We start from the raw sequence: 57,671 nt of genomic DNA on the forward strand, positions 1-57,671 counted from the left end.
TGGAAGCATGGTGACATGTGGAGCTGACGAATACTAATAGATCGAGGACTTAACCATATAATATGAAGCAATGTTATCTAGTTTTGAAAGAATATAAAAAACTTGTTGACTTTCAAAAGTAAATGAGTTACAATAATTCTTGTCTTAAATGAATACAGTCTGGTAATGATGGCAGAGAGGTCACACCCGTTCCCATACCGAACACGGAAGTTAAGCTCTCTAGCGCCGATGGTAGTTGGGACCTTGTCCCTGTGAGAGTAGGACGTTGCCAGGCAAATGGAGGATTAGCTCAGCTGGGAGAGCACCTGCCTTACAAGCAGGGGGTCGGCGGTTCGATCCCGTCATCCTCCACCATTTAGCCGACTTAGCTCAATTGGTAGAGCAACTGACTTGTAATCAGTAGGTTGGGGGTTCAAGTCCTCTAGTCGGCACCAGAAATCATGGCGGTTGTGGCGAAGTGGTTAACGCACCGGATTGTGGCTCCGGCATTCGTGGGTTCGATTCCCATCAGTCGCCCCATTTTTCTTAAATAAATTAATATGCGGGTGTGGCGGAATTGGCAGACGCACCAGACTTAGGATCTGGCGCCTTTGGCGTGGGGGTTCGACTCCCTTCACCCGCACTTTTAATTAAATAACTCATACATGTCTTGCGGAAGTAGTTCAGTGGTAGAATACAACCTTGCCAAGGTTGGGGTCGCGGGTTCGAATCCCGTCTTCCGCTCCAATTTTCAATATGACATGCCGGGGTGGCGGAACAGGCAGACGCACAGGACTTAAAATCCTGCGGTGGGTGACCACCGTGCGGGTTCGACCCCCGCCCTCGGCACCATATGCGCCCGTAGCTCAATTGGATAGAGCGTTTGACTACGGATCAAGAGGTTAGGGGTTCGACTCCTCTCGGGCGCGCTTTTATTAACGGGAAGTGGCTCAGCTTGGTAGAGCACCTGGTTTGGGACCAGGGGGTCGCAGGTTCAAATCCTGTCTTCCCGATATTCCTAAAAAACATGGGGCCTTAGCTCAGCTGGGAGAGCGCCTGCCTTGCACGCAGGAGGTCAGCGGTTCGATCCCGCTAGGCTCCACTTATATTAATATCATTTATGGCGGTGTAGCTCAGCTGGCTAGAGCGTACGGTTCATACCCGTGAGGTCGGGGGTTCGATCCCCTCCGCCGCTACCATAAAGGACCTTTAGCTCAGCTGGTTAGAGCAGACGGCTCATAACCGTCCGGTCGTAGGTTCGAGTCCTACAAGGTCCACCATTAGACGTATATATCTCGGAGGTATACCCAAGTTCGGCTGAAGGGATCGGTCTTGAAAACCGACAGGCGGCGAGAGTCGCGCGGGGGTTCGAATCCCTCTACCTCCTCCATTTTTTCTAAAGTAAATATTTTATCATCGCGGGGTGGAGCAGCACGGTAGCTCGTCGGGCTCATAACCCGAAGGTCGCAGGTTCAAATCCTGTCCCCGCAACCAAATGGTCCCGTGGTGTAGTGGTTAACATGCCTGCCTGTCACGCAGGAGATCGCCGGTTCGACCCCGGTCGGGACCGCCATTTTTACATAAAGGCTCGGTAGCTCAGTCGGTAGAGCAGAGGACTGAAAATCCTCGTGTCGGCGGTTCGATTCCGTCCCGAGCCACCATTTTGAAGTCGCAAGCCGACTTAGCTCAATTGGTAGAGCAACTGACTTGTAATCAGTAGGTTGGGGGTTCAAGTCCTCTAGTCGGCACCACTTTCAAAATGAGCCATTAGCTCAGTTGGTAGAGCATCTGACTTTTAATCAGAGGGTCGAAGGTTCGAGTCCTTCATGGCTCACCATTTACAATTTAATGCGGGTGTAGTTTAGTGGTAAAACAAGAGCCTTCCAAGCTCTGGTCGAGAGTTCGATTCTCTTCACCCGCTTTTCAATTATGGGCCTATAGCTCAGCTGGTTAGAGCGCACGCCTGATAAGCGTGAGGTCGATGGTTCGAGTCCATTTAGGCCCACCATAATTGTTCCGCAGTAGCTCAGTGGTAGAGCTATCGGCTGTTAACCGATCGGTCGTAGGTTCGAGTCCTACCTGCGGAGCCATATTTATAGAGAAGTACCCAAGTGGCTCAAGGGGCTCCCCTGCTAAGGGAGTAGATCGCGAACGCGGTGCGAGGGTTCGAATCCCTTCTTCTCTGCCAGAACTGGCCCGTTGGTCAAGTGGTTAAGACACCGCCCTTTCACGGCGGTAACACGGGTTCGAATCCCGTACGGGTCATACTAAAAGAGATAGCATAATCTGCTATCTCTTTTTTGTTGTGTAAAAGTGGACTTTGAATAGTCTGCTTTTTTATGCAATAGAAGAAATATGAAGTATTCGCTGTTGCAACTTCAACTTGAACTTTTACCCCAGCTGTATGGCTGTAGCCTCCTACACTTGGAGAAAACGATGAAAATACATCCGGGAGCTACTGTGGAAAATAAATAATATATAGAAGAAGCTGCCTCTCAATAGGGTGACCTACTGGAGACAGCTTTTTTATGTTGTCATTATTGTCGAGTTTTGTCGGTAAGTCGATATATTGCAAAAATCGCTGATATAATTTGAGTTACGATCGATAAATTTTAATAATCGCTGATATATTTGGAGTTACGGTCGATATATTCTAAAAATCGCCGATATAATTTCACTTACCGATGAAAACCACAAGAAAAACCCTTTCACAATCTAAAGAAAACGCCTCCATTGAAATGGATTCCACACCTATTCCAATAACTTTACACTCTATGTGAAAAAGTTCACAAATAGGTCATAATTTGTGAAGTAATTCACAATAATACGTGCTACAATATGAATGTAAAGAAGTTAAACAACATTAAATTAGTATTTTAATTAATTACTTAAACAATCATAAAAAAATATATGTGAACAATAGAGAGGGGAAATTACCATGAAAAAAGGTATCAATCGTGTAGTATTAGTAGGAACAGGAGCTGTAGGTTGTAGTTACGCTTACTCAATGATCAACCAAGGTGTAGCTGAAGAATTCGTATTAGTAGATGTTAATGAAGCAAAAGCAGAAGGGGAAGCAATGGACTTAAGCCATGCGGTACCATTCTCTCCATCACCAACAAAAGTTTGGAGCGGTAGCTATGCAGATTGTAAAGATGCAGATTTAGTTGTTATCACTGCTGGGTTACCACAAAAGCCAGGTGAAACTCGTTTAGACTTAGTTGAGAAAAATACAAAGATCTTTAAACAAATCGTTCGCGGCATTATGGATAGTGGATTCGATGGAATCTTCTTAATCGCAACTAACCCAGTTGATATTTTAACTTACGTAACTTGGAAAGAATCTGGTTTACCGAAAGAGCGCGTAATCGGTTCTGGTACTACTTTAGACTCTGCTCGTTTCCGTTACATGTTAGGTGACTACTTAGATGTAGATCCACGTAACGTTCATGCTTACATCGTTGGTGAACACGGTGACACTGAACTTCCAGTATGGAGCCACGCTACTATCGGTGTACAAAAACTAGAAACAATCTTAGCTAACAACGAACAGTACAAACAAGAAGACTTAGATAAAATCTTCGAAAATGTACGTGATGCAGCTTACCATATCATCGAGCGTAAAGGTGCAACTTACTACGGAATCGGTATGTCACTACTTCGTGTAACTAAAGCAATCTTAAACAACGAGAACAGCGTATTAACTGTATCTGCATACCTTGAAGGCCAATACGGTGAGAAAGATGCTTACGTAGGTGTTCCAGCTGTAATTAACCGCGAAGGTGTACGTGAAATCGTAGAGCTTGAGTTAAATGAAGAAGAAAAAGCGAAGTTCGCTCATTCTGTAAAAGTATTAAAAGAAACAATGGCACCAGTACTATAATAATTGCTAAATCATTCAGGGGCGGGACACTGCTTCCTACCTCTGAATTCATATAATTTAATATAAATTCCTTTTCCGGTTTCCCTTGTATATCCCCAATATACCCCTTTTGCTGGATAAGGGTCGTTTATAGAAAAAGAGCACTCTATTTTACGTAGAGTGCTCTTTATTATTCCGCTATTTGCCGGGCAGTAAAACCTCAATTGATTAAAGTTTCACTTTATTATTTTTTAGGCGTTAATCCTAATTTCTTTAAAATATCTGCCAGTGTACCGCTTTTGGATTTTTCTACAGGTGTTTGTGATTTAGATGCATCTGGACCTTTTTTCAAGAAGTTCTTTTCGACGAAGCGAATATCTTTTTCATCGACAATCCCATCTTTATTAAGGTCTCCGTCTTTTACAGTTAGTCCTTTTTTGCCATAGTTGCTAGCGATAATTTCAGCATCTCTAATATCGATTACTTTATCAGCATTTACATCGCCGGCAAGGTTTTCGTCAGGTCTTGCATAATAATATTGGCCAAGCAGCTTACCGTCTTTTTCAGTACCAAGTTTCGTTGTTAGGCGGCTTGTTAAATGTCCTGGCACCTCTACATATAAGTTATAGTCGCGTTTATTAACTGGAAGTCCATTTAGTTTGAAGTATCCGTATTTATCTAGTGAGCCTTCAAACTTATGACGATAAGAATCAGTCGCATATACTTTTACGCCAAGCTTTGTATAATCGAACTTTTCATCTAAATATCCACGTTCATTTAAGAATGCACCAGGCTTAATATTTCCTTCTACTAATGAGTTTAAGGACATTACTGAGAATGATTGATCTTGAAGGACACGAATTCTATTTGGCTCTGTTTCTCCTGGTTTCCAGTATACAAACACTGGTAACTCTAATTGAGCATTTGCTTCATAAAACTCATCGTTTTCTACTTTGAACGTTACATCAATGAACGGGAAATCACCATCTAATCCAGCGAAGTTTTTGTCATCGATAGCACCGCCAACTGTAACAGAGCCTGCTTCTAGCTTCGGTTCATTTACTTTTGCTGTTACCCCTTTTTCAGAAAGGAGTTTTTCAAAAGCAGGATTCAATTTCGCATTTGCAAATTTGAAGTTCTTTTCTAGGAATTTTACGTTAAATTCCCCAGCAACAAACTGTTTCACATGTTTGGCGTTTAGCGTTACAGTGAATTCATCACCTTTATATACTTCTTTTTTATTATAGCTAGCTTTCGCATATTGAGCTCCTTGCGGGATAAACCAATAGTTATTTACACCGCTTGGATAGTCAGCTCCTGCAGTTGCATAATCGAAAATATATACCCCTGTGTTCATTGGACCTTCCACTTTAAAGGATTCAGGAGTAATGCCAACTTTAAAGTCACCGTTTGTATTAATAGGTAAAAACTTATGCAAGTATGGAGAATAGTCATAATACATCACTCCGTTTGCTTCTTGCGTAATGTTTAATCCTTTTCCTTTTAAGTAGTCAACATTCGAATCATACACATTTCCTTTAATCCATAATGCCTTTTTACCGTCTTCTACTGTATAGTTTTCTTCATTTAATTCATAAATACCAGGTTTTAATCCAGTTAATTTTACTTCTGGCGGTGTATTATCAATTACGACATAATCACCTTTCACACGTGCTTTCCCAGCCTTATCATAACCAACAAATTCAATTGTGTAATCGCCTTCTGGTAAGTCGATTTTCTCATCACCAATTGGTTTTGCAGGATCATTTGTGAAAGGATATACTCTGCCGTTAAAGAATGAATCTAAGTAGTAATACACATCCGTTTTTAGTCCGCTTGTGTTTAATGTTCCAATGAAGCCAAGCGCTTTATTTGTTTTTGAATCCTTCACGATAAGGTCTAACGTCTCAAGGTCGCTATTTAATTGGAATGCTCCGTGTAAATACGATTCACGATATGGATTGAATTTAGATGTATCAGTTGAAATGGCTTTTCTTGATAAAAAAGCATTTTCAATACCAGGCTCTGATACACGAATAGAGAATGGTATTTGATACGTTTCTTCTTTATTTTTCGTATTTGTAATATGAATATATCCTTCATATCGGCCTTGCTTCACGCCAGCTGGAATATTAATTTTTGCTTCAACCTCATCTGATTTTCCAGCATCAACAGTAATTGTTTCTCGGGTAGAAACTTTTACACCATTTGCGGTAGCGTCGTTAATAGAAGGAGAAGCTGGTGTATAAGAAATTTCTGTTTTAAATTCTTTTTTTTCTTGTTTATTATGGTTTTCCACTTTTATATTTCGTTTTTGTTCAAGAGCTTCACCGTCTTTTTGATAGAACTTCCCGAATGCAATGGATCCGGTTTCTTCTGGTACTTCAATTACTTCATCATTTACAACTGTTTTTGTTGTATCTAGCACTTTAAAACTTGTTTCCGTATGAACGGAGTTGTATGCATCTACTCGTCCAGCTCCAACTTCATATACGGAATACTTTTCTTTTAAATCATCAGCTGTGTTCATAAGAGACGCCTTTACATCGAATGGAGAGTATTCTGGGTGTTCTTGTAAAATAAGAGCAGCAACGCCCGCGATATGAGGAGAAGCCATAGATGTTCCTTGCATACGCTCATAGGAAACGTCATAGTTTTCGCCCTCTTGTGGGTCATTAATATATTCAGGTACTGTTGAAAGTACAGCAACACCAGGCGCTGTAATATCTGGTTTAATATCATCATTTGATGTAACAGGACCGCGTGAGCTAAAGTCTGCAAGATGATCGCCTTCTGTTTGAATATAACTAAGTTCGTCAAAAGTAAAGGATGTATTACCTTGTTCGATTTGAGCTTTTAGTTTTTCACCGTCTTCTTTCGTTAGGCGGAATGCTGGAATGTATTTTGTGCTTTCGCCAACGTAGAAAGGAATTTCTCCGTCCACATTGTTATAAATAATAACGGCCTTTGCGCCAGCTTGTTTTGCGTTAGCAATTTTTTCATCAAATGACAGTGTACCACGTGCAACGAGAGCGATTTTTCCTTTTACATCTTTTTTACTAAACTCGTCAGACGTACCAATTCCTACAGATTCAATAGATAGAGATTGTCCTTTGAAATCCTCTATTTTATCAGTGAAATTTTTGCCGAATAAAATTAAGTTAGGAAATTGTAATTGTCCAGCATGGCCTGATAGTTTCGGTAAGGAAATAGAGCTATCACTTGCTCCAACCGTAATTGCAAATGGAGAAGCACCTGGTGATCCGAGTGTGGATGGATTCGGTCCAGAGTTACCAGCAGCAACGACTGTAACAACACCGGAAAGCATCGCGTTATTGACAGCGATAGATGTTGGATCGAGTGGATTGTTGCTATCGTCACCTAATGATAAGTTAATAACATTCATACCGTCAGAAATAGATTTATCGATTGCAGCAATAATACCAGAACTATCTCCGCTTCCGTATGGACCGAGTACACGATAGTTATACAGTTCAATGCCAGGTGCAACGCCTTTTACTGCGGAATCTGATGTATTTTTCTTTTGAGCAGAAACGATACCTGCTACGTGAGTACCGTGGGCGGTGTAGAAGGAAGAACCACGGCTATCAAATTCAGGAGCACCAGATTGTTGCCATTCTGAATAAGTAGTTTCCATTGGATCTGCATCGTTATTAATAAAGTCCCAACCCTTTACTGAGTTTGGGTCTACTTTGCTAGAGTCCTCACCAGGTTTTGCGCGATAGCCTTTATATACGTCTTTTAAGTCAGGGTGATTGTAATCAATACCCGTATCTAATACACCAACTTTAATTCCTTTTCCGGTAATGCCTTCACTATGTAACTTATCGACCCCAATTTGTGGAATACTATCGGTTAGTTTTTGAGGTGCTTTTTGCTCTGCTTGTTTTGGTAAATTTAATTTCACTTCGTAATCTTTCCAAATGCGTTTTACAACGCCAATTCGTAACAATTCTTCCACTGTATTTGCCGGTAACGTCAGCGCAACACCATTTATCGCATGCTTATAAGAACGTTTAATTTGTACAGACTGGAAGTTTCCAGATTTTACTGATGGGCTGAATTGATAAAGACGTTTTAGTCCTTTTTCGAATTCTTCATGTTCTTGATCAATACGTGCTTTTATATTTTCAGGAGCAGACTGTAATCCTTTTTCTTTTTGTTTTAATTCATTAATTTTTACTGGCGCAGTTTGAAATTCTACAATGATATTTACTGGTTCAGAACTACTTGTATTAATATCTGGCGAAATCGTAAAGCCAGGATTGGCATCTAACGTTTGTAATGCCTGACGCTGTTCTTTAGAAAGTTTTGATAGTAAAGACTGGGCGTTTGAAGAGTCAATTTGGTTAATAGGATTTTCAGCAAGTACATTGAACGGAAGGGCAGTTGAAAACAGAAAGCCAGCCGTTACAATTCCGGTAACAAAATGATTTTTCTTTTTCATGTATAAGCCTCCGATAATTTATATTTTAAAAATTATTTCTCCACGCCTGGTGTTTGCTCAGCATGGAATGTCCAGTTTAGCTGCAGGGAATCACCTTGAAATTTATTTTGATCTTGGTTGTTATCTTCAAATGAGAAGAGGACGTGTAAGTAATCTGTTTCACCAGATTTAATACCATCTATTAAGTTATGACGTTCTAGAGACGTAGCGACATCTTCAGGTTTCATAGTTTTTAATTGTGATAGTTTTGTTTCCCACAAAATCTCATGATCATCGTTTGGATTAGATGGCTGTCCATCATTTACTAGAAACTTGACGATAATGTGATCACCTAAATCTTCACCGTCATTATTTTGCTTTGCATCTGTAACTTCATATGATGTTTCAAGTGCTACTTTTGCGATATCCAATGTACCTTTATTTTCAAGCTTGAAGTTCCTTTCAATAAAATCACCTGGTTTTAAATCTTTCACATTAACGATTACACTTGGATTAATAGAAAGATCTAGTGTTCCAGCTTGAAATGAGTTACTTGATGTTTCTGAATCACTGAAATAGGCGAATACACCGCCGAATGTAAGGGATAAGCCAAGTGAAGCGGTGATAACTCCCATTCCTACTTTTTGTTTTAATGACATAAGAAAGCCTCCTAGTTAAATTTGTATAGCAACCGTTCGCAACAAGGATAAATGAGTAAACATAGTAGTCCGCTATGAATTGTGGTTACGAAAGATCGACGTTCTTTATTGAGAACAAGTATATGCTTATAAATTTCGCATTTCAATAAAATTGTGACAAAAAATATTGAGAAACATTTTTTTATGACAGATTATTTTGTTTTGATTTTAAGTGAAAAATAGCATGAAAAATAGGATAAACATAATAAAATAAAGGTTGAGAAAAAATAATTGGTAAAAATATAGAAGAATAATAAAGCGTTTTCAATGAATATTCGTCAAAATTCGATATTTTACACGGAAATGTGAAGGAAAACTAACATTTTTAAGAAAAAAACGAATGTTTTTTATAAATTAACAAGGATATTGCAGTTTTTCGCAGAAATAGTTAAAGTATAAAAAATTCTGTCATCTAAGTGAGGTGAGCATATTGAGTGTAATAAATTGTGAAGAAGTGAAACGAGATGAGTTTCATACAGAAAAGTACTATGAAAGTTATAATATCTTTGGCGCACATGTTGTGACGGAAGATGAGATTCAAGGAGTACGATTTACAGTGTGGGCTCCTCATGCGAAAGCAATGAGTGTTGTTGGAGATTTTAATGAGTGGGATTATGAGCAACATAAAATGCTACAAGTGACAGAAGAAGGCATTTGGTCCTTGTTTATACCGCATATTGAAGAAGGAGAAATATATAAATATGCGATTGAAACGTTGGCTGGTGACGTCATTTTAAAGGCAGATCCGTATGCTGTATATGCAGAAGTAAGGCCGAATACGGCATCTGTAGTTTTTGATATAAAGGGATATGAATGGAATGATAAAAACTGGACTCGTAAGAAAAAGAAAAAATCGATTTATAAAGAAGCGATGACAGTTTATGAATTGCATTTTGGTTCTTGGAAAAAGAAAGAAGATGGAACACTGTATTCTTACAGGGAAATGGTAGAAGAACTCATTCCATATGTGGTGGAACATCAATTTACACATATTGAAATTATGCCGCTTGTTGAGCATCCATATGATCGTTCTTGGGGATACCAAGGAACGGGATATTATGCAGCGACGAGTAGATTTGGTACGCCGCATGATTTAATGTATTTTGTCGACGAATGTCATAAATATGGAATCGGTGTCATTTTAGATTGGGTGCCGGGGCATTTTTGTAAAGATGCTCACGGTTTATATTTGTTTGATGGCACACCGACCTATGAATATAAAGATAAAGATGTACAAGAAAATCCAGTATGGGGAACTGTCAATTTTGATTTAGGAAAGAGAGAGGTACGTAATTTCTTAATTTCAAATGCGTTATTTTGGATGAGATATTTCCATATTGATGGTTTCAGAGTTGATGCAGTTGCGAACATGTTGTACTGGAATAAAGAAGGACAAGAGCAAAGTAATGAGCATGCTGTTTCATTTTTAAGAGAGTTAAATGAAGCAGTGTTTGCAGAGGATGAAGATTTTCTTATGACGGCAGAAGATTCAACTGCTTGGCCACTTGTAACAACTCCAACGTATGAAGGTGGGCTTGGATTCAATTACAAATGGAACATGGGCTGGATGAATGACGTGCTGAAATATATGGAGTGTGCGCCTGAATATAGGAAACACATTCATGAGAAAATGACGTTTTCTTTGCTATATGCGTACTCTGAAAACTTCATATTACCGCTTTCTCATGATGAAGTCGTTCATGGGAAAAAGTCGTTATTAAATAAAATGCCAGGTGATTACTGGGATAAGTTTGCTCAGCTTCGTTTATTATATGGATATTTCTTTACTCACCCAGGAAAGAAATTACTTTTCATGGGAGGGGAATTCGGACAGTTTGATGAGTGGAAAGACCTTGAAGATTTAGATTGGAATTTACATGATTTTGAAATGCATCGTTATATGCATGATTACTTTAAAGAGCTCATAGCATTGTATAAGCGCTCAAAACCACTTTGGCAGCTTGATCATTCGCCTGAAGGTTTTCAGTGGATTGATGCTAATAATAACGAGCAAAGTATTTTCTCGTTTATCCGCCAAGGGGATAAACAAGAGGATGCGTTAGTTATCGTATGTAATTTTACGAAAGCTACATATGAAAACTATAAAGTAGGTGTACCAGATTTCGAGTATTATAACGAGATTTTAAACAGTGATGCACAGCAATATGGCGGTTCGGGGCAAGTGAATAAGAAACGTCTTAAGACGATTCTAGAACCGTACCATAATCAAGCAGCACATGTAGAGATTACAATTCCACCATTTGGCGTATCCATATTACGACCAGTGAAGACGAGAAAGGGGAGCAAAAAACAAGATGGCTCAAAAACAAAAGTGCGTAGCAATGTTACTAGCAGGGGGAAAAGGTAGTCGATTAAGTGCATTAACAAAAAATTTAGCCAAGCCAGCTGTTCCATTTGGTGGTAAATATCGCATTATTGATTTTACGCTAAGTAACTGCGCGAATTCTGGTATTGAAACGGTTGGGATTTTAACGCAATATCAACCACTAGAACTTCATAATTATATCGGAATCGGCAATGCATGGGATTTAGACCGAGTAAGCGGTGGAGTCACAGTATTACCTCCTTATGCGGAGTCTTCAGGTGTGAAGTGGTACACAGGTACGGCAAGTGCCATTTATCAAAACTTAAACTATTTAAGTCAATATGAACCAGAGTATGTTCTTATTTTATCAGGCGACCATATTTATAAAATGGATTACAGTAAGATGCTAGATTACCATATTGAGAAAGAATCGGACGTATCCATTTCTGTTATTGAAGTACCTTGGGATGAAGCGAGTCGCTTTGGCATTATGAATACAAATGAAGAAATGGAGATTGTTGAGTTTGAAGAGAAACCACAATTTCCAAGAAGTAATCTTGCATCAATGGGAATCTATATTTTTAATTGGTCAATTTTGAAAGAGTATTTAGAGATGGATGCAAGAAACCCTGAATCTAGTAACGATTTCGGAAAAGACGTACTTCCGCTTTTATTGGATGAAGGGAAGAAGTTAATGGCGTATCCGTTTGAAGGATATTGGAAAGATGTTGGAACGGTGAAGAGCTTATGGGAAGCGAATATGGATTTGCTTCGCGATGAAACATCACTGAATTTAAACGATCGTAATTGGCGTATTTACTCTGTCAATCCAAACGAACCGCCTCAATATATTGCTGAAAAGGCGAAAGTAGAAGAATCGCTTATTAACGAAGGATGCGTCATTGAAGGGGACGTGAAGCATTCTGTGTTATTCCAAGGAGTGACGGTGGAAGAAGGAAGTATGGTGATTGATTCTGTCGTTATGCCAGGGGCTAAGATTGGTAAAAATGTTGTGATTGAAAGAGCGATTGTTGGATCAGAAATGGTTATCGAAGATGGAACAATCATTCGTCCAGAAAAGAATGTTGACGATGTAGTATTAATTGCTGAAGGGAAATAGAAAAGGGGGATGAAATGAATGGGAGAAAAAATGTTAGGAATTATTAATGCAACGGGAAGTTTTCCTTCCTTAAAGAAAGTAACAGGGCATCGTTCACTAGCGGCGTTACCGTTTGGGGGCCGTTATCGACTCATTGATTTCATGCTTTCAAATATGGTGAATTCTAGTATTCATAGTGTGGCAGTTTTTACAAGCCATAAAAATCGTTCGTTAATGGACCATGTTGGTTCAGGAAAACAGTGGGATTTAGATAGAAAACGAGACGGACTATTTTTATTCCCGCCAAACTGCCAATGTGACCAAGATGAATTTGGGTCTTTTGCACACTTTAGAAGACATATTGATTATTTTCTAAGAAGCAGAGAAGAGTACGTTGTTATTACGAATAGCCATCTCGTAACAGCATTAAATTTTCAAGCGGTGTTAGAGCGACATATACATACGGCAGCTGATATTACAGAAGTTTGCCATGAAGGGGTTTCGCTTCAAACATACGTGTTAAAGAAACAATTATTGTTAGACTTATTTGAGTCATATAAAGGTGTGGAACAATACAGTTTATTTGATGTAGTGAGAGAAAAGCGCGGGAAATCATTACACATTGCTACATATGAACATACTGGATATGTAGCAATTATTGACTCGATTGAAAGTTACTATAAACATAGCTTAGAAATTTTGCAACCTGCTATTTGGAAGCAATTATTTAAGAAAGAAGCACCGATCTTTACGAAAGTAAAAGATGAGCCACCAACTCGTTATTTAAAGGGTGCAGTCGTGAAAAATACAATGATTGCAAATGGCAGTATTATTGAAGGGGAAGTCGAAAACAGTGTTGTTTCCCGTTCGGTTAAAATTGGAAAAGGTTCAATTATTCGTAACAGTATTATTATGCAAAAGAGCCAAATTGGAGATAACTGTATAATAGACGGTGTTATTATTGATAAAGACGTGAAAATTGGCGACGGGGTCGTATTAAAAGGAAGCGCCGATGAGCCGTATGTTATAGAAAAAGGAAGCGTACAAAACAGTACGATTAATAGTTATTCCTAAAGAATCAGTGGGGGCTTTTTCCTCCACTGATTAAAGTTTTAATTTAAATGAAAACTCGAAGGGAGGAAGCTGCAAGAGGAGTAATAAAAACTTTTCGCGCAGTGGGACAACAAGTGAATATTTTATTTGCAGTATCAGAATGTGTACCGTTTGTGAAATCGGGAGGATTAGCTGATGTAGCGGGTGCGCTCCCAAAAGAGCTAAAAAAATTAGGAGTGGACGTTCGTATTATACTTCCGAATTATAGTCTCATTCCGCAAAAGTTAAGAGATGGATGTACGTTACATAAAGTAATTAACGTCCCTCTTGGGTGGAGAAATCAATATTGTGGAATTTTAAAAGGTGAGCAAGACGGAATTACGTATTACTTAATAGATAATGAATATTATTTTAAGAGAGATTCTCTGTATGGGCATTACGATGACGGAGAGCGTTTTTCTTATTTCTCAAAAGCAGTGTTAGAGTGTATTCCGCACCTTGATTTTGAAGTGGATGTTCTTCATAGCCATGATTGGCATACGGCTATGGTTAATTTCTTACTTCGTGAAAAGTATCAAGATAACCCGTTATATGAGCGTATTAAAACGGTATATACGATTCATAACTTGCAGTTCCAAGGTGTATTTCCTCCTGAAGTGATGTACGACTTGTTAGAGCTTGGTGATGAATATTTTCATAGTGAGCAGCTAGAGTTTTATGGAAACGTAAACTTTATGAAAGGCGGTATTATCGCTTCGGATCAAATTACAGCGGTGAGCCCGACGTATAAAGAAGAAATTCAATATGAATTTTTCGGTGAGAAGTTAGATGGATTACTGCGAAAATATAATGATAAGCTTAGCGGCATTGTAAATGGTATTGATACGAGCGTATATAATCCAGAAACGGATTCGTATATTAAGGCTCAGTATGATGCAGAGTCATTATATGAAAAGAGTGAAAATAAACGCGCCTTGCAGCGTTATTTTGGTTTGCCAGAAAAAGAGGATACACCAATTATTTCAATGGTAACGAGATTAACGAAACAAAAAGGTCTTGATTTAGTACGTACTGTATTCCGCGAAATAATGGAAGAAGATGTACAATGTATTATTTTAGGTTCAGGTGATTCGGAATATGAGCAATTCTTTGAGTGGATGGCATATGAGTATCCGGAGAAGGTAAAAGTTTATATCGGATTTAATGAAGAATTAGCTCACCAAGTGTATGCGGGAAGCGATTTGTTTTTAATGCCATCGCTGTTTGAACCGTGTGGACTTGGACAACTTATCGCATTAGCATACGGTACAATTCCAATTGTAAGAGAAACAGGTGGGTTAAACGACACGGTACATTCTTATGATGAAGAAACAGGCGAAGGAAATGGTTTCAGTTTCACGAATTTTAATGCACATGACATGCTGCATACGATTCATCGTGCAATTGAATTCTATCATGATAAACCAGTGTGGGAGCAGCTTGTAAAACAAGCGATGACTGAAGATTATAGCTGGGAGCAATCGGCTCTTGCTTATAAGGAATTGTATAAAAGTCTCATGGAATAACATGTAGGTGGTGAAAAAATGTTTACTCATGTTGAAAGTTTTAAATCAACTTTTCTAGAAAAGTTAGAGACGATGTATGGTAAAAGTTTTAAAGATTCTACAACTCGTGATCAATATAATACACTCGGCCATATGGTACGTGAGTATATGAATAGTCAATGGATTGCAACGAACGAGAGTTATCGATCCGGAGAGCAAAAGCAAATGTATTACTTGTCTATTGAGTTTTTGCTTGGACGTTTGCTTGGAAGTAACATCTTGAATTTAGGTATTCGAGATGTATGCGAGCAGGGGTTATCTGAACTAGGGATTTCGTTACAAGAGTTAGAAGAAGTGGAAGCAGATGCAGGCCTTGGTAATGGTGGGCTTGGACGCTTAGCAGCCTGTTTTCTCGATTCACTCGCATCTTTAAACTTACCAGGACACGGCTGTGGAATTCGTTATAAACATGGTTTGTTTGATCAGAAAATTGTTGATGGTTATCAAGTTGAATTTCCAGAACAGTGGCTTCTTCATGAAAACGTATGGGAAGTAAGAAGGTATGATCAAGCTGTAGAAGTAAGTTATTTCGGCAGTGTTGAACCGCTAGAAATTGACGGGCGTTTAGAGTTTAGGCATACAAATGCAGAAGTCATTATGGCCGTGCCATATGATGTGCCGGTAGTTGGCTATGAGACGAGTACTGTAAATACACTTAGACTTTGGAATGCTGAACCAGTTCCTTTCCCGCAAAACTGCAAAGATATTTTGAAATATAAGCGTGAAACAGAGGCTGTATCGGAGTTTTTATATCCAGATGATACGCATGATGAGGGAAAAATACTTCGTTTAAAACAACAGTATTTCCTCGTATCAGCAAGTTTGCAAAATATCGTTCGAATGCATAGAGAAAGATATGGTGACCTTCGTCAACTACATGAAAAAATTGCGATCCACATTAACGATACACATCCGGTTTTAGCAATTCCGGAACTGATGCGTATTTTACTAGACGAAGAAAAGTTAGCATGGGAAGAAGCTTGGCACATAACGACGCAGACGATTTCTTATACGAATCATACGACGTTATCAGAAGCGCTCGAAAAGTGGCCAATTCACATTTTTAAACCGTTATTACCGAGAATTTATATGATTATTGAAGAGATTAATGAACGTTTCTGTCATGAACTGTGGGAACAGTATCCGTATGAGTGGGATCGTATTGAAGCAATGGCGATTATTGCACATGACCTTGTGAAAATGGCTCATTTAGCGATTGTCGGTAGCCATAGCGTAAACGGTGTAGCAAAAATTCATACGGAAATATTAAAGCAGCGGGAAATGCGATTGTTTTATGAATTTTATCCAGATAAGTTTAATAATAAGACGAATGGAATTGCTCATAGGCGCTGGCTTATGAAAGCAAATCCACAGTTAACAAATCTCATTTCAGAGGCGATTGGAACGGAGTGGAAGAAAGAACCGATTAAGCTTCAAGAGCTACAATTAGTTCAATATGATGCGAGTTTCCAAGAGAAATTTGCAGAGGTAAAACAAGAGCGTAAAGAGATTTTAGCAGAGCGTATTCATAATACAATGGGGATTACCATTGATCCAAATTCTATTTTTGATGTGCAAGTGAAAAGATTACATGCTTATAAACGACAATTATTAAATGTTCTTCATATTTTATATTTATATAACCGTTTGAAAGAGGATGCTAGTTTTACATTTTATCCGCGTACTTTTATTTTTGGAGCGAAAGCATCACCTGGCTATTATTACGCGAAAAAAATTATTAAATTAATAAATGAACTCGCAAGAAAAGTAAATAATGACCCGTATGTCAGTCAATATATGAAAGTTATCTTTCTAGAAAACTATCGAGTTTCTTTAGCGGAAGATATATTCCCAGCGGCGGATGTAAGTGAACAAATTTCAACGGCGAGTAAAGAAGCATCGGGAACAGGTAATATGAAATTTATGATGAATGGTGCGATTACACTCGGAACGCTAGACGGTGCTAACGTTGAAATAAAAGACCGGGTCGGTGATGATAACTGTTTTATTTTCGGTTTAACGGCCGAAGAGGTTCTTCATTACTATCAAAATGGTGGCTATCGTGCAAGTGATTATTATCACCACAATAGACACATTAAAAAAGTAGTTGATCAATTAACAAATGGTTTCTTTGCACAATCGGGAGCTGAATTTGAAGCGATTTACGATTCTCTCGTGATTCAAAACGATGAATATTTCGTTCTGCGAGATTTTGGTCCATATGCTGAAAGACAAGAGGCTGTCGGTAGAGCTTATGAGAACCGAACGAAGTGGCTAGAAATGTCGATTTTAAATATTGCACAGTCTGGTCATTTTGCGAGCGATCGAACAATTTTGCAGTACAGTAATGAAATTTGGGGTATTGGTAATGCAGTTAAACAGTTTTAAAGAGGTTGCTATATTGGGAGATATATTATCGATTTACCAACCGAAATGGATATTAATAAATAAAACGGGCTTAATAAAATTAAGCTCGTTTTATTTATTTTGCTTAAGAAAGAAATGGAACAGTGGTATATATGATACCTGCCCCATCATACTCTCCTGTCGCAAAGTATGAAAATGTAAAGAAACCTGTAACCGTAAAAATTACAATAAGAAAAAGTGCGAAGATAAATTTTAACATGTAAGGTCCCCTCATCCAAAAATAACTTCATACATTATTATAGTATACGAATATTTTATTTCCAATTGTTTACTGGTTAAAAATGAGAAGTCAGACATGTTTTGTATGTTGTAATGGAATGATTATTTGTAATGGATTTTGTGTTTTTTGTAAATGTCATGTTGTGATGGACGTGTGCATACTCCCAATCATGATCATTAAAATTTATGTTTCGGGGAGGGAGAAGTGGGACGACATCGAACAAGTTGACGAAACGAAAGCTACTAGCTACTTGTAGTTTATAATAATTTCGAAAAGCGATATCTCCTACTTTTGGAGAAGCGAATGTATAAAGTCCATACTGTGCGAAGGCAGTATTTATACGTGCATCTAATATGTGTAATGTGGCAAGCGCGCCACCTAGACTATGCCCAGTAGCTAGCAGTTTTTTATGTGCTGGCAATGATACGAGCATATCCATAATAGAATCACGACAAGACTCATAAATAGAGAGAAAACCGTTATGGACATTTCCGCCATTTAAAGCATAAGGATAAGGTTTTTGATTGACGAGAGAATCAATAATCCAATCGGGGTCTGTTTGAGTGCCTCTGAAGGCAACAATAATTGTATCCTCAGATTCTAATATAAATCCGAACCATTCTGTTGTTTGAATGGCCTTTCCTTGAAACCCTTGTACATATTGAAAACCATCTGGTATCTCGAAAATGCCATTTTGTTTATATTGTTCATACGTTAACTCACAACAAGAAGCTAACAGTATGGCAGTGTCTTTATCAAAGGATAAAGGAGTACGCATTAAGGTAGCCCTCCTTAAGAAAAGGTATAGTTTAATATATGCGGTGAGGAACTTGATTCATTCTTTTGGAGGTGGGGAATAGCTTGTATCGCTTATCTAAATCGGTGGAGGAAATTATAAGGTCAAAATAAAACAGTGCCTGATAAGGGCACTGTTTACTCTTTTTCATCTCAAGGAATCGACTTTTTTAGTTATTCTTAATGAACTGACGCATGCGTTAGTTGCATAAGTAAGAGGTTTGAAAAAATAGCCTGTATATATTTGAACGATGAATAACTTACCTATTTTCTTGTGTTTGTTTACACTATATACAGAAAAATTTGAAAAACAAAACGTATTATTTATCTGTTTGTTTTTGCTTCTTTTTCAAATATTCCGTACGCAATTTTTCAAGTTGCTGCTTTTTATCAAATTTGGCAGGTTTCTGTTTTTCATGGAACTTTGCCACAGCTACCTGACTTTTGGAATCCAATTGATATTTTCCCACTTTGTTCACCTACTTTTCTTGTCTCTAAAGAGAATCTATTCAACAAATATAATATACCTTATTTTCCTGAAGTAAACCTTATTACTTTATTTTAACTGCTTTTTCTCGTTTGTAGACGTAAATTAAAACACCCTTTCACTACATTACTGCAAGCAAGGGTGTTTTAATTTTATTATTTTATTAGTTGATGGCCATGCCTACATAAGGGCACAGTTTACTCTTTCCCATCTAATAAACGACCAAGTCCACCTAATACACTACCTTCGCCAGTACTTTGCGCTGCTGGGCTTGTAAGGCGTGCTGCTAAGCGGCTAAGTGTTAAGGACTGAATCCAAACTGTTCCAGGACCTTCTAATGTTGCGAAGAATAAACCCTCGCCGCCAAATAGAGCTGTTTTTACTTTACCAACGAACTCGACATCATAGTTAATGTCTTTTGTCATAGCAACGAGACAACCTGTATCAATGCGAAGTTTCTCACCAGGTTTTAATTCACGTTTATATACAGTTCCACCTGCGTGCATGAAAGCAAGGCCATCACCTTCAAGTTTCTGCATGATGAAACCTTCACCACCGAAGAAACCAGTTCCTATTTTTTTCGTAAATTCAATTCCGATGGAAACACCTTTTGCGGCACAAAGAAAGGCATCTTTTTGACAAACTACTTTTCCTTGATACTCTGTTAAATCTACAGGAATAATTTTACCAGGATAAGGAGCAGCAAATGAGACGTGGCGCTTGCCGTGACCCGTATTTGTAAATACAGTCATAAACATACTTTCGCCTGTAACGAGACGTTTACCAGCGCCCATTAATTTTCCGAATAAACCTCCAGATGGGCCAGAACCATCACCGAAGATTGTTTCCATTTCTATGTAATCTTCCATCATCATCATTGCGCCAGCTTCTGCGATCACGCTCTCTTCTGGATCTAACTCAATTTCAACAAACTGCATATCATCGCCATATAACTTATACTCGATTTCGTGTGCTCTCATTTTTTTCACCTCGTATGTAATAGATACTTATATTGTACAGAATTTAATAGGATTAGAATACTTTAGTTTTGTTAATTTTCAAATAAAGTGGAACCAGCCAAAACTGATTATCAGCTCCCGCCAATCAAGCTGTCCACAAATGGCGGGATAATATATGAATATGGAAATTCAACATTATATTAAAATTATAAAAAAATGGTGGAATGAAAGTGTTCTCATTTGACGTTTTGGATATAGCGTGATATAGTGAAATCACTATTGAGCTACATAATGTGGTACGGAAATAAAGCACGTTGAATTAAAGGCTGTAAGCTTGTTATACATTCATGTCCTTTATATCCACCTTTTCATGTGGATTCATAGTTTCATTTTTATTTAGGAGGTACATGACATGCAAACAGGTAAAGTTAAATGGTTCAACAGCGAAAAAGGTTTCGGTTTCATCGAAGTTGAAGGTGGAGACGATGTATTCGTTCACTTCTCAGCTATCCAAGGTGACGGATTCAAAACTTTAGAAGAAGGTCAAGAAGTTTCTTTCGAAATCGTTGAAGGTAACCGTGGACCACAAGCTGCTAACGTTACAAAAAACTAATTAGCTAGCGATAAAAAGCATTCCGATTTTCGGAATGCTTTTTTTTATTCTTTGGAACTAGATTCATTTGAAGATAATTCACCTTTGAAGGTACGTTCTTCAAAATCATCAAGCATTTGTTCATATTCTTCATGCTCTTCTGTAGCGAAAACTTGTGGGTTTTTCCCGTACATATCCGTACCGATAAAGTTTTCAAAATCCTCCACGTAGCCTACGTTTTCTTCACTATTTACATACATGCCATTATAGTTTTTTGAATCTTGTCTTTCTAAATCAGACGGCGTTTCAGATGTTCCGTAATTTGCGACATCTTGCCACGCATCTTCCGCATCGTACTCAACAGAATGGTCCTCATCATGCTTGTGGAAAGAAGGAGACAACACTTCTTCTTCAACTGGTCGTGTATTCATATTTAACTTATTTGTCGCGTGCTGGATGCATGTTGTAGCGGTTGGCATTGCTTCCAATCTTTCAAATGGAATTTCTTCGCCAGACACTTCGCAAATGCCGTACGTACCCGCTTCTATTTTTTGCAAGGCATGTTTCGTGTCTTCAAGCTGTTTATGCCAAAGTTCAATAAGTCCGAAGTCTTTTTCCCGTTCATATAGCTCTGTAGCCATATCAGCTGGATGGTTATCATAGCTAGATAATTCTCCAACGGAATCACGTTCAGAAGCACGATCTGTATTTTCATGAGTTTGTATCGTTTGCTCTAGTTCTTGTTTTTGTTTTTCTAAAATGGATTTAAATTGACCTACTTGTTGTGGAGTTAACATAGTCGTCCACCTTCCTACAATTCAGTTTCTTTACATAGTATGGGCGTTGAGAGTAGGAATTATGAGATGAATTTCAGATATGAAAAAGGAGCCGCATAAGCAGCTCCTTTTATAGAAAGTACCCAAGTAATAATCCGATTCCCATTAGGAAACCGAAGATTGTATTTGTTTTTGCTGTTGCAATCATCGCAGGTACCATTTCTATTGGAATGCTTTTGCCGATAAAGCCTTTCGTCGCTTTAAATGCTTTCGGTGCACTTAAAAATACGATAAGCATCCATGGTGATACGATGCCCACGATAATTAAAGCAATTGTCCAAATGTAGGAAACGATGAACATCGAAGCAAGTACACCAACCGCTCGCTCGCGCCCAACGAGAATTGCTAACGTTTTACGACCGTTTTCTTTATCGCCATCCAAGTCACGAATATTATTAGCTAGTAAAATGGCGCCAATTAAAATGGAGCTTGGGATAGATAGTAAAATGACTTCTGATGTTACAGTTCCAGTTTGAATAAAGAATGAAATCCCAATAATAATGACACCCATAAATAATCCGGCTGTCAACTCTCCAAATGGTGTATATGCAATTGGAAGTGGGCCACCTGTATAAAGGTAAGCAACGGCCATACAAACAAGACCGATTGCAGCAAGCCACCAGCTAGAATTCATACAAATATAAACACCTAGTAGTATTGCGATGCCGAAAAATCCAAATGCTAAGTTAAGCACTGTTTTTGGCTGAATGCCATCGCGAACGATAGCGCCGCCGATACCAACTGAACCTTCGTGATCGAGTCCTCTTTTATAATCAAAGTATTCATTAAACATGTTTGTTGCTGCTTGAATGAGAAGACAAGCAAGAAGCATCATAAGGAAAAGAGGAAGATGTATTTGATTTATACCTCCGACCTGCATCGAATATGCTGTTCCGATGAAAACAGGTACGAAAGCGGCTGTTAATGTATGGGGACGTAGTAAACTCCACCAGATGCGCCAGCCTGTTTGCTTACTTGGCTTTGGCGCCGTAGGAGAGGAATTCGTTTTGACGTTCATTTCCATGTTGAATCCTCCTTTGGTCACATATTGTACACAACTAAGTGTAGAAAAAGCATCATTTAGTGTCAACGTTTATTTTCTAGGAAGAGAAGGTGAATTTCTCAGAAATGCTAAACGTTGACAGGCCTTTCGTTTGAGGTGTATCTTAAAATCAAGCGTAATTATGACTATTTTTCGCCCATAGGGGGGAGACAATTGTGATTCAAACGAAACAAAAAGGCTTGCAAGAAGTTCTTATTGCAGCTATCAAGCGTGCAACTAACGAAAAAACATTGGTTAGTTTTGTAAAACAAATAGACTGGGTGGATCCGCTTCTGTTCTATGCAGCAGGAAAAAGGATTTCATTCGAAAATAGATGTTATTTTGCAGACCCGGCTCAGCATGTAATATTTGCAGGAATTGGCTCTGTTTTCACTATAGTAAATTCTTCTCATAAGCGCTTTCAAACCGCTCGCGACGAGTGGGAGAAAGTAAAAGAGAATGCATTTGTCCAAAGAGATGAATATGAATTTGGAACGGGTCCGCTTTTATTTGGTGGTTTTTCCTTTGATCCAGAAAAAGAGAAAACGGACCTATGGAAAGAGTTTAAAGATACGACATTTTCACTACCAGCATTTTTATTAACTGTAAAAAATGAAAAAGCATGGTTAACGATGAATACATTTGTTTCAGCAACAGATTGTGCAGAAAATCTTTATAACGAAATGATTTCTTTAGAAGAGAAAATTTTGAGAGAGAGTAAATGTGCGCTAAACGGATCGAAATTGACTGTTATTTCTAAAGTAGAAGTGGATCCGAAAGGCTGGATGAAAGCAATTGAAAAAGTACAAGATGAGATGAAGCAGGGTAACGTGCAGAAGGTTGTATTGGCGAGGGAACTAAAAGTAGAGATGAATCATTCGATTGATTCTGCTCTTGTTTTAGAAGCACTTCGCATTGGTCAACCGGATTGTTACGTATTTTCTTTTGATTATAAAGGAGCATGCTTCTTAGGAGCGACGCCTGAGAGATTAATTCGCAAAGAAGATGAGAAATTTACATCGATGTGTCTTGCGGGTTCAATCGGTCATGGTCATTCTATAGAAGAAAGTAAGCGAAATAGTAATGCGCTTCTTCATGATGAAAAGAATTTAGCTGAACATGGGTATGTTGTTAACATGATCCGCTCGGTACTAAATGAACATTGCGAATACGTTAATATTCCGGAAAGCCCAGGTTTATTAACAACGAAAAACTTAATTCACTTATATACGCCTGTAGAAGCAAAAGGCGATGCGAGTCTTTTAACAATGGTAGAAGAATTACATCCAACACCAGCTCTTGGCGGGACACCTCGTTTGGAAGCGATGAAACTGATCCGTGATGTTGAATTGTTAGACAGAGGGTTGTATGGTGCACCGATTGGCTGGATAGATGATGAAGGAAATGGTGAATTTGCGGTTGCGCTGCGCTGCGGATTATTAAACGGCGAGAAAGCATCCTTATTTGCCGGTTGTGGTATTGTAATTGATTCAATCCCGCAGCTTGAATATGAAGAAACAAGTTTGAAGTTTAGACCGATGCTTGGTGCTTTGGAGGAATTAATGAAATGAACAATCATATAGAAGCATTATCATATTATTTAGGCGCGTTCGTGGATGAACTGACGCGTCTAGATGTATGTGATGTTGTCATTAGTCCAGGCTCACGGTCAACGCCGATTGCTTTACTAATGGAACAACACGAAGGAATGAACACATATTTACATGTGGATGAAAGATCAGCAGGATTTTTCGCGCTCGGTATTGCGAAAGCAAAAAAACGCCCAGTAGCATTATTATGTACGTCAGGAACAGCAGCAGCGAACTATTATCCAGCTGTATGTGAAGCTTTTCATTCAAGGGTCCCACTTATCGTCTTAACAGCGGATAGACCGCATGAATTAAGAGATGTGGGTGCACCACAAGCAATGAATCAATTTAATTTATACGGTACTTTTGTGAAACAATTTACAGAGATGGCACTGCCAGAAGCAAGTGAAGCGATGTATCATTACGCTCGTATGACGACGCAGCGTATAGTAGCAAATGCTTGTTTAGCACCGCAGGGTCCTGTTCATCTTAATTTTCCAGTTCGCGAGCCACTTATCCCTGATTTCTCACTAGAAAGCTTATGGGATAAAGGACGTAGTGAATATACAGGAGTAGTTCAGCAAGGAAACGCGGTGATGCCGAGTGAATATGTAGATTCTCTTGTAGGGCGCCTTTCACATATGGAAAAGGGGCTTATTATTTGTGGAGATGATAGTCATGCAGAAATCGCAATGTTTGCAACGCAACTAGCTGAAAAAACTGGCTATCCTATATTAGCAGACCCACTTTCTAATATTCGTAGCGGACACCACGATAAAACGATGGTAATTGACTGTTATGATACATTTTTACGAAATGAAAAGTTAAAAGAAACATGGAAACCGGACGTTTTAATTCGCTTTGGTGGTATGCCTGTTTCTAAATCATTAACGCAGTTCATAAAAAAACAAACAAAAGCAGTTCATATCGTTGTCGATGAATCAGGACAATGGAGAGATCCAGCTCTTGTTGCGACAGAAGTTGTGCAAGCAAGTGACATTGAATTCTGCAAGGCATTAATAGAAAAAATGCCAGTTATGAAAAAGAATGATTGGTCCCTAATGTGGCAACATATAAACGAAAAAACGAAGGAAACGCTTCGTGAAATGGAAACATATGAAACTGCATTTGAAGGAAAGGTTATTACAGATATTGTGCGCGTATTACCAGAAGACGCAACGTTATTTGCGAGCAATAGTATGCCAATTCGTGATACAGACTCATTCTTCTTCACATCGGATAAAAACATCCATGTGATGGCAAACCGTGGTGTAAATGGTATTGATGGAATCATTTCGACAGCTCTAGGAGCAAGCATTATTTGCGATCCACTTGTATTAGTAATTGGTGATTTATCATTTTATCACGATTTAAACGGGCTGTTAGCAGCGAAATTACATGAATTAAACATAACAATTGTCGTTGTAAATAATGATGGTGGGGGTATTTTCTCATTCTTACCACAGTATGAGAAAAAGGAACATTTTGAATCATTATTTGGAACACCAATTGGACTTGATTATGAGCATGTTGTCAAAATGTACGGCGGTTCATTTAGCCGTGTAAATGGTTGGGAGCAATTCCGAGAAGAAGTTCGAAAAGGAACGACGACAGAAGGTTTACACGTTGTGGAAATTTGTACGAACCGTGATGAAAACTTAACATTGCACCGTACGTTATGGGCAAAAACACAGGACGTAATTACTACATCTTTACAAGGTGAATCAAAATGAAAGTAACGCTGCAAGGTGTATCGTATGAATATGAAGTAGTCGGAAGCGGGGAACCACTTCTACTTCTTCATGGTTTTACGGGAAGCATGGAAACGTGGCGTTCTTTTATCTCTTCATGGAGTGAGCAGTTTCAAGTTATTGTAGTTGATCTTGTTGGGCACGGAAAGACGGAGAGTCCTGAAGATGTTGCGCATTATGATATCCGAAATGTGGCATTGCAAATGAAAGAACTACTAGATTACCTTCATATTGAAAAAGTACATATACTTGGCTACTCAATGGGAGGAAGACTGGCGATTACGATGGCATGTCTATATCCAGATTATGTACACTCTCTTTTATTAGAAAATTGTACAGCTGGGCTCGAAGACGAAGCGGATAGAAAAGAACGTCGTGAAAAAGATGATCGACTTGCCGATAAAATTGAGCGAGAAGGCATAGAAAGTTTTGTATCGATGTGGGAAGATATTCCGCTTTTTGCAACGCAAAAACGTTTAGCAAAAAACGTACAAGAAGTGGTGCGAAAAGAACGACTTGCTAACAACCCAAAAGGGCTCGCAAATAGCTTGCGCGGCATGGGAACGGGGGCTCAGCCTTCCTGGTGGGATGAGCTGAAAAACTTAAAAATACCTGTTCTTTTAATGAACGGAGAATATGATGAAAAGTTCTTCCTCATATTAAAAAACATCGAAAAATGCGTCTCTGACGCGAAATTTGTCAAAATTCATGGTGCTGGCCATGCAATTCATGTGGAACAACCGGAAAAGTTTGATACAATAGTAAAGGGATTTCTAAAAACTATGCAGTGATACTTTTTTCAGTAAGAAGGAAGCCACGCTTATAGGTGAAATCAGAAATATACAAGGAGGTAGTTGTAATGGCTATTGAATGGGTAAAAGAAGGCAATTACGAAGATATTATTTATTCAACATACAATGGTATCGCAAAAATTTCGATTAACCGTCCTGAAGTACATAACGCATTCCGTCCAAAAACGGTAATGGAGTTAATCGACGCTTTTGCACAAGCTCGTGATGATGCAAATGTTGGCGTTATCATTTTAACAGGTGAAGGGGGACGTGCATTCTGTTCTGGCGGCGACCAAAAAGTTCGCGGTCATGGTGGATATGTAGGTGACGACCAAATCCCTCGTTTAAACGTATTAGACTTACAACGTCTAATTCGCGCAATTCCTAAACCAGTTATCGCAATGGTAGCAGGTTATGCAATCGGTGGTGGACACGTACTTCATATCGTATGTGACTTAACAATCGCTGCAGACAACGCTGTATTCGGACAAACAGGTCCTAAAGTAGGAAGCTTTGACGGTGGATACGGAGCTGGTTACTTAGCTCGTATGGTAGGCCACAAGAAAGCTCGCGAAATTTGGTACCTATGCCGTCAATACAACGCTCAAGAAGCGCTTGATATGGGCTTAGTAAACACTGTAGTACCATTAGAAGAGCTTGAAGCAGAAACAGTACAATGGGCACAAGAAATTTTAGCAAACAGCCCAATGGCACTTCGTTTCCTAAAAGCTGCATTCAACGCAGACACAGACGGTCTAGCTGGTATTCAACAACTAGCTGGAGATGCAACGTTATTGTACTACACAACTGACGAAGCAAAAGAAGGTCGCGACGCATTCAAAGAAAAACGCAGTCCGGACTTCGGTCAATTCCCTCGTTTCCCGTGATCAAACCAAAAGCGAAAGCGGCTTGCTTAGAACAAGAGGGCGTTGGAACTCCTGACGTAGAGGCGCTTTTTGCCTCGTAGGAAGGCGTGAAACGACCGACTGTTCTAGCCGCTGTAGCTGGATGAAACCAAAAGCGAAAGCAGCTCGTTCAGAATGTGAGGGGGATGGAGCTTCTGACGTAGAGGCGCTTTTTGCCTCGTAGGAAGAAGTGAAGCCACCGAACATTCTAGCTGCTGTAGCTGGACGTGACCAAAAGCGGAAGCGGCTCGCCAATAAAGTGAGACGCAACGAAAAGGTCAAACCGGAAACAAAACAACTAAGAGACTTGATATCATATCAAGTCTCTTTCTTTCATGAAAGGAGAATGAATGATGGAGACGATGCCAAATTGGTTAATGCAACGTGCATTTTTAACACCAGATCGCACTGCAATTGAAATAGAGGAAGAGAAAGTTACTTTTATGGAGCTGCATGAAAAAGTAGTATCTGTTTGTGAACACCTCACGCATGTTGGAGTGGAGCGAGGGCAAAAGGTGGCTGTTCTGATGAAAAATGGTATGGAGATGATTACAGTTATTCACGCCCTATCTTATGTAGGTGCAGTAGCTGTGCTTTTAAATACGCGTCTTTCAAGAGAAGAGCTACTTTGGCAAATGGATGATGCTGAAGTTGTTTGTTTAGTAACGGATCAAGATTTTGATACTAAAGATGTTCCTGTTTATTCATTCGCCGAAGTGATGAATGGACCAAAAGAGGAAGCCTCTATACAAGAAGAGTTTTCTTTAGAAGAAACGATGACAATCATTTATACGTCAGGGACGACAGGAAAACCGAAAGGCGTTATTTTAACGTACGGTAATCATTGGGCAAGTGCGGTCGGCTCTTCGCTTAACTTAGGGCTTCGTGATGATGATTGCTGGTTAGCTTGTATGCCGATGTTCCACGTTGGCGGACTATCTCTTTTAATGAAAAATATTATGTATGGCATGCGCATTTTACTCGTTCCGAAATATGATGCGGATTTTATTCATAAAGCACTTCAAACGAGAGGCGTAACGATTATTTCTGTCGTTTCTAAAATGTTAACTGATTTATTAGAGAGACTTGGGGCAGAGACATATCCATCTTCTTTACGATGTATGTTACTTGGCGGAGGACCAGCGCCGAAACCGTTATTAGAAACGTGTGTAGATAAAGGAATTCCTGTGTATCAAACGTATGGTATGACAGAAACGTCTTCGCAAATTTGTACGTTATCAGCTGATTACATGTTAACGAAAGTAGGATCAGCTGGAAAACCACTATTTCAGTGCCAGCTTCGTATCGAAAAGGACGGCGTAGTAGTGCCGCCACATGCGGAAGGTGAAATCGTAGTAAAAGGACCGAACGTAACAGGCGGTTACTTTAACCGTGAAGATGCGACGCGAGAGACTATTCAAAATGGATGGCTTCATACTGGCGACCTCGGTTATTTAGACAAAGAAGGGTTTTTATACGTATTAGATCGCCGCAGTGATTTAATTATTTCTGGCGGAGAGAATATATACCCAGCTCAAATTGAAGAAGTGTTACTCTCCCATCCGGCAGTAGCGGAAGCTGGTGTTGTCGGCATGGCTGACGATAAATGGGGACAAGTACCAGCTGCTTTTGTTGTGAAAAGCGGGGCGGTAACAGAAGAAGAAATTCTTCATTTTTGCGAGGAGAAATTAGCGAAATATAAAGTGCCGAAGAAAGCATGTTTCTTAGAGGAATTACCACGTAACGCTTCGAAAAAATTGTTAAGACGAGAGTTAAGACAATTAGTGGAGGAGATGTAGGTGGAAATAAAAAAAGCGACACTGTATATAACGGAAATGCCACTCGTAATCCCGTTTGCTGCAAGCTACGGGACTTACGAAAAGCGTGAGAGTATCGTTATTGAATTAGAGGATACGGACGGGTACATTGGATTTGGGGAAGTCGTTGCATTCTCTGAACCGTGGTATACGGAAGAAACGGTGAAGACGGCGCTGCATATACTGCAAGACTTTTTAATACCTGATTTATTAAAGGCTGAAATTTCTCATCCGAATGAGGTACCGGGTCTATTTCAACATATAAAAAGAAACCGAATGGCAAAAGCCGGAATAGAGGGGGCTGTTTGGGATTTATATGCGAAGCGTCAAAAGAAGTCGTTAGCGACATTGCTTGGCGGAACGAAGTCTGAAATTGAAGTCGGCGTTGTAATTGGCCTTAATACGATTCCAGTTATGTTAAAACAAATCGAGAAGTACGCGGAAGAAGGATACGAGCGTTTTAAAGTAAAAATAAAACCGGGGCATGATTATGAGTTATTGAAAGAAATTCGTAAAGAGTTTCCGCATATCCCGTTAATGGCTGATGCAAATTCAGCATATACATTAGGGGATACGGAGAGGCTGAAACGACTAGATGAATTCCAATTAATGATGATTGAACAACCGTTAGCGGATTACGATTTTCTTGATCACGCGGAATTGCAAAAGAAAATTGAAACGCCGATTTGTTTAGATGAAAGTATTCATAGTTTAGAAGATGCACGCGTTGCGATTACGCTTGGCAGCTGCCAAATTGTGAACATTAAACCAGGGCGAGTGGGCGGATTAACAGAATCGGTTCAGATCCATAATTATTGTATGGAGCATAACGTACCCGTTTGGTGCGGTGGTATGGTAGAAATGGGGATTTCACGAGCGCAAAATGTTGCTCTTGCGTCATTGCCTAACTTTACGATTCCAGGAGATATATCTGCTTCTAGTAGACATTGGGAGCAGGATATTATTTGGCCGGAAGTGACGCTTGAGGGCGGGAAAGTGATGGTGCCGCAAAGCGTTGATGCTGAGTATGAAGTAGATCGCGGAAGATTGGAAGAAATTACGAAGCAGCGGATTGTGTTTGAGCGGTAAATGGAAGTTTCATTAGGATGCCCGCAAATAGCGAGAGGATTTTGTCGTTCATTGTCGGTAAGTCGATATATTTCAATAATTGCTGATATAATTTGAGTTACGGTCGATATAATTGGAAAATCGCTGATATAATTTTATTTACCAAGGTTACTCTAACGAGTAGCCTTTTTGTATTGTACAAATTGGATAGACTAGTTTACAATCGAGCGTATAAAAATGGAATGAAAAAGGGGGAGTAAAATGAAGCGCATTTCAATTTTAATAGCGGATGACGAGGCAGAAATTGCTGATTTAATTGAGATACATTTAGAAAAAGAAGGGTACCATGTTGTGAAGGCAGCGGATGGGGAAGAGGCGGTTCATATTATTGAAACGCAGCCAATCGACTTGGTAATTTTAGATATTATGATGCCGAAAATGGATGGGTATGAGGTGACGCGTCAAATTCGCACGAAACATCATATGCCGATTATTTTTTTAAGCGCGAAAACTTCGGACTTTGATAAGGTGACAGGTCTTGTACTAGGCGCGGATGATTATATGACGAAGCCTTTCACACCGATTGAATTAGTTGCACGTGTAAATGCACAACTGCGTAGGTTTTTTACGTTAAATCAACCGAAAGTAGCGGAGAGTAAATCTGCTTTAGAAATAGGCGGAGTCGTAATTAATCCCGAGCGTAGGACGGTTGATGTATATGGTGAGCAAATTGAATTAACGCCGAAAGAGTTTGATATTTTATATTTATTAGCGAGTCATCCGAAGAAAGTGTACAATGTGGAAAATATTTTTCAGCACGTATGGGCAGACGATTATTATGAAGGTGGAAATACAGTAATGGTACATATTCGTACGTTGCGTAAGAAACTTGGAGAAGATAAAAGAAAGGATAAATTAATAAAAACAGTGTGGGGAGTAGGTTATACTTTTAATGGCTAATATGATGAAAAGTTTTCGATTTAAAATGATTGCCTTATTTGCGTTAAGTATGGTGCTTGCAGCAACTGTAACTTATATAATTTATAAAGGATTGCAGCTGTATTATAAAACGATGGTTCGCTACGAAGAGCCTTTAGCACAATTTAGGTCAATGGTAAGGGAATTTGGAGACATTAATTTCTTTTTAATTTTCTTTATTCCGTTATCTATTATCTTTTTCTTCTTTTTGACAAAACCGTATTTAAAATACTTTGATGAAATTTCTAATGGGATTCATCATCTTGCGAACGGTAACTTTACGAATAAAGTTCAAGTTTCATCAAATGATGAGTTTGGAAATATCGCGCGTGAAATAAATGTTGCAAGTGAAAAGTTAAAAGAAGCTGTTGAAAGAGGAGATTTTGCTGAAAGTAGTAAAAGTCAGCTCGTTGTGAATTTAGCTCATGATTTAAGAACACCATTAACATCCGTGTTAGGATATTTAGATTTAATTCTTAAAGATGAAAATTTAACAAAAGAACAAATTAAACATTTCTCCACAATTGCATATACGAAATCGCAAAGACTGGAAAGCTTAATTGATGAGCTATTTGAAATTACACGTATGAATTATGGCATGCTAAAGCTGGATAAAAAGCCGATTGATATAAGTGAGTTGCTTATACAGTTAGAGGAGGAATTGTATCCGTTATTAGAAAAACATCATTTAGAAGCTAGATTGAATGTGGCTCCTCATTTACCGATGCACGGTGATGGAAAATTGTTAGCTAGAGTATTTGAAAACTTGTTAACAAATGCCGTTCGTTACGGCTATGATGGACAATTTGTTGATATGAATGGGTATGTTGATAATGGAGAAGTTGTCGTACAAATTATGAATTACGGAGATAGCATCCCGGAAGAAGATTTACCGTATCTTTTTGATATGTTCTATACAGGTGATAAAGCAAGAACTGAGAACCGTGGCGGGACAGGCCTTGGACTATTTATTGCGAAAAATATTGTCGAGCAACATAACGGTACGATTTCTGCTGAGAGCAATGTAGTTAGAACGATATTTGAAGTACGATTGCCAAAAGACGAGAATGTAACAATTTAATAAAAATTTAAACTTTACCCCACTTTTTATTTTAATAGTTTTTTCTATTCTATACGTAAGTTACGTTAAGGAGGAACTAGAAATGAAAAAGTGGGTATTTATTTCTTTTTTTATAGTATGCACAGTATGTGTAGGCGTTTATATATCACCGTTATTTCAAAAGGAAATCGACGTTAAAATTGTCGGGAAAGATGAGCTAGTAAAGGCGGCAAACACCGATGGGAAAGAGATTACGAAGGAACAAATTTATAAGGGCGATTTATTATTAGTTAACAGGGATTACCCAGTAAAAAAAGATAGTATTAGGTCTGATATTATAAATGTAAATCATAATAGTGAATTAGTGAGAGGCTATGTAATATTTGATAGAAATCTTCGTTTATCAAAGGATGTTGTGAAAAAGTTTTTGAACGTTGTCGATGCGGCTGGAAAAGAAAGTGTTAACCATTTTTTGATTAGTAGTGGCTATAGAGATTTCCAAGAGCAAAAACAGCTATATGAAAAAATGGGATCTGATTATGCACTTCCAGCAGGATACAGTGAACATAACTTAGGATTATCACTGGACATTGGGTCTACTCAAAAGAAAATGGAGAAAGCGCCTGAAGGAAAATGGATTGAAGAGAACGTATGGAAGCATGGCTTTGTATTACGTTATCCGAAAAATAAAAGTAACATTACAGGCATTCAATATGAGCCATGGCATATACGTTATGTAGGCTTACCTCATAGCGCAATTATGCAAAAAAAGAATTTCACACTAGAGGAATATTTAGAGTTTTTAAAAGAGGAAAAAGAGATTTCAACTGAAGTAGAAGGTAAGAAATATACTGTTTCTTATTATAAAGTTTCTGAGAATATGAAAGTGAACGTTCCAGCAAACAAGCAGTATGAAATTTCCGGGAACAATATGGATGGGGTTATTGTGACGGTTCAGGAATAGAGAAAGAGGTTGTTCCGTTTGGAGCAACCTCTTCGTATATATAAGAAAGGGATTGATGTTTTTTGTCGGTAAATCGATATTCTTTGTCGAATCGTTGATATATTGTGAGTTACGGTAGATATAATTGAAAAATCGTTGATATATTGTAAGTTATGATAGATATATTCAAAAAATCGTTGATATAATTTCCTATACTATTAGCATTTTGGAGGAGCATCTTTTTATTTGCTTTTAAACATTATAACGTTATATTTACTTCTCCCTTTTTTTGTGTTACGCTAAACGTGTGAAAGAGATATAAAATGAAACTTTAATGTAAGCGTATTCTTATGGCTTCTTATAGAAAAGGGTGGAAATACAATGACAGAACGATTCGTACTACGTAATGTGAAACGTGTGAACGGGGAAGAGATTGACATTGTAATTGAAAATAATAAAATCGCACAGGTGACGAAAGCTGGTGCTGGCGAGGGTGGAAAGGTTCTTGATTACTCTGGTACTTACGTATCGAGTGGTTGGATTGATTTACACGTTCATGCTTTTCCAGAGTTTGATCCGTATGGCGATGAGGTGGATGAAATTGGCGTTAAGCAAGGGGTAACGACAATTGTTGATGCGGGTAGCTGCGGAGCTGATCGTATTGCAGATTTAGTAAAAAGTAGAGAGCAGGCAAAAACGAATTTATTTGCCTTTTTAAATATTTCTCGCATCGGTTTGAAACGAATTGATGAACTATCCAATATGGAATGGATCGATAAAGAGAAAGTAATAGAAGCAGTAGAAAAGTATAAAGATGTAATCGTTGGGTTAAAGGCGAGAATGAGTAAAAGTGTCGTTTGTGATAGCGGAATTGAACCGCTTCATGTTGCACGCTCTTTATCCCGTGAAACATCATTACCAATTATGGTACATATCGGTTCAGCGCCTCCTCGCATTGAGGAAGTTGTACCTCTTTTAGAAAAAGATGATGTCATTACACATTACTTAAACGGGAAAGAAAATAATTTATTTGATGAAGAAGGCAAACCGCTACCTGTATTACTAGATGCAGTGAATCGTGGTGTTCATTTAGATGTTGGTCACGGTAATGCTAGTTTTTCTTTTAAAGTAGCAGAGGCGGCGAAGCATCACGGTATTGCTTTTAATACAATTAGTACAGATATTTACCGGAAGAATCGCGTGCATGGTCCAGTGTATAGTATGGCTCACGTTCTTTCGAAATTCCTTTACTTAGGTTATCCGCTAGAAGAAGTAATTGATGCGGTTACGAAAAATGCAGCAGAGTGGCTTAAAAAACCAGAGCTTGGCCGTATTCAAGAAGGCGATATTGCAAATTTAACTTTATTTACGGTGAAAGATGAGAAGGTTACGTTAATTGATTCAGAAGGGGATCAGCGCATTGCTGAAAGAAGGATTGATACGAAAGGGGTTGTAATTAATGGGTCATTCATTGAATGCTAAGTACGGATTAAAAAGAGTAATTAATGCGAGCGGTAGAATGAGTATTTTAGGTGTATCTGCTCCTACAGATACAGTAATGGATGCGATGAAACATGGGGGACAAAATTATGTGGAAATTTCTGATTTAGTAGATAAAGCGGGAGACCATATTGCGAGAATTCTAGATTCAGAGGCAGCGGTCGTTGTGAACTCAGCATCGAGTGGAATTGCGCTTTCTATCGCTGGTATCGTTACAGAAGGAAATCGCCGTAAAAGTGAAAGACTTCATCAAGAAGTAATCGCGAAAAACGAAGTGATTATGTTAAAAGGTCATAACGTTCAATACGGTGCTCCTGTTGAAACGATGATTTACTTAGGCGGCGGTAAACTTGTAGAAGTTGGCTATGCAAATGAAGGGAAAGCAGAGCATATTGAAGATGCAATTGGTGAAAATACAGCAGCGATTCTGTATGTGAAATCACATCATGCAGTGCAAAAAAATATGATTTCTGTTGAAGAAGCATGGGAAGTTGCGCAGCGAAATAAAGTACCGCTTATCGTGGATGCAGCAGCTGAAGAAGACATTCAAAAATATGTGAAGTATTCAGATCTTGCTATTTATAGCGGTTCAAAGGCAATTGAAGGACCTACTTCTGGTATTGTGGGCGGTAAAAGAAAGTATATTGAATGGCTGAAAGTGCAATTACATTGCATTGGAAGAAGCATGAAAGTTGGGAAAGAAACAACTTTTGGTTTACTTCAAGCACTTGATGAGTACGGAGTAAAAGAAGATAAGAGCGAGCAAGAAAAAGAATTGCTACAAATACTTATGCCGCTAAAAGAATTAAATGGTGTAAATGTAACGATCGTTCAAGATGAAGCTGGAAGAGCAATCTTTCGAGCTCGTATTCATATTAACGAGAAAGAATTAAATAAATCAGCAAAAGATGTTGTGACTGTATTACGCGAAGGGGAAATTGCCATTTATACACGTGATTACGGAGTAAGACAAGGATTCTTTGATATTGATCCACGTCCACTTCAAGGTGATGACATATATGTGATTGAAGAAAAATTGAGAGAAATTGTAGGGGGAAACTAAAATGACAAACATTCAAAAACGTTTTTATAAAGACCGCGTAGCATTAAATGTATTGGCAAACAATATCCAAAATGCGAAAGATATTTTTGAAGCAGCAGAAGGATATGTAGTAGTAGGTGTTTTATCAAAAGATTATGCAACTGTAGAAGAAGCTGTTACAGCGATGAAAGCATACGGAAAAGAAATTGATGACGCTGTATCAATCGGACTAGGTGCAGGGGATAATCGCCAAGCGGCAGTTGTCGCTGAAATTGCGAAGCATTATCCTGGCAGTCATATTAACCAAGTGTTCCCTTCAGTTGGAGCGACACGTGCAAATCTTGGCGAAAAAGATAGCTGGATTAATAGTTTAGTATCGCCAACAGGAAAAGTAGGTTACGTAAATATTTCTACTGGCCCAATTAGTGCGGCTGGAGAAGAAAAAGCAATCGTTCCAATTAAAACAGCGATCGCACTTGTACGTGATATGGGCGGAAATTCATTGAAGTACTTCCCAATGAAAGGGCTAGCTCACGAAGAAGAATATCGCGCAGTTGCGAAAGCTTGTGCGGAAGAAGGATTCGCATTAGAGCCAACAGGCGGAATTGATAAAGAAAACTTCGAAACAATTGTACGTATTGCGCTTGAAGCAAATGTAGAGCAAGTTATCCCGCACGTGTACTCTTCTATTATTGATAAAGAAACTGGTAACACGAAAGTAGAAGATGTGCGTGAATTATTAGCAGTCGTGAAGAAGCTAGTTGATCAATATGCGTAAGAAAATTGCAGCGTTCGGCGAAGTAATGATGCGCCTGCAAGTACCTGGATATGAATTGTTGTCGCAAGCTAACACGTTAAATTACTCATTTTCAGGTACAGGTGTGAACGTTGCAGCGGCACTTTCTCACTTAGGGCATGAAGGGCTTCTTATTTCAACTTTACCGGAAAATTCGGTTGGAGATGCAGCTGTATCTTACATTCAAAAGTTAGGGATTCAAACTTCTCTTGTTTCAAGAGGCGGTAAATATGTAGGTATGTATTTTTTAGAAAATGGATTCGGTGCACGTGCAAGCCGCGTTACGTATTCGAATCGACTAGAAAGTAGCTTCAATACGGCGTCTGAAGAGATGTACCAATTTGAAGAAATTGCTAAGGAAATTGATATCGTTCATTTTTGCGGTATTACACTTGCGATGAATGATACGGTGCGCCATCATATGAAGTCTTTAGCGAGAGCAGTTAAAGAAAACGGAGGAACCGTCGTTTTTGATTGTAATTATCGTCCATCACTTTGGGGAGAAGACGGATATGAACAGGCAAAACCGCATTATGAAGAAATGCTGGGACTTGCTGATATCGTTATGATGAACGAAAAAGATGCAATGTTTGTTTTAGGAATAAAAACCGAAGAAACGGAGCGAAAGGCGCAACTTGTTGATCTTATTCCAAAGGTAGCTGAAACGTATCATATCGCTACAATCGCTGGTACTCATCGCTCTATTAACAGTGATAATACACATTCGCTTCGCGGGTTTATATGTAAAGATGGAACGTTCACTTTTGCAAAAACACTTACGTTTTCTGTATATGATAGAATAGGTGCTGGAGATGCTTATACGAGCGGAATTATTCATGGCGAGATAAAGGAGTTCGCACCAGAGAAAGCTGTTTCATTTGCGTCAGCAGCTGGAATGCTAGCACATACAATCGTCGGTGATACGCCAATGTCATCAGAGAAGGATATACTTCGGGCAATGACGGCATCAGTAGGTGATGTAGAAAGGTAGTGGGTGTAACGGTGAACGTAACGAGAAAAAAAGGACCATTATATTTGCAAATAAAAAATATTATTCGTGATCGAATATTGCATGGTGTATATGCGATTCATACGAATATTCCTTCCGAACCGCAGTTAGAAGAAGAGTTCAAAGTGAGTAAAATTACAGTGCGAAATGCGATTAAAGAACTCGCTCAAGAAGGATATTTGGAAAAGAAAAGCGGTAAAGGAACGAAAGTCATCCGCAATACTTCTGCGACAAAACTGTCAAAGGGTAAGAAATTTACTGAAGTGTTAGTGGAAGAAGGATATAAAGTACAGAAGAAATTGCTAAAAGCAGAAATTGTGCAGAATGAAGAAGGAACAGTGCCATTTCGATTATTCGGTAAGGAGAGTTTTCGTATTGAACGTTTATATACGTTAAATGATGCACCGTACATTCATTATACGCACTATTTCTCAGCAGGAATGGCAAGTTCAGATTTATCGGATTTTGACTTGCAATCGCTTTATGATTTAGTTGAAGACCGAGGTATTCATTTAGAAAACTTCAGAGATGAATTCGCTGTTGGACTCGCGCCTATTTTCGTTGCAGAAGCGCTAGGTGAAAAAGAGGGGACAGCGCTATTAAAACGCATGCGTTATTCTTACGATGAAGTTGGCGAAGTAATTGAATATAGCGAAGGCTACTACAATACAGAAATGCAGCATTATGTAGTGAATTATGACGTATAAAAAAGAGGGGATTTTCCCTCTTTTTTTATCCCGCGTTAACGGAAAGTAAAACTCCCACCTCAAAATTCAGTTGAAGCAAAGAAGTTAGGTGGGAGATCAACTGTCCATAAACGTCCGATTGGTTCAACTAATAATCAGTGGGGGATGAACAAAACCCCCACTGATTAAAGTTTCACTTTATAAAGTAAGGAGAATGGGAGATGGATATATACTTATTAATCGTCACGTTACTTGCAATTGCGATTGTTATTTTAGGGGTATCATGGTGGAAATGGCATGCATTTATTAGTTTAACAGTTGCGAGTTTGTTTTTAGCTATCATGTCTGGACTGAATGTAACGAAAATAGTGACTGCCTATGAAACTGGTGTTGGTAGTGTACTAGGGCATTTAGTTGGTATTTTAGCTCTCGGAACAATTTTAGGGAAAATGATGTCCGATTCAGGGGCCGGCATGCAAGTGGCAGATTTCTTTATTCGATTTTTCGGTGTAAAGAAACTACCTTGGGCTATGTTATTTGCAGGATTTGTTATAGGGATTCCAGTGTTTTTTGAAGTGGGGATCGTCATTTTATTACCACTTGTTATTTCCATTCGAAAAACGACGAAGCAAAATATATTATTAATTGCGTTACCTGTCATTGCAGGATTATCTATTGTTCACGGGCTCGTGCCTCCGCATCCAGGGGCGATGACAGCAATCGGTATTTATAACGCGAACTTAGGAAAGGTACTTTTATATTCATTAATTATCGCGTTACCGACGGCTATTATAGCAGGCCCAATATTTGCAAAGTGGGTACATAAGAGGGTTATACCTGAAAATGAACCGGAGCTTGTTCGAGTTACGACAGTATCAACTGATTTGCCAAGTCGTAAAGTTTCATTCTTTATTATTTTATTACCAGTTGTATTGATGATTTTATCAGTAGTTGCACCATATATTTCATTACCGAAAAAATTAACTGAATTTTTCGTGTTTATAGGAAGTCCAGTAATCGCCTTACTTATTTCATGTTTCGCAGCATTTTATTTACTTGGTATCAAACAAGGTATTAATAAAAAGATGATTAAAAAATTAACAGATGAAAGTTTATTGCCTGTCGGTTCTATTATTTTAATAATTGGTGCAGGCGGTGGATTTAAACAAATATTAATTGAAAGCGGCGTTGGAACAGCTATTGCACAAATGGCAGAACATATTTCGTTATCACCAATCGTATTAGCTTTCATGGTAGCTGGTTTAATTCGAATTGCAACAGGTTCAGCTACAGTAGCATTAACGACAGCAGCAGGGATTGTTTCACCAGTTATTCAGCACATGTCTGGTGTGAATTTAGAGTTGCTTGTTATTGCAACCGGTGCAGGTTCATTAATGTTTTCTCACGTAAATGATGCAGGGTTCTGGCTTGTAAAAGAGTATTTAGGTTTGACGGTGAAGGAAACTTTTAAAACGTGGACGGTACTCGAGACATTGTTATCATTTATTGCATTTGGTTTTGCGCTTGTGTTGAATATGTTTCTTTAAAAGATACCTAAATAGGTATCTTTTTTTTGATTAAGCCCAATTCCTAAAACAAGCCCGTTTTTAGGTAAGCCAAGCTTCCTATTCGCCCTGAAAACATAATATAAATGGAATCCCCTCATTTAGAGCAAGGTGAACTTGTTATGAATGATACTAAAGGAGGAATAGGGTAATGAGCGAAAAGTGTGAACACAGACATGATGATTGTAACCGCAGACATGGTTGCGGAGGCGGTTTTGCGCTTCTGATCGTATTGTTTATTTTATTAATTATCATCGGTGCTAGCTGCTTCGGCGGAGGCGGCGGTTGTGGCTATGGTGGTTATGGCGGTTATGCTGGCGGCTACGGCGGATATTGCTGCTAATTATTAAAAACTATTGAAAATAGCCTTGTGCATATTGCACAAGGCTATTTTATTCATATTTTTATATGCTGTGATAATTTATTAATGTAAAGAGAACGGATTAAGAAGAAGAAAATGATCTCGATAATCCCGAAAAAGGTGAGTACGATACATGTCTCTTTTAATAAGGAGAAAGAAAACATGCTTTGTAAAAACTTAACCGCAAATAATGTGTGAACACCAGCAACGATATAAGGAACGAAAAATAAAATTCCTAATTGAATCGTTGCAGAGCGAAACATTTCTGATTCAGTTAAGCCAAGCTTTGTAATCGTAATATACTTTTGTCTTTCAGTTGTTAAGTCATTATACATACGGAAATATAAAACACTAGCTGCTCCGATAAAGAAAATAAAGCCGAGAAATGCCCAAATAAAGAATTGAGCGACTGCATTTCCTTTACCGTAAATAAGTTCATCCGTAGCCGTATGTATGAAGAAAGGAACTTGAGCGTTCTCTTCTGTATGCTTTTCGTAGAACTCACGCGCATCGCCACTAATAACACGTAACATATTTTTGGTTGGAACGATTGCATTTTCCCAGTTTTCTACGAAGTAGTTATAGATTACAGTTGTTTCAATATGAGGAATCATATTATCAAATACATAATCTTGTACGACAGCTAAATGTGGGAATGCAAAGGATGGTTCGATTCCCTTATTAATAAACCCTTTAATATGAAATTCTTTTTTATTAGACCCGAGTGTAATCGTATTTTGCTTTGCAAATGGATTAGATACGAGATCGAGAAGTTCTGGTGAGTGCCGAGAAATAATATAAACTTCTGTAGAATCGATTGTTATTTCCGGTCTTTTCAATTGTTTAGCAATTGCGTTATAATCACTCATCTTCATAAGCATAATATTTTCTTTGGAAGCTGTATCTTTTAATACTGTAAACTTATATTTTTTGTAAAGAAAATTATTAGTTGTAAGCTCCGTTTCAATTGTAGAAATATGCTTTTGTTCAAGGGAATTGTCACCTTCTGATGTATACGTGAAGGGAACGGGATATCGCTCTAGTACTGATGCCTTCGTATTGTTATTAGCGGCGAATAATCCAATAATAATCGTAAATGCAAGTGCAGATAGCATAGAAACAATAAAGAGTACATTAATATTACTGCGTGTACGAGAAACTAAATCTGAAATCCATAACATATTTATTTGTTTCAAATAATACTTTCTGCGCTTCTTTAAAATATAGATGAAAAGAAGGAATGTTTGTGAAAAGAATAAATATGTCCCGACTATTACGAGCGGTAAAATAGATAACATAATAAAAAAGACAGATCCATTTTGCACATTTTTTTCCGTTACGTAGCCTCGCGGATAACCAGCGATATAATAGCATAGCCCTAAACAAATTAAAGCGAATAAAGAGATGAGTATAGATGGTCTTTTTTCAGCTGGCATTTTCTTGTTCCCTTTAATGAGGTGGGCTGTTTTTCGAGTACGAATAAACATTGGTGTAAACGTAGAAACGATTAAAAATAAAATGATAAACGTTACGGTTGTAACGATAATCGCTTCTGTTGGCCAATATAAATAGAGACCTTTCGCACTTGTTAATTTCGAAGTGACTAATAAGAAAAAGTTAGAAAATACAAGTCCACCTTGAATGCCGATAAAGATAGACAATATCCCAATTATCATGTTTTCGGTAAATAACAATCTTTTTAATTGTCTCTGTGAGATACCAAGAATAGTGAGTATCCCGAATTGCTGCTTCCGAACATTTAAAAATGTTCCAATTGAATATAAGAGAAAGAAGAACGAGAACATAACGATCACAAGCTGTGCTGTACTAGCTAAGTTCATTAGAGGATCACGTTCTTGAAAGCTTTGTACACTCTGTAAGCGCGGATGATACGCGTATACAGTAAATGAAAAGAAAACCATGATAGAAAAAGCACTACTTACAAAGTAGGCGAAATATGCTTTCGAATTACGTGAGACATTTTTAAATGCGAATTGCCAAAATGTCATCCACGTCTTCCTCCTAATAATGCTAGAACATCTAATATTTCTTGATAAAATTTTTCGCGATATAATCCGCGGTGTAGTTCATTATAAAGCTCTCCATCTTTAATGAAAATAACACGGTTACAATAACTTGCTGCAAACGGATCGTGCGTAACCATTAAAATCGTTGCATCTTCTTCTTTATTTAATTTCGTAAATAACTCCATTACGTCAATTGCCGCTTTTGAATCTAAGTTTCCTGTCGGTTCATCGGCTAGTAAGAGAGAAGGGTGATGAATAACAGCACGTGCTACTGCGGTACGCTGTGCTTGTCCCCCGGAAACTTCAAAAATACGCTTGTCCAAAATATGATCAATTCCAAGCTTTTTTGAAATGTTATCAAGCTTTTCATCCATTTCTTTTAATGGAACATTATCTAATGTTAAAGGTAGTACGATATTTTCACCGATTGTTAGTGTATCTAGTAGGTTAAAGTTTTGGAAAACAAATCCTAACTCTTGGCGGCGGAAAATCGCTAACTTCTCTCTACGAAATGTGTGCGGTTTTTTTCCGTTAATCACGACATCACCAGAAGTCGGAGAATCGATTGTAGAGATAACGTTTAAAAATGTAGATTTCCCGCTACCAGATGGTCCCATAATGGCAACGAATTCACCTTTATCCACGTGTAAATTTATATTTTTTAAAGCAGTATGAGGGACTTTTCCCTCATATACTTTTGAGACGTTTTTTATGTGTAATACTTCTTCCATAGTAATCACCTTCCTACTTTTTAAAACTTAATGTGTTGTGATAATTTTTGCATATAAAAGGAACGAATTAAAAGGAAAAATAAAATTTCAACTGTTCCAAAAATTAACAGTACGACTGTAATTTCAGCGAAGAACGAGAGATGTAATATTTCTTGTAACATCTTTGTCGCAAACATCGTATGGATTGATGCCATAATGTAAGGCACGAAGAAAAGAATCGCAAGCTGAATTGTCGCTGAACGTTTCATTTCAGTCTCAGTTAAGCCAATTTTCGTAATCGTTATATATTTTTCTTGCTCATTTGTTAAATCTGTATACATCCGGAAGTAAAGAACACTGCCAGCACCGATAAAGAAAATAACTCCTAGGAAAGTACCAATTAAGAAGAACGAAGCGACATTTAGTTTTGCTTTATATAGAGAATCACTCGCCTCACTTGCGTGGAAAGGAGGATGCTCTGCTTTGATTGCTTCACTTTCATTATAAATCTTTGTTGAAAATGCCGAACCGATGTTATGTGCTTTTTCCCAATCTGTAACTTTAAAGCTATATACACTCATTTGTTTTGAAACGTTGGATAATGCTTCTACATTTTCATCAGATAGTATGAGCAATTGGTATATTAAGCGATTTGGGAATGGGTTATAACTTTTATATTCTTTCACTTGTAGTTGTAAATTGTTTTGAGTAAGTGTAAGAGTATTTTTGTTGTCTTTATTATGAAGCGTTCCAATAACTTGATCATCTAAGTCTTTCATAAGAATATAAGATTCATTCTTATTGACCGTGAGCGTTTCCCAATTTAAAGCCTTAGCAAGTACATTATAGTCACTTTGTTTAATGGCATAATAGAGCTGCGTGTTATCTTCAGCCGAAGATACTTCATATATATCCGTTTTAAATTTTGTATAAGTAAAGTGCTCTTCATTAAATTTCTGCTCTAACCAGTTTAAATGTTCATCAGCTAACGTATTTTCAGTATGTGATAAATACGTAAACGGGAAAGGGTTTTGTCTAATTTCATCAAACTTTGTAAACTTCCCGAATCCATATAAGAATGTAATCATTGTAAAAGCGAGCGTCGATAGCATCGCTACAATAAAGAGCATGTTAATGTTTGTCCGAATACGTGATGCTAGATCGGAAATCCAAAGCATATTAATTCGTTTCATATAAAACTTTCTTCGCGTTTTTAAAATACGAATAAGTAAAAAACTGATTTGTGAAAAGAAAAAGTATGTTCCAGCTGCAATAAGCGATGGGATGACAAATATACTAGAGACGGCATATAAAAGTCCAATTATGTCACCTAGTGACATAAAATACAGCGGATTTGCGGCTAACGCATATCCACATATTAAACAGATCGCACCAAATAGAGAGATGAGCACGGATGCTTTTCTTTCTTTTTGTTGTTTTCCTTCTTTTAAAAGACGTACGGCTTTTCTCGTGCGAATGAGCATCGGTGTAAAAGATGATACGAGAATGAAGAGCCCAAGAAAGATGATGATAGTTAAAACGATAGCACTTGTAGGCGGATATAAATATAAACCAGGTACGTGTGTAATTTTAGCGGTAACTAACAAAAAGAACTGTGAAAAGACAACTCCAAGTTGAATGCCAAAAAATATAGAAAGAACACCAATTAACATATTTTCTATAAATATGAGTCGCTTTAATTGTTTTTGAGATATGCCAAGCACTGTTAAAATCCCGAACTGTTTTTTTCGTACTTTTAAAAACGTCCCGATTGAATACAGTAAAAAGAAAAATGAAAAGAACACAATGACAACTTCTGAAATTGTCATTAATATGTTCAGAGAATAATTCACGTCTGTCATATGCAATTTAGGATGAAATAAATAAACTGCAAATGAGAAAAAGATTGCGATGGAGAACGCACTGCTTACAAAATAGGCGAAATAAGCTCTGGCGTTTCTTGTGACGTTTTTAAATGCAAACTGCCAAAATGTCATTCACCTAAACCTCCTAATAGGGTGAAGATGAAAAGAGTATGAAAGATACTCTTTTCATCAAGTTTGTTTTAAATATTTTGTCCACTCGTGTAATGTGATAATTTTTGCATATAAAGTGAACGAATGAATAAGAAAAATACGATTTCAACGAATCCAAAAATAATAAGAACGGCTGAAACTTCTTTGAACAGAGATAAACCAATTACATCTTGTAGCATTTTTGTTGCGAACATTGTATGAATGGATGCCATAATGTACGGAATGAAAAATAAAATACTAAGTTGAATGGTTGCAGATCGTTTCATCTCTGTATCTGTTACACCGATTTTAGAAATCGTTATATATTTCTCTTGTTCGTTCGTCAAATCCGTATACATTCTAAAGTAAAGAACGCTACCAGCTCCAATGAAGAAAATAACTCCTAAAAATGTTCCAATTAGGAAAAATGCAGCACTGCCTGATGTTATTTTGTATAACGATCCTGCTGATTCAAAGGAACGAATAAGAGGTCCTTCATACTGGAATTTATTTCGATCTTTTTGCACTTTTTCTATAAAATTATCAGCAATTTCATATGTCTGTTCCCAGTTTTGAATTTTGTAATTGTATGCTGATATATGTTTTACGGTGTTAGGTAAGTTATTTACGATAATATCAGGCAACACTATCGTTTGATATGAAAAGTCAGATGGGATTGCGTTTACATGCTCATAACCTTTTACTCGTAATTTCGTATTTGTACTAGAGAGTGTAATGTAATCTCTTTTGTAGCTTTGCTCAAATTCGTTGAATATGGTGATATAAGATGTCCCTGTTAGCACATATGCTTCGTTATCATCCATAAATAGTTGTTTCATTCGTAAAGAATCTGCAAGTTTGTTATAGTCACTTTGCTTAATTGCGTATACGTCATTATAAATAGCTATATCTTTATCTTCTTTTAGTGGTGTTTCATATATATCAGCTTTTATTTTTTGATAAGGGAAATGCTCTTTTTGTAATTGTTGCTCAAGCCAATTTAAATGTTCTGTAACAAAAGGGTTCGCATCATAAGAAAAATAAGAAATTGGAAAAGGAGAAGTTCTATTCACCTCTAGCTTAATAAATTTCCCGAATCCATATAGAAACGTAATCATTGTGAAAGCAATTGTAGATAGCATCGCTACAATAAACAGCATATTAATATTCGTTCGAATACGGCTCGCTAAATCCGAAATCCAAAGCATATTAATCCGTTTCATATAAAACTTCCTTCTTTTCTTTAAAATATAAATAAGTAAGAAACTAATTTGTGAAAAGAAGAAATATGTTCCAATTGTAACAAGCGTTGGGATAACGAAAATACTTGAAACCATATATATAACACCGATTTGCGGGCTTACTGATACGAAATATTTAGGATTTCCAGCTAACGCATAACCACCAAATAAACAAATCGCACCAAATAATGAAACAAGTATGGATGGTTTTCTTTCTTTTTGTTTTCCACCATTTGTTTTTAAAAGGTGTACTGCTTTTTTTGTACGAATAAGCATTGGTGTGAATGCAGATACAATGATAAAAAGACTAAGGAAAACAATGGTTGTTAAAATAAACGCGTTAGTAGGCCCGTATAAATATATTCCTGGAACATGGGTAAGTTTGGCTGTTACTAATAAGAAAAATTGAGAAAAAACAACTCCAAACTGCATGCCGAAAAAGATAGATAAAATCCCGATTAACATATTCTCCATAAAAACAAGACGATGTAATTGTTTTCTCGATATTCCTAAAATGGTCAAAACACCAAATTGTTTTTTTCTAACTTTTAAAAAAGTACCAATGGAATATAGTAAAAAGAAGAAAGAGAAAAATACAATTACTACTTCTGAAAATATCATTAATCCTGAAATTTCAGAGGTCATGTCAAAGTTTTGTAATTTCGGATGGAATAAGTAAACAGCAAACGAAAAGAACACAGCAATGGAAAAGGAGCTACTTACAAAGTAAGCAAAATAAGCTCTTGAGTTGCGCGTGACGTTTTTAAATGCAAATTGCCAAAATGTCATAGATTATACCTCCGGCTAGAAGATATAGAAGTAGTTGTATTGCAAAAAATGTATGAGAGTGAGTTCTCATACATTTTGCTTGCATATGTTACGATCATACTTCGGTCACCTTCTCCGTATGTTCTGCTTGATTATTTGCAGCATTGTGGAAGATGATTTTAATGGTCGTTCCTTTACCAACTTCAGAATCTAGTTTGACAGAGTGACCTAAATAATCACAAATTTTACTTACAATATAAAGTCCCATACCAGTAGATTCTCCGAAGGCGCGACCGTTTTTCCCAGTGTAAAACGGTTCAAATACTCTTCGAATATCTTCTTGTGGAATACCAACACCTTCATCACGAACTTCTAAAATAATATCTTTTCCGTTTCGGTAAGCAGATAAGAAAACTTTCTTTCCGCGCTCACCGGAGTAACGAACAGCGTTTGTCATTAATTGATAGATGATAAATTTTAGCCATTTCGCATCAGAAGCAACTTTTAAATCAGAATGGACTTCTAAAACAGGGAAGACACCATTACGAATGAATAGTTCTTTTAATCCATTAATATTTTTTGTTACCGTATCTTTTAATGAAATCGTCTCGACATGGAAATCTTCATGGAAGTTATTTAACCTAGCCATGTATAAAGCCATATCAAGCCCTTGGTTTAGACGCTCTAATTCTTTTTTAAACTTTGGAATTAAATGCTCGTCTTCCATTTCTAGCACCATAAGCTGCATAACAGAAACAGGTGTCTTCATTTGATGTACCCAATGGTTAATGAATAGTTGATGTTCTTGTTGTTTTACTTCATACGATTGTAGTTCTTTTTGGAAGAGGCGGTACTGCGTACGCACGAGTTCATTGACACCGTGAGGCATCGGAGCAGTCGCTCTTTCAATAAACGCATCTTCCATTTTTTCTGGTTGCTCACTTAATCTATGGTACATTCTACGATTGCGAACGTAACGGTAAGCGAGGAAACAAATAAATAAATATAAACTTAAAACGACGAAGTAAAATTTATTGTTTTGAAATCCATCTACTGCATCATAAAGAACGAAAATGATACCGAAGTTTAAAACGTACAGTAGGAAAAATGCAAAATGATCACGTAAAAATAGCTTCATGCTTATTCACTCCAAGTTGCGTTAAAGCGATATCCAAGTCCACGTACTGTTTCAATAGAGTTCTCAATGCCAAGCTCATTAAACTTTTTACGAAGACGTGTAATGTTTACGTTTAATGTATTTTCCTCAACGAAGCTTTCGTCATCCCAAAGCGCAGCTAATAAATCTTCACGGCTCGCTGTACGAGGAAATTTAGATAATAACATTTCTGCTAAAATTGCCTCTTTCTTCGTTAAAAGAACTTGTTCAGATCCGAAGTGAATTTCTGGACGTTCAGGGAATAGTTTTAATCCTTCTACTTCAACGATACGTTCCGAAATATTTGGTGCATAATCACCGTAAATACGGCGTAATTGTCCTTTGATTTTCGCCATTACAACGTCGTAGTGGAATGGTTTTGTAATGTAATCATCCGCACCGCTTTCAATTGCCATAATTTGTTCCATCTCACCAGCACGCGCTGAAATGAAAATAATTGGACAAGTAGATTCATGACGAATTTGACGGCACCAGTAGAAACCATCGAATTTCGGTAAGTTTACATCAAGTAAAACAAGATGGGGTTTCACTGCGTTAAACGATTCCATAATATCATCGAAATTCTCCGCTACCACAGCCTCATAACCGTACTTCTGAATGTGAGATTGCAGTAATGATGAAATATTTGGATCGTCTTCAACGATTAAAATTTTATACATATGTATATTCCTCCTCAAAAAAAACAATTGTAGCTATAGTGTATCATGTGTTTCAAGTCTTTTCATTATGTTGAAAGATAAGCTAGTAAACAGTATAGGTTAAAAGTGAGAAAAGTAAAAAGGGCGCTGGATGAAATTGACAAATAACGGTAATCGGTTTAATATTTAGATAAATATCTAAATGTCTAATTATCGAAAGGAAGAAAGACATTGAATCAAGCATTCAAAGCATTAGCAGATCCAACAAGGCGAAAAATTTTAGACTTATTAAAAGAAGGCGATCTAACCGCTGGTGAGATTGCTGAACACTTCAATATGACAAAACCAAGTATTTCACACCACTTAAATGCACTTAAAAATGCTGAACTTATTCAAGATGAAAAGAAAGGGCAATTCGTTATGTACTCTTTAAACACAACGGTCTTTCAAGATTTATTGACTTGGGTGTTTACATTTACGAATAAGGGGGAAGAGGGGAAATGAAAAAGCATCTTTTTGCAATCTTATTAATTGTTATAACTTGTTTAGCTTGGGCGTTTGCTTGGCCACATTTACCGGATACAATTGCAACGCATTGGAGCGGCGGTAAAGTAGATGGATATTCTTCTAAATCGTATGGAATGCTTTCTATGGTTGGAATTATGATTGTTTTATATATTTTTCTAAACGTGTTACCAAAGATTGATCCAAAGAAAGCGAACTACGAGAAGTTTTCTAAAGCTTTTATGATGATGAATAACGGGATACTACTGCTACTATTTGTAGGGAATATAGATATTATTACAAGTGGATTAGGATACAATTTATTCATTAATCGCGTGCCGGAATTATTAGTGGGTATTTTATTTATAGTCATCGGAAACTATTTACCACAATGTAAACCAAACTACTTTGTAGGTATAAAAACACCGTGGACATTAAGTAACGAAGAAGTGTGGAGAAAAACGCATCGTTTTAGCGGAAAGGTGTTTGTTGCATTGGGGATCATTATGATTTTAAGTGTTTTTGCACCAGTGGCGTGGAAATCTTTCGTAATGGTTGGAATTATTATTGGTGCAGTAGGATTAACGATGGGATATTCTTATGTTGCTTATAAAAAAGAAATAGGGGCCTAATAAAAAATTATGGGGGAGAGAGGATGAAAAGACACGTATTACCATGGAGTTTAATTATTGGCATTGCAATTGGATGGTATATTGTATGGCCATATTTACCAGAACAAATTCCACGCCATTATAATGCGGCAGGAGTAGTAGATGGATATTTTTCTAAAGTAGAAGCAAGTTCTGTTTCAATAGGTAGCATGATGTTGCTGTATTTGATATGGCTAGCTCTTGGGTATATTGATGTAACGAAAGATAAGTATAAACAGCATGCTAAAGTCCTTTCCGCAGTCCATTATGCAATTCTTTTAATAGGATTCGGTTGTAACTTATTTGCGCTATTAGCAGCGTCTAATTATATTGCATCGGGCTCAATTGCATTTAATTTTGGACTTGGAACATTGTTTCTTGTACTAGGTAATTACATGCAACAAACGAAGCCGAACGGGTTAGTAGGCATTCGAATGGACTGGACATTAGAAAATCCTGTAGTTTGGAGAAAAACACATAGATTTGCTTCGAGGGTATTTGTAATAGGTTCACTTTGTATATATGCCGGGGCTTTGCTTCCAGATCCATTTAATATTTTTATGGGGATTGGAATCATATTAATATGTATTATCGTATCAACAATAAAGTCATATAGTATTTATAAAGAAGAGTTTAAAATGTAAATAAAGCTGCTTTTCCTTTTAGGGAAGAGCAGCTTTGTTTTTAGGGTATTCGAATTACTATATTTAATAAGTTATATTCAAATTTTTAATTAACCAAGGCTTTATCAATGACAGAACTGTTATAGGTTGCATAGCCTTAGTGTGATCCATATCATTTCCTCTTAAGATTTCTATATCCCATCCAAGATGTTCTAACTTTTGTTTGTTTTTTTGAAGTATACCAATAATATCAACTACTACATTGCCAAAATTTTCACCGTAAACAATAGTGTCTTTTTCCCCAGAAAACGCTAATCTCGGAATGATTAGTTTATGTTGGATGTCTTGATCATCAAACTCCATCAAATTCTCGTACATTGTAACAAACTGTTTAGTTTGACTCATGTCGATCTTTATCTGTATGTTATCCCAATCAATTTTTTCAGGATTAATATGTGCTTGATCAATAACAGGAGAATTGTGATTATTCACAGCTTGCTCGTATGTTTTATTTGTTACTACCATCATTTCTTTATATGGACCATCTATTGGTGGAAACCCGCCCATGATTATACTGTCTAATCTATCCGTTCGAATGGCTAATTGTAACCCAGCTAAAGCTAACCAAGAGTAACCATAATAACTAAACTTATTAATATTCATTTCGTCAGCAATTGTTAATAGGTCTTTTACTATATTTTCAGGTGTGAGATTCTCTGGATTTGGATGTTGCAAACGATGACCTTCGTAGTCAAAATATAAAATCTGAAACTTATCTATGAGTCCATCAATAAAATGTTTTCCAAATTCAGGATCTACCCCCCACAACTTTAAAGTTTCAGCATCTTGCCCATATACAGATTCTTTAGCAACTGGGAGCATGATCGTTCTAAATTTTGGATTTCCAACCAAACCAACCTTTAATACTGATTCGTCCGTAAGTTTTATGATTTTCTCCATTTCTATCACTCCTAAATTGTTTATACTAAAATCATATAACATTCATGCAATCTTCCGGATTTATGATTTTTTTCTCGTATATATAAGGATTTTATTTGAAATATGTTAATGTAGCACTTTAAGGTTTAACTTTAAAAAGGAGTTAATAAATGAAGACATATAGTCCTAAACAAATTGCGAATGTCTTAAATGTTAGCACAACAACTTTGAGAAGATATGAAGAACAAAATCTCATTCCTGTTGTGCCAAGAACGGAAAGTAATCACCGGTTTTATACATCGATACACTTTCAAGCATTTATTACCATTAGAGCATTATTAAAAGGATATGATATACCTATTGTTTATAAAGTTATGAGGATGATTAAAAACGTAAAGTTTGAAGAAGCACTCTGGTTAATTAATGAACAGCAATTCAATATTCAGGTGGAGAAAAAGCGAGTAGAAGAAATACTAAACATGATTCGAAATGCTGATTTTACTAAATATAAAAATGTAGAGTTAAGTGAACGTATGAGCATTGGAGAGGCTGCAAAAATAGCAGGCGTAAATACTTCGGCTATCCGTCATTGGGAACATGAAGGGTTAGTCCACTCAGAAAGAAATAAAGAAAACGGTTATAGAATGTTTCCAATATCAGAACTGCGTAAAATACTGGTTATAAGCAGTTTGAGAAAAACCGTGTATTATATAGAAAATATGAAAAGCTTGCTAGATGATTTAGAAACATTACCTTATGGAAAAATTGAACGTTCCTTTCAGTTGGCTTTAGAAAACTTGAACACTCAACTATTACTCCAATTTAAAGGAATGGAAGAACTGATGAAATATATACACTTTTACGAGTAAGCAAATATGTAAAAAGAGCTAAGCACAATGCTTAGCTCTTTCCTTTTGTTATCACTTCTTTAAAACCGGTATCCAAATTTCACTTTTGAAGTTTGGAGAAGATATATCTTTCTGTTCATTCCACAATATTTCCGGCCCTTCCGCTAGTTCATAGTTCGAAGAAGGGAACCATTCAGAATAAATACGTCCCCATACATTTTGTAGTGCATCAGGAAACGGCCCGACAGCTTCAAATATAGCCCATGTTGAAGCTGCGACTTCAAGTTGTACGAATTGCTCTGGGCAATCTTTCGTTGTGGCTACTCCAATGTAGTGATCGAGTTCGCCTTTTTCCTCCATTCTTCCTTCAGAAAAATTAGTAGAGGCACTAATAATTCCAGTAGGTTCAATGTTTGAAAGGGACTTTAATGTTTGAATAGACTCTGGGTTTAAACTTTTCCACATAGAAGCAATTTCTTCATTTACACCATTAAAAACGATTGGTACTCGTTTTGTAATACCTATAATTCGAAATGGCTCTTTTTCTTCAATTCGATAATTCATTTCATTTCCTCCTTGAATGGATAATTGGAAGGTCATTGGTGAATAAGCCTTCAAAGAATGGCTACTATTTCGGGCTTCTGAAGGTGTTATACCGTGCAAGTTTTGAAATGCACGAGCGAATGAATCTGGTGAGTTGTATCCATATTTTATAGCGATATCAATGACTTTTACATTGCTGTTTTTTAGTTCAAAGGCAGCGAGAGTAAGACGTCTACAGCGAATATATTCTGATAGTGATATACCTGCTAAAAACGAAAACATTCTTTTAAAGTGATACTCAGAACAAAGAGCTAGCCTCGCAACTTCTTTAAAATCAATTTCATTCGTAAGGTTATCTTCAATATAGCGCATTGCAGCATTCATATTTTTAAGTGAATCCATATTATGACCTCCTCTGTACATAGAATAGCAGGAACGAAATAGCTCCATCCGACATTTCGTGCACAACTTTGTAGGTGCATTTTTTACCTTACAAAATTGTAATGTTCCTGTAAGGAGAATGAATGGATGGTATGATATCCCAATGTTATAGTAACAAAGTACTTTAATTCATTACGTTAACTTTTTGATTTCTTTACTTATGTGCCTTACATAACTGTCATGTTTGTGTAAGAAACATCGATAGTGGCAAGAGTAGAGAGTGTATATAGTTGAAAATAGAGAATAGATGAAATGAGGGATGTCGAGATGAAAACAGTGCTAGAAGCAAAAAATATTGAAAAAGTATATGACACGGGTGGTAATAAATTTGCAGCGTTAAAAGGTATTAACTTACAAGTAAAAGAAGGTGAGTTCGTTGGAATTATGGGACCTTCAGGTTCTGGTAAGACGACTCTACTAAATGTTCTTTCTACAATTGATAATGCGACGAACGGTGAAATTTTAATTGATGGAAAAGATATCGTAAAAATGAATGACGATAAGTTAGCGTTATTCCGCCGCGATCATTTAGGTTTCATTTTCCAAGATTATAACTTATTAGATACGTTAACGGTGAAAGAGAATATCGCTTTACCACTTGCGTTATCAAAGGTGAAAGCGAGTGAGATTGATCGCCGCGTTCTTGAAATCTCAAAGAAATTCGGTATTGATCATATTTTAAGTCAGTTCCCATATCAAGTATCTGGTGGACAGAAGCAGCGCTGCGCAGCATCACGTGCGATTGTTACGAATCCAAGTATGATTTTCGGAGACGAGCCAACTGGAGCGCTTGATTCTAAATCTGCAACAGATTTACTTGAAAGTATGAAGTCGTTAAACGAATATGATAACTCAACAATTTTAATGGTAACGCATGATGCATTTGCAGCAAGTTATTGTAAACGAGTTATTTTCATTAAAGATGGTGAACTATATAAAGAATTGCACCGCGGTGAATCGACGCGTAAACAGTTCTTCCAAAAAATTGTTGATGTAATGTCTTCTATTTCTGGGGGTATGGCTGATGACCTTATCTAGCATTGCCCTCCGCAACATACAGCGGAACTTTAAAGACTACTTTGTATATTTTGCATCTATGATTTTTAGTATCGTTATTTATTTTACATTTAAAGCATTGCAATACAATTCACAAATGGAAAAAGCTGCAGAAGCTTCAAAAAAAATTAGCGGAGCGTTCCAAGTTTCAAGTGTCATGCTTATCATTTTCGTAGCAGTGTTTATTATATATTCGAACGGTTTCTTTACACGTAAACGTAAAAAAGAAGTTGGCTTATATTCGTTATTAGGTATCCGTAAAAGACAAATTGGTAAAATGCTCTTTTATGAAAATATGTTAATGGGATTAATGTCTTTAATTATCGGTATTGCGATTGGTAGTGTCCTTTCAAAATTATTCCTTGAACTGCTAGTAAGCATGATGGGATTAAACTTAAATGTTCATTTTGAAGTACCGATGGCTGCCATTATTGATACAGCACTTATTTTCTTTGTGATTATTTTATATACATCACTTCAAGGATATCGTTTAATTTATCGATTTAAGCTAATTGAACTTTTCCGCGCCGAACGTGAAGGAGAAGCAATGCCAAAAGGATCAGTTATTATGGCATTAATTTCAGTTATCTTAATCGGTTCAGGTTATTTTTTAGCATTAATGTTCATGAAAGCAGTTAAATATGCAGACTTTATGGCAGTTGCACTTTATATTTTATTGGCGACAGTATTAGGTACGTACTTACTATTTATGTTCTTTACAGTATTCGTATTGAAACGTGCAAGAAATAATAAATCATCGTTTTATAACGGTATGAATATGGTAACGACGTCGCAGCTACTATATCGTATTAAAGGAAATGCAAAATCACTTGCGACAATTTCTATTTTAAGTGCGGTAACATTAACAGCGGTTGGTACGTCTGTTACGATGTATTACAACACATTTACGCAATCAAAAGCAGTTGCACCATATAGCTATTCTTATGAGAAAAAAGATGCAGCGCTTGATAAGAAAGTAAATGCGATTTTTGCAGAAGAGAAGAAAGATCATCCGATTAAAGATCAATTTGAAATTGAGACAGTTCCTGTAAAAGGGAAGTTTGAAGGAGATAAAGTTGATTTCATCTTTAATATGAACTACAGTATCTCAGAGAAATATCAATTTATGTCTCAATCTGAATTTAATAAGCTTGCTAAGAAAATCGACGCAGAAACAGTGAATGTAGCTGCTGATGAAGCATTTATATATGATAGTTCGTATATTGAAGGACATGAGTTTAGTCCACAATATAAAGGAAACAAAGCAGTATTCCAAATTGGGAACGAAACGAAGCAATTAAAAATCCAAGGTGCAAATGACGTTGCGATTACAAATTTAGGTGAATTAGTTGTTGTCGTTTCAGATGAAATGTATGAACAAGCGAAACAAGCATTTGGAACACGTATTGTAAAAAATATTGATGTGAAAGATGAGAAAAACAGTAAAGTGTTAACGGAAAAATTAACAAAAGTGATGCCAGCTGGTGAATCAGAAATGGTGTTATCATTTAGAGATTTCTACACTGGTTTCCATATGGGGCTTGAAGGAACAGGATTAATGATGTTTATTGGAATGTTCTTAGGGCTTGTATTCTTACTAGCAACAGGTTCTATCATTTACTTTAAACAATTAACAGAAGCAAATGCTGATCGTGAGCGTTATGTTGTACTTCACAAAATAGGGGTCACAAAACAAGAAATGAAAAAAGCTATTGCAAAACAAGTAAGCTTTATCTTTGCAATCCCGTTAGTAATCGGAATCCTGCACAGCTTGTTTGCATTAAAAGGTTTAGGGAACATACTACCATTTGAAATTATGATTCCGCTTCTAATTAGTATCGGAGTATACGGCGCTATTTATATTGGATATTACTTCTTAACTGTTCGTTCTTATTATAAGATCGTGAGTGCGAAGTAATAAGGGGCAGCTATCGCTACAGGCGATAGCTGTTTTTTTATTCTTCATAAAATCTTAAGAAACTTCCTCAATTTTTATTAAGAAACGATAGTTATACTTAGACACAAGTTAAAAACTACCGAACGAATGAGGAGAGGTTTATATGCAACTCATAACATTCTTACATGAATTTATGAAACATCCGAAACATACTGGTGCAATTGCGCCAAGTTCAAAAATATTAGCAAAGAAAATGGTCGATGTAATTGATTTTAATAAAGCGAAATGTATTGTAGAGTTAGGGCCTGGTACAGGGGTCTTTACGAAAGAGATTATGAAGAGAAAAAAGAAGGAAACAATATTTCTTCTTATTGAAATTAATGAAGTGTTTTGCAAAGAGCTAAAGAGAAAATTTAAAGATGAGCAGAACGTCATTGTTGTGCACGGTTCAGCTGAAAATATAAAGAAGTATATGGAAGAGTTCCATATAGAATGCGTGGATTACGTTTTATCGGGATTACCTTTTACTTCTTTACCAGAAGAAGTTTCAAAACGTATTTTAAACAATGTAATGGAAGCGATACATGAGAATGGTGAATTTATTACATTTCAATATTCACTTGTGAAAAAAGGATTTATACAGCACTTCTTTCCTGAAATTACGCTAGAGAAAGTGTGGCTCAATTTCCCACCAGCGTACGTCTTTAGCTGTAAAAAAGAGCTAAGGAGAGCGTATGCATAATGGAATTACATGAATTATTATCCTATATTGAGCAGTACGGTTATTGGGCATTATTTTTCTGTTTATGGTTAGGTATTATCGGTATGCCAATTCCAGATGAAATGATTGTTATGAGCGGAGGCTTTGTATCTTCATTAGGTATATTAAATGTTATTCCTGCGTTTTTATTAACGTATTTAGGCGTTGTGTCCGGACTTTCTTTAGGCTATATATTAGGGAAAATATTTGGTACAAAAGTACTTGATAAGCTAATGAAAAAGAAAAAAGCAAAGTATGTTGTGAAATCGCAAGAGATGGTAGAGAAGTATGGTCATTATGCATTAGTTACAAGTTACTTCATACCAGTTGTAAGACATGTTGTACCGTATTTAGTTGGAATGAATAACATGTCATTTAAGACGTATGCTTTGTATTCTTATACGACAGGATTTCTTTGGACACTCGTTTACTTTGTGCTAGGTTCTTTATTTGGACAACATATTGAAAGTATTGTAGCAGTTGCGATAGAGTATGGCTTGTATTTTGGCGTGATTGTTTTTATTGTTACAGGTATTCTTTATTTATA

47 protein-coding genes, 22 tRNA genes and 1 rRNA gene (1 of these 70 running past the window's edge) are annotated in these 57,671 nt (G+C 37.3%); 54 read left to right on the plus strand and 16 right to left on the minus strand.

What is annotated here, in order from left to right; genetic code table 11:
• The first annotated feature begins 158 nt into the window (after nucleotides 1–158).
• The 24 genes from rrf (at nucleotide 159) to HMAS_RS00125 (ending at nucleotide 3,862) form a co-directional block, all read left to right on the plus strand.
• Nucleotides 159–274: ribosomal RNA gene (rrf, locus tag HMAS_RS00010) — 5S ribosomal RNA — on the plus strand.
• A 4-nt stretch (nucleotides 275–278) separates the two neighbouring features.
• A tRNA-Val gene (locus tag HMAS_RS00015) sits at nucleotides 279–354 on the plus strand.
• 4 nt (nucleotides 355–358) lie between these two features.
• Nucleotides 359–434: transfer RNA gene (locus HMAS_RS00020), tRNA-Thr, on the plus strand.
• Nucleotides 435–443: 9 nt separating this feature from the next.
• Nucleotides 444–519: transfer RNA gene (locus tag HMAS_RS00025), tRNA-His, on the plus strand.
• A gap of 22 nt (nucleotides 520–541) precedes the next feature.
• Nucleotides 542–622, plus strand: a tRNA-Leu gene (locus tag HMAS_RS00030).
• Between the two features lie 29 nt (nucleotides 623–651).
• Nucleotides 652–726: transfer RNA gene (locus HMAS_RS00035), tRNA-Gly, on the plus strand.
• Between the two features lie 16 nt (nucleotides 727–742).
• Nucleotides 743–831: transfer RNA gene (locus HMAS_RS00040), tRNA-Leu, on the plus strand.
• A 3-nt stretch (nucleotides 832–834) separates the two neighbouring features.
• Nucleotides 835–908, plus strand: a tRNA-Arg gene (locus tag HMAS_RS00045).
• Between the two features lie 10 nt (nucleotides 909–918).
• Nucleotides 919–992 (plus strand) — tRNA-Pro (locus HMAS_RS00050).
• 16 nt (nucleotides 993–1,008) lie between these two features.
• Nucleotides 1,009–1,081, plus strand: a tRNA-Ala gene (locus tag HMAS_RS00055).
• A 20-nt stretch (nucleotides 1,082–1,101) separates the two neighbouring features.
• A tRNA-Met gene (locus HMAS_RS00060) sits at nucleotides 1,102–1,178 on the plus strand.
• A gap of 4 nt (nucleotides 1,179–1,182) precedes the next feature.
• A tRNA-Ile gene (locus tag HMAS_RS00065) sits at nucleotides 1,183–1,259 on the plus strand.
• 17 nt (nucleotides 1,260–1,276) lie between these two features.
• Nucleotides 1,277–1,369 (plus strand) — tRNA-Ser (locus HMAS_RS00070).
• A 27-nt stretch (nucleotides 1,370–1,396) separates the two neighbouring features.
• A tRNA-Met gene (locus HMAS_RS00075) sits at nucleotides 1,397–1,473 on the plus strand.
• A gap of 3 nt (nucleotides 1,474–1,476) precedes the next feature.
• A tRNA-Asp gene (locus tag HMAS_RS00080) sits at nucleotides 1,477–1,552 on the plus strand.
• Between the two features lie 12 nt (nucleotides 1,553–1,564).
• Nucleotides 1,565–1,640 (plus strand) — tRNA-Phe (locus HMAS_RS00085).
• A 14-nt stretch (nucleotides 1,641–1,654) separates the two neighbouring features.
• Nucleotides 1,655–1,730 (plus strand) — tRNA-Thr (locus HMAS_RS00090).
• 10 nt (nucleotides 1,731–1,740) lie between these two features.
• Nucleotides 1,741–1,816 (plus strand) — tRNA-Lys (locus HMAS_RS00095).
• Between the two features lie 13 nt (nucleotides 1,817–1,829).
• Nucleotides 1,830–1,900: transfer RNA gene (locus tag HMAS_RS00100), tRNA-Gly, on the plus strand.
• Nucleotides 1,901–1,910: 10 nt separating this feature from the next.
• Nucleotides 1,911–1,987 (plus strand) — tRNA-Ile (locus HMAS_RS00105).
• 7 nt (nucleotides 1,988–1,994) lie between these two features.
• Nucleotides 1,995–2,069 (plus strand) — tRNA-Asn (locus HMAS_RS00110).
• 7 nt (nucleotides 2,070–2,076) lie between these two features.
• Nucleotides 2,077–2,167, plus strand: a tRNA-Ser gene (locus HMAS_RS00115).
• Nucleotides 2,168–2,172: 5 nt separating this feature from the next.
• A tRNA-Glu gene (locus tag HMAS_RS00120) sits at nucleotides 2,173–2,244 on the plus strand.
• Nucleotides 2,245–2,917: 673 nt separating this feature from the next.
• Complete coding sequence (locus HMAS_RS00125; RefSeq protein WP_000715339.1) at nucleotides 2,918–3,862, plus strand: L-lactate dehydrogenase; 945 nt, start codon at nucleotides 2,918–2,920, stop codon at nucleotides 3,860–3,862.
• Between the two features lie 223 nt (nucleotides 3,863–4,085).
• On the opposite strand, the gene HMAS_RS00135 is transcribed toward HMAS_RS00125, so the two are convergent.
• Both HMAS_RS00135 and HMAS_RS00140 read right to left on the minus strand, forming a co-directional pair.
• The gene (locus HMAS_RS00135; RefSeq protein WP_116344657.1) at nucleotides 4,086–8,309 is read right to left on the minus strand and encodes a S8 family serine peptidase; all 4,224 of its coding nucleotides are present in this window, start codon (nucleotides 8,307–8,309) and stop codon (nucleotides 4,086–4,088) included.
• Between the two features lie 32 nt (nucleotides 8,310–8,341).
• Nucleotides 8,342–8,947 (minus strand): CalY family protein, encoded by a 606-nt coding sequence (locus HMAS_RS00140; protein WP_000053930.1) that lies wholly within the window; start codon nucleotides 8,945–8,947, stop codon nucleotides 8,342–8,344.
• A 469-nt stretch (nucleotides 8,948–9,416) separates the two neighbouring features.
• Between HMAS_RS00140 and glgB the strand changes: the two genes are divergently transcribed.
• The 5 genes from glgB to glgP all read left to right on the plus strand — a co-directional run bounded on the left by glgB (nucleotide 9,417) and on the right by glgP (nucleotide 17,456).
• A complete protein-coding gene (glgB, locus tag HMAS_RS00145) occupies nucleotides 9,417–11,354 on the plus strand; it encodes a 1,4-alpha-glucan branching protein GlgB (RefSeq protein ID WP_000111405.1) in 1,938 nt (645 codons plus the stop codon).
• Nucleotides 11,302–12,432 (plus strand): glucose-1-phosphate adenylyltransferase, encoded by a 1,131-nt coding sequence (gene glgC / locus HMAS_RS00150; RefSeq protein WP_000057619.1) that lies wholly within the window; start codon nucleotides 11,302–11,304, stop codon nucleotides 12,430–12,432. The genes glgB and glgC overlap by 53 nt, the downstream gene beginning before the upstream one ends.
• A gap of 18 nt (nucleotides 12,433–12,450) precedes the next feature.
• Complete coding sequence (gene glgD, locus HMAS_RS00155; protein WP_116344658.1) at nucleotides 12,451–13,485, plus strand: glucose-1-phosphate adenylyltransferase subunit GlgD; 1,035 nt, start codon at nucleotides 12,451–12,453, stop codon at nucleotides 13,483–13,485.
• A gap of 113 nt (nucleotides 13,486–13,598) precedes the next feature.
• Nucleotides 13,599–15,029 carry a glycogen synthase GlgA gene (gene glgA, locus HMAS_RS00160; RefSeq protein ID WP_023901191.1) on the plus strand — a complete coding sequence of 477 codons (1,431 nt, stop codon included), beginning with the start codon at nucleotides 13,599–13,601 and terminating at the stop codon, nucleotides 15,027–15,029.
• An 18-nt stretch (nucleotides 15,030–15,047) separates the two neighbouring features.
• Nucleotides 15,048–17,456, plus strand: coding sequence for a glycogen phosphorylase (gene glgP / locus HMAS_RS00165; protein WP_000494108.1), 2,409 nt, complete (start codon nucleotides 15,048–15,050; stop codon nucleotides 17,454–17,456).
• A gap of 103 nt (nucleotides 17,457–17,559) precedes the next feature.
• Here glgP and HMAS_RS28195 read toward each other — a convergent pair whose 3' ends face one another.
• The 4 genes from HMAS_RS28195 to HMAS_RS00175 all read right to left on the minus strand — a co-directional run bounded on the left by HMAS_RS28195 (nucleotide 17,560) and on the right by HMAS_RS00175 (nucleotide 19,977).
• Entirely contained in the window at nucleotides 17,560–17,694 is a 135-nt protein-coding gene (locus tag HMAS_RS28195) for a hypothetical protein (RefSeq protein WP_000911075.1), read from the minus strand.
• 76 nt (nucleotides 17,695–17,770) lie between these two features.
• Complete coding sequence (locus HMAS_RS00170; protein WP_001260111.1) at nucleotides 17,771–18,493, minus strand: lipase family protein; 723 nt, start codon at nucleotides 18,491–18,493, stop codon at nucleotides 17,771–17,773.
• A gap of 337 nt (nucleotides 18,494–18,830) precedes the next feature.
• Nucleotides 18,831–18,980: a hypothetical protein gene (locus HMAS_RS27575; RefSeq protein ID WP_000521639.1), complete on the minus strand. Its 150-nt coding sequence runs from the start codon at nucleotides 18,978–18,980 to the stop codon at nucleotides 18,831–18,833.
• Between the two features lie 214 nt (nucleotides 18,981–19,194).
• Complete coding sequence (locus tag HMAS_RS00175) at nucleotides 19,195–19,977, minus strand: TIGR00266 family protein (RefSeq protein ID WP_001201257.1); 783 nt, start codon at nucleotides 19,975–19,977, stop codon at nucleotides 19,195–19,197.
• 391 nt (nucleotides 19,978–20,368) lie between these two features.
• Here HMAS_RS00175 and cspD point away from each other — a divergent pair, with 391 nt between their 5' ends.
• Nucleotides 20,369–20,569, plus strand: coding sequence for a cold-shock protein CspD (gene cspD, locus HMAS_RS00180; RefSeq protein ID WP_001193054.1), 201 nt, complete (start codon nucleotides 20,369–20,371; stop codon nucleotides 20,567–20,569).
• Nucleotides 20,570–20,613: 44 nt separating this feature from the next.
• Here the strand turns inward: cspD and HMAS_RS00185 are convergent, their stop codons facing one another.
• Both HMAS_RS00185 and HMAS_RS00190 read right to left on the minus strand, forming a co-directional pair.
• Nucleotides 20,614–21,345, minus strand: coding sequence for a yteA family sporulation protein (locus tag HMAS_RS00185; RefSeq protein ID WP_000957393.1), 732 nt, complete (start codon nucleotides 21,343–21,345; stop codon nucleotides 20,614–20,616).
• Between the two features lie 109 nt (nucleotides 21,346–21,454).
• Nucleotides 21,455–22,408, minus strand: a complete 954-nt coding sequence (locus HMAS_RS00190; protein ID WP_000425769.1) for a 1,4-dihydroxy-2-naphthoate polyprenyltransferase — start codon at nucleotides 22,406–22,408, stop codon at nucleotides 21,455–21,457.
• 194 nt (nucleotides 22,409–22,602) lie between these two features.
• On the opposite strand from HMAS_RS00190, the gene HMAS_RS00195 reads away from it, so the two are divergent.
• From HMAS_RS00195 to HMAS_RS00275, 16 genes are all read left to right on the plus strand, one after another.
• Nucleotides 22,603–23,997: an isochorismate synthase gene (locus HMAS_RS00195; RefSeq protein WP_098376268.1), complete on the plus strand. Its 1,395-nt coding sequence runs from the start codon at nucleotides 22,603–22,605 to the stop codon at nucleotides 23,995–23,997.
• On the plus strand, nucleotides 23,994–25,748 hold the full coding sequence (gene menD / locus HMAS_RS00200) for a 2-succinyl-5-enolpyruvyl-6-hydroxy-3-cyclohexene-1-carboxylic-acid synthase (protein WP_001059192.1): 1,755 nt from the start codon (nucleotides 23,994–23,996) through the stop codon (nucleotides 25,746–25,748). The genes HMAS_RS00195 and menD overlap by 4 nt, the downstream gene beginning before the upstream one ends.
• Nucleotides 25,745–26,557: a 2-succinyl-6-hydroxy-2,4-cyclohexadiene-1-carboxylate synthase gene (menH, locus tag HMAS_RS00205; protein WP_116344659.1), complete on the plus strand. Its 813-nt coding sequence runs from the start codon at nucleotides 25,745–25,747 to the stop codon at nucleotides 26,555–26,557. The genes menD and menH overlap by 4 nt, the downstream gene beginning before the upstream one ends.
• Before the next feature lie 68 nt (nucleotides 26,558–26,625).
• Nucleotides 26,626–27,444, plus strand: coding sequence for a 1,4-dihydroxy-2-naphthoyl-CoA synthase (menB, locus tag HMAS_RS00210; RefSeq protein WP_000963881.1), 819 nt, complete (start codon nucleotides 26,626–26,628; stop codon nucleotides 27,442–27,444).
• A gap of 371 nt (nucleotides 27,445–27,815) precedes the next feature.
• Nucleotides 27,816–29,261: an o-succinylbenzoate--CoA ligase gene (locus HMAS_RS00215; protein WP_116344660.1), complete on the plus strand. Its 1,446-nt coding sequence runs from the start codon at nucleotides 27,816–27,818 to the stop codon at nucleotides 29,259–29,261.
• Nucleotides 29,262–30,368 carry an o-succinylbenzoate synthase gene (gene menC, locus HMAS_RS00220; protein ID WP_025709982.1) on the plus strand — a complete coding sequence of 369 codons (1,107 nt, stop codon included), beginning with the start codon at nucleotides 29,262–29,264 and terminating at the stop codon, nucleotides 30,366–30,368.
• 240 nt (nucleotides 30,369–30,608) lie between these two features.
• Nucleotides 30,609–31,307: a response regulator transcription factor gene (locus HMAS_RS00230; protein ID WP_000822509.1), complete on the plus strand. Its 699-nt coding sequence runs from the start codon at nucleotides 30,609–30,611 to the stop codon at nucleotides 31,305–31,307.
• Complete coding sequence (locus HMAS_RS00235; protein ID WP_025709983.1) at nucleotides 31,300–32,406, plus strand: sensor histidine kinase; 1,107 nt, start codon at nucleotides 31,300–31,302, stop codon at nucleotides 32,404–32,406. The genes HMAS_RS00230 and HMAS_RS00235 overlap by 8 nt, the downstream gene beginning before the upstream one ends.
• Nucleotides 32,407–32,488: 82 nt before the next feature.
• Nucleotides 32,489–33,349: a D-Ala-D-Ala carboxypeptidase VanY gene (locus tag HMAS_RS00240; RefSeq protein WP_000759406.1), complete on the plus strand. Its 861-nt coding sequence runs from the start codon at nucleotides 32,489–32,491 to the stop codon at nucleotides 33,347–33,349.
• Nucleotides 33,350–33,709: 360 nt separating this feature from the next.
• A complete protein-coding gene (locus tag HMAS_RS00245; RefSeq protein WP_025709984.1) occupies nucleotides 33,710–34,810 on the plus strand; it encodes an amidohydrolase/deacetylase family metallohydrolase in 1,101 nt (366 codons plus the stop codon).
• The gene (locus tag HMAS_RS00250) at nucleotides 34,788–35,891 is read left to right on the plus strand and encodes a DgaE family pyridoxal phosphate-dependent ammonia lyase (RefSeq protein ID WP_025709985.1); all 1,104 of its coding nucleotides are present in this window, start codon (nucleotides 34,788–34,790) and stop codon (nucleotides 35,889–35,891) included. Before HMAS_RS00245 ends, HMAS_RS00250 begins: the two co-directional genes overlap by 23 nt.
• 1 nt (nucleotide 35,892) lies before the next feature.
• On the plus strand, nucleotides 35,893–36,648 hold the full coding sequence (gene dagF, locus HMAS_RS00255; RefSeq protein ID WP_000181896.1) for a 2-dehydro-3-deoxy-phosphogluconate aldolase: 756 nt from the start codon (nucleotides 35,893–35,895) through the stop codon (nucleotides 36,646–36,648).
• Nucleotides 36,641–37,657 (plus strand): sugar kinase, encoded by a 1,017-nt coding sequence (locus HMAS_RS00260; RefSeq protein WP_001227510.1) that lies wholly within the window; start codon nucleotides 36,641–36,643, stop codon nucleotides 37,655–37,657. Before dagF ends, HMAS_RS00260 begins: the two co-directional genes overlap by 8 nt.
• Complete coding sequence (locus HMAS_RS00265) at nucleotides 37,657–38,382, plus strand: GntR family transcriptional regulator (protein ID WP_025709986.1); 726 nt, start codon at nucleotides 37,657–37,659, stop codon at nucleotides 38,380–38,382. Before HMAS_RS00260 ends, HMAS_RS00265 begins: the two co-directional genes overlap by 1 nt.
• A 200-nt stretch (nucleotides 38,383–38,582) precedes the next feature.
• Nucleotides 38,583–39,908, plus strand: coding sequence for a gluconate permease GntP (gene gntP, locus HMAS_RS00270; RefSeq protein ID WP_025709987.1), 1,326 nt, complete (start codon nucleotides 38,583–38,585; stop codon nucleotides 39,906–39,908).
• 169 nt (nucleotides 39,909–40,077) lie between these two features.
• Nucleotides 40,078–40,269 carry a YjcZ family sporulation protein gene (locus HMAS_RS00275; RefSeq protein ID WP_001290392.1) on the plus strand — a complete coding sequence of 64 codons (192 nt, stop codon included), beginning with the start codon at nucleotides 40,078–40,080 and terminating at the stop codon, nucleotides 40,267–40,269.
• A 53-nt stretch (nucleotides 40,270–40,322) separates the two neighbouring features.
• On the opposite strand, the gene HMAS_RS00280 is transcribed toward HMAS_RS00275, so the two are convergent.
• The 6 genes from HMAS_RS00280 to HMAS_RS00305 all read right to left on the minus strand — a co-directional run bounded on the left by HMAS_RS00280 (nucleotide 40,323) and on the right by HMAS_RS00305 (nucleotide 48,884).
• Entirely contained in the window at nucleotides 40,323–42,296 is a 1,974-nt protein-coding gene (locus tag HMAS_RS00280; protein WP_025709988.1) for an FtsX-like permease family protein, read from the minus strand.
• Entirely contained in the window at nucleotides 42,293–43,045 is a 753-nt protein-coding gene (locus tag HMAS_RS00285) for an ABC transporter ATP-binding protein (RefSeq protein ID WP_000393250.1), read from the minus strand. The genes HMAS_RS00280 and HMAS_RS00285 overlap by 4 nt, the downstream gene beginning before the upstream one ends.
• A gap of 20 nt (nucleotides 43,046–43,065) precedes the next feature.
• Entirely contained in the window at nucleotides 43,066–45,021 is a 1,956-nt protein-coding gene (locus tag HMAS_RS00290; protein WP_025709989.1) for an ABC transporter permease, read from the minus strand.
• A gap of 68 nt (nucleotides 45,022–45,089) precedes the next feature.
• Nucleotides 45,090–47,069, minus strand: coding sequence for an ABC transporter permease (locus HMAS_RS00295; protein ID WP_025709990.1), 1,980 nt, complete (start codon nucleotides 47,067–47,069; stop codon nucleotides 45,090–45,092).
• Between the two features lie 94 nt (nucleotides 47,070–47,163).
• A complete protein-coding gene (locus tag HMAS_RS00300) occupies nucleotides 47,164–48,186 on the minus strand; it encodes a sensor histidine kinase (protein WP_000765342.1) in 1,023 nt (340 codons plus the stop codon).
• Between the two features lie 2 nt (nucleotides 48,187–48,188).
• Nucleotides 48,189–48,884 carry a response regulator transcription factor gene (locus tag HMAS_RS00305; RefSeq protein ID WP_000276738.1) on the minus strand — a complete coding sequence of 232 codons (696 nt, stop codon included), beginning with the start codon at nucleotides 48,882–48,884 and terminating at the stop codon, nucleotides 48,189–48,191.
• Nucleotides 48,885–49,094: 210 nt separating this feature from the next.
• Here HMAS_RS00305 and HMAS_RS00310 point away from each other — a divergent pair, with 210 nt between their 5' ends.
• Genes HMAS_RS00310 through HMAS_RS00320 form a run of 3 tightly spaced genes read left to right on the plus strand, consistent with a single transcriptional unit; the run spans nucleotide 49,095 to nucleotide 50,661 of the window.
• Nucleotides 49,095–49,367: an autorepressor SdpR family transcription factor gene (locus HMAS_RS00310; RefSeq protein WP_001070523.1), complete on the plus strand. Its 273-nt coding sequence runs from the start codon at nucleotides 49,095–49,097 to the stop codon at nucleotides 49,365–49,367.
• Nucleotides 49,364–49,999: an SdpI family protein gene (locus HMAS_RS00315; protein WP_000716363.1), complete on the plus strand. Its 636-nt coding sequence runs from the start codon at nucleotides 49,364–49,366 to the stop codon at nucleotides 49,997–49,999. The genes HMAS_RS00310 and HMAS_RS00315 overlap by 4 nt, the downstream gene beginning before the upstream one ends.
• 23 nt (nucleotides 50,000–50,022) lie before the next feature.
• Complete coding sequence (locus HMAS_RS00320) at nucleotides 50,023–50,661, plus strand: SdpI family protein (protein ID WP_116344661.1); 639 nt, start codon at nucleotides 50,023–50,025, stop codon at nucleotides 50,659–50,661.
• 63 nt (nucleotides 50,662–50,724) lie between these two features.
• Here HMAS_RS00320 and HMAS_RS00325 read toward each other — a convergent pair whose 3' ends face one another.
• On the minus strand, nucleotides 50,725–51,600 hold the full coding sequence (locus tag HMAS_RS00325; RefSeq protein WP_000411236.1) for an alpha/beta fold hydrolase: 876 nt from the start codon (nucleotides 51,598–51,600) through the stop codon (nucleotides 50,725–50,727).
• Between the two features lie 149 nt (nucleotides 51,601–51,749).
• Here HMAS_RS00325 and HMAS_RS00330 point away from each other — a divergent pair, with 149 nt between their 5' ends.
• Nucleotides 51,750–52,448: a MerR family DNA-binding transcriptional regulator gene (locus HMAS_RS00330; RefSeq protein WP_000861047.1), complete on the plus strand. Its 699-nt coding sequence runs from the start codon at nucleotides 51,750–51,752 to the stop codon at nucleotides 52,446–52,448.
• Nucleotides 52,449–52,499: 51 nt separating this feature from the next.
• On the opposite strand, the gene HMAS_RS00335 is transcribed toward HMAS_RS00330, so the two are convergent.
• Nucleotides 52,500–53,372, minus strand: coding sequence for an AraC family transcriptional regulator (locus HMAS_RS00335; RefSeq protein ID WP_000377719.1), 873 nt, complete (start codon nucleotides 53,370–53,372; stop codon nucleotides 52,500–52,502).
• Nucleotides 53,373–53,678: 306 nt separating this feature from the next.
• On the opposite strand from HMAS_RS00335, the gene HMAS_RS00340 reads away from it, so the two are divergent.
• The 4 genes from HMAS_RS00340 to HMAS_RS00355 all read left to right on the plus strand — a co-directional run.
• Entirely contained in the window at nucleotides 53,679–54,449 is a 771-nt protein-coding gene (locus HMAS_RS00340; RefSeq protein WP_000859655.1) for an ABC transporter ATP-binding protein, read from the plus strand.
• A complete protein-coding gene (locus tag HMAS_RS00345; protein WP_000176132.1) occupies nucleotides 54,436–56,385 on the plus strand; it encodes an ABC transporter permease in 1,950 nt (649 codons plus the stop codon). Before HMAS_RS00340 ends, HMAS_RS00345 begins: the two co-directional genes overlap by 14 nt.
• A gap of 142 nt (nucleotides 56,386–56,527) precedes the next feature.
• The gene (locus HMAS_RS00350) at nucleotides 56,528–57,106 is read left to right on the plus strand and encodes a class I SAM-dependent methyltransferase (protein ID WP_001176087.1); all 579 of its coding nucleotides are present in this window, start codon (nucleotides 56,528–56,530) and stop codon (nucleotides 57,104–57,106) included.
• A protein-coding gene (locus HMAS_RS00355) for a DedA family protein (RefSeq protein WP_000418906.1) crosses the window boundary here: on the plus strand, nucleotides 57,106–57,671 show its 5' portion. Its footprint extends 34 nt past the window's final position; only the first 566 of its 600 coding nucleotides appear in the window; it begins with the start codon at nucleotides 57,106–57,108; its stop codon lies off the right edge, out of view. The genes HMAS_RS00350 and HMAS_RS00355 overlap by 1 nt, the downstream gene beginning before the upstream one ends.

The organism is Bacillus sp. HMA207, from assembly GCF_003402455.1.
GTDB classification, from domain to species: Bacteria; Bacillota; Bacilli; order Bacillales; family Bacillaceae_G; genus Bacillus_A; species Bacillus_A cereus.

Excerpts from the sequence above, each read along its gene's own strand:
- HMAS_RS00320 (WP_116344661.1), top strand. The coding sequence starts at position 50,023 with ATGAAAAGACACGTATTACCATGGAGTTTAATTATTGGCATTGCAATT.
- cspD (WP_001193054.1), top strand. The coding sequence starts at position 20,369 with ATGCAAACAGGTAAAGTTAAATGGTTCAACAGCGAAAAAGGTTTCGGT.
- HMAS_RS00300 (WP_000765342.1), bottom strand. The coding sequence starts at position 48,186 with ATGAAGCTATTTTTACGTGATCATTTTGCATTTTTCCTACTGTACGTT.
- HMAS_RS00345 (WP_000176132.1), top strand. The coding sequence starts at position 54,436 with ATGACCTTATCTAGCATTGCCCTCCGCAACATACAGCGGAACTTTAAA.
- gntP (WP_025709987.1), top strand. The coding sequence starts at position 38,583 with ATGGATATATACTTATTAATCGTCACGTTACTTGCAATTGCGATTGTT.
- HMAS_RS00305 (WP_000276738.1), bottom strand. The coding sequence starts at position 48,884 with ATGTATAAAATTTTAATCGTTGAAGACGATCCAAATATTTCATCATTA.
- HMAS_RS00330 (WP_000861047.1), top strand. The coding sequence starts at position 51,750 with ATGAAGACATATAGTCCTAAACAAATTGCGAATGTCTTAAATGTTAGC.
- HMAS_RS00190 (WP_000425769.1), bottom strand. The coding sequence starts at position 22,408 with ATGGAAATGAACGTCAAAACGAATTCCTCTCCTACGGCGCCAAAGCCA.
- HMAS_RS00340 (WP_000859655.1), top strand. The coding sequence starts at position 53,679 with ATGAAAACAGTGCTAGAAGCAAAAAATATTGAAAAAGTATATGACACG.
- HMAS_RS00350 (WP_001176087.1), top strand. The coding sequence starts at position 56,528 with ATGCAACTCATAACATTCTTACATGAATTTATGAAACATCCGAAACAT.
- menD (WP_001059192.1), top strand. The coding sequence starts at position 23,994 with ATGAACAATCATATAGAAGCATTATCATATTATTTAGGCGCGTTCGTG.
- HMAS_RS00140 (WP_000053930.1), bottom strand. The coding sequence starts at position 8,947 with ATGTCATTAAAACAAAAAGTAGGAATGGGAGTTATCACCGCTTCACTT.
- HMAS_RS00135 (WP_116344657.1), bottom strand. The coding sequence starts at position 8,309 with ATGAAAAAGAAAAATCATTTTGTTACCGGAATTGTAACGGCTGGCTTT.
- HMAS_RS00315 (WP_000716363.1), top strand. The coding sequence starts at position 49,364 with ATGAAAAAGCATCTTTTTGCAATCTTATTAATTGTTATAACTTGTTTA.
- menB (WP_000963881.1), top strand. The coding sequence starts at position 26,626 with ATGGCTATTGAATGGGTAAAAGAAGGCAATTACGAAGATATTATTTAT.
- HMAS_RS00250 (WP_025709985.1), top strand. The coding sequence starts at position 34,788 with ATGGGTCATTCATTGAATGCTAAGTACGGATTAAAAAGAGTAATTAAT.
- HMAS_RS00185 (WP_000957393.1), bottom strand. The coding sequence starts at position 21,345 with ATGTTAACTCCACAACAAGTAGGTCAATTTAAATCCATTTTAGAAAAA.
- HMAS_RS28195 (WP_000911075.1), bottom strand. The coding sequence starts at position 17,694 with ATGTTAAAATTTATCTTCGCACTTTTTCTTATTGTAATTTTTACGGTT.
- HMAS_RS00325 (WP_000411236.1), bottom strand. The coding sequence starts at position 51,600 with ATGGAGAAAATCATAAAACTTACGGACGAATCAGTATTAAAGGTTGGT.
- HMAS_RS00280 (WP_025709988.1), bottom strand. The coding sequence starts at position 42,296 with ATGACATTTTGGCAATTCGCATTTAAAAATGTCTCACGTAATTCGAAA.
- HMAS_RS00295 (WP_025709990.1), bottom strand. The coding sequence starts at position 47,069 with ATGACATTTTGGCAATTTGCATTTAAAAACGTCACGCGCAACTCAAGA.
- glgP (WP_000494108.1), top strand. The coding sequence starts at position 15,048 with ATGTTTACTCATGTTGAAAGTTTTAAATCAACTTTTCTAGAAAAGTTA.
- HMAS_RS00215 (WP_116344660.1), top strand. The coding sequence starts at position 27,816 with ATGGAGACGATGCCAAATTGGTTAATGCAACGTGCATTTTTAACACCA.
- HMAS_RS00290 (WP_025709989.1), bottom strand. The coding sequence starts at position 45,021 with ATGACATTTTGGCAGTTTGCATTTAAAAACGTCACAAGAAACGCCAGA.
- glgC (WP_000057619.1), top strand. The coding sequence starts at position 11,302 with ATGGCTCAAAAACAAAAGTGCGTAGCAATGTTACTAGCAGGGGGAAAA.
- dagF (WP_000181896.1), top strand. The coding sequence starts at position 35,893 with ATGACAAACATTCAAAAACGTTTTTATAAAGACCGCGTAGCATTAAAT.
- HMAS_RS00335 (WP_000377719.1), bottom strand. The coding sequence starts at position 53,372 with ATGGATTCACTTAAAAATATGAATGCTGCAATGCGCTATATTGAAGAT.
- HMAS_RS00260 (WP_001227510.1), top strand. The coding sequence starts at position 36,641 with ATGCGTAAGAAAATTGCAGCGTTCGGCGAAGTAATGATGCGCCTGCAA.
- HMAS_RS00245 (WP_025709984.1), top strand. The coding sequence starts at position 33,710 with ATGACAGAACGATTCGTACTACGTAATGTGAAACGTGTGAACGGGGAA.
- HMAS_RS00275 (WP_001290392.1), top strand. The coding sequence starts at position 40,078 with ATGAGCGAAAAGTGTGAACACAGACATGATGATTGTAACCGCAGACAT.
- HMAS_RS00235 (WP_025709983.1), top strand. The coding sequence starts at position 31,300 with ATGGCTAATATGATGAAAAGTTTTCGATTTAAAATGATTGCCTTATTT.
- HMAS_RS00240 (WP_000759406.1), top strand. The coding sequence starts at position 32,489 with ATGAAAAAGTGGGTATTTATTTCTTTTTTTATAGTATGCACAGTATGT.
- HMAS_RS00125 (WP_000715339.1), top strand. The coding sequence starts at position 2,918 with ATGAAAAAAGGTATCAATCGTGTAGTATTAGTAGGAACAGGAGCTGTA.
- HMAS_RS00230 (WP_000822509.1), top strand. The coding sequence starts at position 30,609 with ATGAAGCGCATTTCAATTTTAATAGCGGATGACGAGGCAGAAATTGCT.
- HMAS_RS00170 (WP_001260111.1), bottom strand. The coding sequence starts at position 18,493 with ATGCGTACTCCTTTATCCTTTGATAAAGACACTGCCATACTGTTAGCT.
- HMAS_RS00285 (WP_000393250.1), bottom strand. The coding sequence starts at position 43,045 with ATGGAAGAAGTATTACACATAAAAAACGTCTCAAAAGTATATGAGGGA.
- HMAS_RS00175 (WP_001201257.1), bottom strand. The coding sequence starts at position 19,977 with ATGAGAGCACACGAAATCGAGTATAAGTTATATGGCGATGATATGCAG.
- glgD (WP_116344658.1), top strand. The coding sequence starts at position 12,451 with ATGGGAGAAAAAATGTTAGGAATTATTAATGCAACGGGAAGTTTTCCT.
- menH (WP_116344659.1), top strand. The coding sequence starts at position 25,745 with ATGAAAGTAACGCTGCAAGGTGTATCGTATGAATATGAAGTAGTCGGA.